Source organism: Actinophytocola sp., from assembly GCF_036002505.1.
Taxonomy (GTDB): Bacteria; Actinomycetota; Actinomycetes; order Mycobacteriales; family Pseudonocardiaceae; genus DASYTH01.
In genome coordinates this window covers 1-42714 of sequence record NZ_DASYTH010000302.1, presented here as the reverse complement: position 1 = coordinate 42714, position 42714 = coordinate 1, and the positions used below count along the sequence as shown (strand labels likewise).

General features: G+C 70.4%; 32 protein-coding genes. 20 read left to right on the top strand and 12 right to left on the bottom strand.

Annotation, left to right across the window (positions count from 1 at the left end; all coding sequences use genetic code 11):
• Positions 1–32: 32 nt before the first annotated feature.
• Positions 33–3368, bottom strand: a complete 3336-nt coding sequence (locus VGR06_RS26630; protein ID WP_327561873.1) for a phosphodiester glycosidase family protein — start codon at positions 3366–3368, stop codon at positions 33–35.
• Between the two features lie 72 nt (positions 3369–3440).
• Complete coding sequence (locus VGR06_RS26625) at positions 3441–4643, bottom strand: MFS transporter (RefSeq protein ID WP_327561869.1); 1203 nt, start codon at positions 4641–4643, stop codon at positions 3441–3443.
• A 95-nt stretch (positions 4644–4738) separates the two neighbouring features.
• Here VGR06_RS26625 and VGR06_RS26620 point away from each other — a divergent pair, with 95 nt between their 5' ends.
• Together VGR06_RS26620 and VGR06_RS26615 are read left to right on the top strand one after the other, a co-directional pair.
• Positions 4739–5245, top strand: a complete 507-nt coding sequence (locus VGR06_RS26620; protein WP_327561868.1) for an Lrp/AsnC family transcriptional regulator — start codon at positions 4739–4741, stop codon at positions 5243–5245.
• Between the two features lie 61 nt (positions 5246–5306).
• A complete protein-coding gene (locus VGR06_RS26615) occupies positions 5307–6497 on the top strand; it encodes an MFS transporter (RefSeq protein WP_327561867.1) in 1191 nt (396 codons plus the stop codon).
• A 13-nt stretch (positions 6498–6510) separates the two neighbouring features.
• Here VGR06_RS26615 and recQ read toward each other — a convergent pair whose 3' ends face one another.
• Positions 6511–8325 (bottom strand): DNA helicase RecQ, encoded by a 1815-nt coding sequence (recQ, locus tag VGR06_RS26610; RefSeq protein ID WP_327561866.1) that lies wholly within the window; start codon positions 8323–8325, stop codon positions 6511–6513.
• Between the two features lie 200 nt (positions 8326–8525).
• On the opposite strand from recQ, the gene VGR06_RS26605 reads away from it, so the two are divergent.
• The gene (locus tag VGR06_RS26605; RefSeq protein WP_327561865.1) at positions 8526–8909 is read left to right on the top strand and encodes an Lsr2 family protein; all 384 of its coding nucleotides are present in this window, start codon (positions 8526–8528) and stop codon (positions 8907–8909) included.
• Between the two features lie 133 nt (positions 8910–9042).
• Here VGR06_RS26605 and VGR06_RS26600 read toward each other — a convergent pair whose 3' ends face one another.
• Positions 9043–9537 (bottom strand): tetratricopeptide repeat protein, encoded by a 495-nt coding sequence (locus VGR06_RS26600; RefSeq protein WP_327561864.1) that lies wholly within the window; start codon positions 9535–9537, stop codon positions 9043–9045.
• Positions 9538–9967: 430 nt separating this feature from the next.
• Between VGR06_RS26600 and VGR06_RS26595 the strand changes: the two genes are divergently transcribed.
• Positions 9968–10468, top strand: a complete 501-nt coding sequence (locus tag VGR06_RS26595; protein ID WP_327561874.1) for a hypothetical protein — start codon at positions 9968–9970, stop codon at positions 10466–10468.
• Positions 10357–12006 carry a glycoside hydrolase family 3 C-terminal domain-containing protein gene (locus VGR06_RS26590; protein WP_327561872.1) on the top strand — a complete coding sequence of 550 codons (1650 nt, stop codon included), beginning with the start codon at positions 10357–10359 and terminating at the stop codon, positions 12004–12006. Before VGR06_RS26595 ends, VGR06_RS26590 begins: the two co-directional genes overlap by 112 nt.
• A 15-nt stretch (positions 12007–12021) precedes the next feature.
• Here VGR06_RS26590 and VGR06_RS26585 read toward each other — a convergent pair whose 3' ends face one another.
• Positions 12022–12612 (bottom strand): sigma-70 family RNA polymerase sigma factor, encoded by a 591-nt coding sequence (locus VGR06_RS26585; protein ID WP_327561863.1) that lies wholly within the window; start codon positions 12610–12612, stop codon positions 12022–12024.
• Between the two features lie 132 nt (positions 12613–12744).
• Between VGR06_RS26585 and VGR06_RS26580 the strand changes: the two genes are divergently transcribed.
• The 4 genes from VGR06_RS26580 to VGR06_RS26565 all read left to right on the top strand — a co-directional run bounded on the left by VGR06_RS26580 (position 12745) and on the right by VGR06_RS26565 (position 18107).
• On the top strand, positions 12745–15516 hold the full coding sequence (locus VGR06_RS26580; protein ID WP_327561862.1) for an AfsR/SARP family transcriptional regulator: 2772 nt from the start codon (positions 12745–12747) through the stop codon (positions 15514–15516).
• 8 nt (positions 15517–15524) lie between these two features.
• Positions 15525–15824: a hypothetical protein gene (locus tag VGR06_RS26575; protein ID WP_327561861.1), complete on the top strand. Its 300-nt coding sequence runs from the start codon at positions 15525–15527 to the stop codon at positions 15822–15824.
• A gap of 8 nt (positions 15825–15832) precedes the next feature.
• The gene (locus VGR06_RS26570) at positions 15833–17641 is read left to right on the top strand and encodes a RiPP maturation radical SAM C-methyltransferase (RefSeq protein WP_327561860.1); all 1809 of its coding nucleotides are present in this window, start codon (positions 15833–15835) and stop codon (positions 17639–17641) included.
• Between the two features lie 64 nt (positions 17642–17705).
• The gene (locus tag VGR06_RS26565; RefSeq protein WP_327561859.1) at positions 17706–18107 is read left to right on the top strand and encodes a DUF6294 family protein; all 402 of its coding nucleotides are present in this window, start codon (positions 17706–17708) and stop codon (positions 18105–18107) included.
• 9 nt (positions 18108–18116) lie between these two features.
• Here the strand turns inward: VGR06_RS26565 and VGR06_RS26560 are convergent, their stop codons facing one another.
• On the bottom strand, positions 18117–18860 hold the full coding sequence (locus VGR06_RS26560) for an enoyl-CoA hydratase/isomerase family protein (protein ID WP_327561858.1): 744 nt from the start codon (positions 18858–18860) through the stop codon (positions 18117–18119).
• A 75-nt stretch (positions 18861–18935) separates the two neighbouring features.
• Entirely contained in the window at positions 18936–19238 is a 303-nt protein-coding gene (locus VGR06_RS26555) for an antibiotic biosynthesis monooxygenase (RefSeq protein WP_327561857.1), read from the bottom strand.
• Between the two features lie 102 nt (positions 19239–19340).
• Here VGR06_RS26555 and VGR06_RS26550 point away from each other — a divergent pair, with 102 nt between their 5' ends.
• Entirely contained in the window at positions 19341–20294 is a 954-nt protein-coding gene (locus VGR06_RS26550; RefSeq protein ID WP_327561856.1) for a GlxA family transcriptional regulator, read from the top strand.
• Here VGR06_RS26550 and VGR06_RS44045 read toward each other — a convergent pair.
• The gene (locus tag VGR06_RS44045) at positions 20268–20444 is read right to left on the bottom strand and encodes a hypothetical protein (RefSeq protein WP_414637334.1); all 177 of its coding nucleotides are present in this window, start codon (positions 20442–20444) and stop codon (positions 20268–20270) included. The genes VGR06_RS26550 and VGR06_RS44045 overlap by 27 nt on opposite strands.
• Positions 20445–20562: 118 nt before the next feature.
• A complete protein-coding gene (locus VGR06_RS26540) occupies positions 20563–21561 on the bottom strand; it encodes a LacI family DNA-binding transcriptional regulator (protein WP_327561871.1) in 999 nt (332 codons plus the stop codon).
• Positions 21562–21683: 122 nt separating this feature from the next.
• Between VGR06_RS26540 and VGR06_RS26535 the strand changes: the two genes are divergently transcribed.
• The 4 genes from VGR06_RS26535 to VGR06_RS26520 are packed head-to-tail and all read left to right on the top strand — an operon-like array spanning position 21684 to position 26591.
• A complete protein-coding gene (locus VGR06_RS26535; RefSeq protein WP_327561855.1) occupies positions 21684–22604 on the top strand; it encodes a sugar ABC transporter permease in 921 nt (306 codons plus the stop codon).
• Positions 22604–23458, top strand: a complete 855-nt coding sequence (locus tag VGR06_RS26530) for a carbohydrate ABC transporter permease (protein WP_327561854.1) — start codon at positions 22604–22606, stop codon at positions 23456–23458. Before VGR06_RS26535 ends, VGR06_RS26530 begins: the two co-directional genes overlap by 1 nt.
• A gap of 56 nt (positions 23459–23514) precedes the next feature.
• Positions 23515–24831 (top strand): ABC transporter substrate-binding protein, encoded by a 1317-nt coding sequence (locus VGR06_RS26525; protein WP_414637333.1) that lies wholly within the window; start codon positions 23515–23517, stop codon positions 24829–24831.
• Positions 24831–26591: a beta-galactosidase family protein gene (locus VGR06_RS26520; protein ID WP_327561852.1), complete on the top strand. Its 1761-nt coding sequence runs from the start codon at positions 24831–24833 to the stop codon at positions 26589–26591. The genes VGR06_RS26525 and VGR06_RS26520 overlap by 1 nt, the downstream gene beginning before the upstream one ends.
• Here VGR06_RS26520 and VGR06_RS26515 read toward each other — a convergent pair whose 3' ends face one another.
• Positions 26592–26891 (bottom strand): DUF1905 domain-containing protein, encoded by a 300-nt coding sequence (locus VGR06_RS26515; protein WP_327561851.1) that lies wholly within the window; start codon positions 26889–26891, stop codon positions 26592–26594. It abuts the gene before it with no gap.
• Between the two features lie 103 nt (positions 26892–26994).
• Here VGR06_RS26515 and VGR06_RS26510 point away from each other — a divergent pair, with 103 nt between their 5' ends.
• The 6 genes from VGR06_RS26510 to VGR06_RS26485 all read left to right on the top strand — a co-directional run bounded on the left by VGR06_RS26510 (position 26995) and on the right by VGR06_RS26485 (position 36957).
• Positions 26995–27918, top strand: a complete 924-nt coding sequence (locus VGR06_RS26510) for an aldo/keto reductase (protein WP_327561870.1) — start codon at positions 26995–26997, stop codon at positions 27916–27918.
• Between the two features lie 50 nt (positions 27919–27968).
• Complete coding sequence (locus tag VGR06_RS26505) at positions 27969–29012, top strand: LacI family DNA-binding transcriptional regulator (RefSeq protein WP_327561850.1); 1044 nt, start codon at positions 27969–27971, stop codon at positions 29010–29012.
• 231 nt (positions 29013–29243) lie between these two features.
• Positions 29244–31004, top strand: a complete 1761-nt coding sequence (locus VGR06_RS26500; protein WP_327561849.1) for a carbohydrate-binding module family 20 domain-containing protein — start codon at positions 29244–29246, stop codon at positions 31002–31004.
• Positions 31004–33265, top strand: coding sequence for an isoamylase (locus tag VGR06_RS26495; protein ID WP_327561848.1), 2262 nt, complete (start codon positions 31004–31006; stop codon positions 33263–33265). Before VGR06_RS26500 ends, VGR06_RS26495 begins: the two co-directional genes overlap by 1 nt.
• A 123-nt stretch (positions 33266–33388) precedes the next feature.
• On the top strand, positions 33389–35935 hold the full coding sequence (locus tag VGR06_RS26490) for a rhamnogalacturonan lyase (RefSeq protein WP_327561847.1): 2547 nt from the start codon (positions 33389–33391) through the stop codon (positions 35933–35935).
• A gap of 11 nt (positions 35936–35946) precedes the next feature.
• On the top strand, positions 35947–36957 hold the full coding sequence (locus VGR06_RS26485) for an SGNH/GDSL hydrolase family protein (protein ID WP_327561846.1): 1011 nt from the start codon (positions 35947–35949) through the stop codon (positions 36955–36957).
• A gap of 205 nt (positions 36958–37162) precedes the next feature.
• Here VGR06_RS26485 and VGR06_RS26480 read toward each other — a convergent pair whose 3' ends face one another.
• The gene (locus tag VGR06_RS26480; protein WP_327561845.1) at positions 37163–40048 is read right to left on the bottom strand and encodes a polysaccharide lyase family 8 super-sandwich domain-containing protein; all 2886 of its coding nucleotides are present in this window, start codon (positions 40046–40048) and stop codon (positions 37163–37165) included.
• The coding region (locus VGR06_RS26475; protein WP_327561844.1) for a beta-galactosidase at positions 40049–42714 on the bottom strand (2666 nt) is incomplete at its 5' end. It lies immediately after the preceding gene.

Sequence of the window (42714 nt, the reverse complement as noted above, 5' to 3'; positions counted from 1 at the left end):
GCTGGCCGTGAGGAAGGCCCCCTTCATCGCACTCAAGCCGCCGGGCGCACGGCGGCCGTCAGCTCGACAGTGGCCAGCCGGGTCTCGCTGTTCACCGTGACGGCGAGGGTGATCGTCGCCGGGCGGAAGGCGGTGAGCCGGCCGGTGTCCGGGTCGAACCAGGCGGCGTGCCAGGGGCGCAGGCCGTGCTGGTCTCCGATGTGGACGGTGGGGGAGGCCGACCAGCCGGCGGTGACCGGGTAGGTGATCGGGACCGTGCGGGTGCCCTGGGTGAGGGCGGCCGCGATGGTTGCCGACTGGCCGGCGCCAAGGGTGGGTGGGGCGGTGATGGTGAGCGTGTCGACGTGCGGCCGGACCTCCGTGGCGATCCACTGTGGACCTCCGACGCCCCAGAGCGACCAGCCGGTGAAGCCGCCGTCAGCGGGCAGGGTGGACGGGTTCTTGCCCGAGTTGCCGTTCACGAAGTACGGCACTCCGTCCACATGCGACGCGTGGAACGTGCCGACGTGCGCGCCGAGGAACGCGGCATGCTTGCCGGTCCGGGTCTGGAAGTCGGCGAGCCAGGCCTCGATCGTGGCGGCCTCCTTGCGGTCGGAGAGCTCGCTGGCCCTGGCCGGGGTGGGGTCGCGCGGCGGGACGTGCTGTACCAGGACCACCGAGTCGACCGTCCGGTCGGCGGCGGCGCGGTCGAGCTGCTGGCGCAGCGTCCGCAGCTGGGTCCAGTCGCTGCCGCGCACGGAGATCGCCGAGGTGTCGAACGTGACGAACCGGGTGCCGCGGTGGTCGAAGACCTGCTCGGATTCGCCGAACACGGCCCGGAAGTTGTCCACGCTGTTGTTGAACCGCTCGTGGTTGCCCGGCACGTAGTGGTACGGCAGCGTGCCGCCCAGCTCCTCGTCCAGGATCCGTTTGGCCAGCGCGAAGTCGGCCGGCGTGGCCTCGTCCACCAGGTCGCCGTTGATGACCAGGAAGTCCGGGTGCGCGGCCTTGATCTCGCGCAGCGTCCGGCGCGCGCTGCGGACGATGTCGCTGTCCGGGTCACGGGCGACGAACTGCGCGTCGGACATCACCGCGAACCGCCACCGGGCGCCGGCCACGCTGCCGTCGCGCACGATCAGCGGATCGGCGAGCACCGGATCCGGTGGTATGTCAACGGAGGGCGGTACCAGCGCGGTGAGCTGGTCGATGGCCACGTCGCCCTGGTAGGCGGCGGCCGCGTTGGTTTCGGCCGCGTAGAACCGGCGCAGGGTCAGCGGGTACACGGTGCCGGGCGGGACCGGGAACTCGAGCTGGCGCCAGCCGGTGTAGGTGAGGAAGCCGGCGCGGAACGCGGGCAGCAGCGTGCCGTTGCCGTCCCACACCTGCAGGCTGGCCCACTCGCCGTGGCCGGTGGAGCTCACCCAGAGCCGCAACGCCTTGGGCTGCCCGGGAATGCGCATCCCGGCCGGGGCGAGCGCACCGCCGGTGCGGGTCTGCGTGGTCTGGGTGAAGTCGTAGGTCAGCCGCAGCCCGCCGCCGCTGTGCCCCTCGGCGGGCGCGACCGCGCCGGTGGCCCGCTCCCCGAAGTACTGCCAGGCGGCCGGATCGTCGAAGTCCGCCAGCGGCACCTCGGTCAGCCCCACGGTCACCGGCAGCACGGTGCGCGCGCCGGCCGCCTCCACGGTGACCAGCGCCGAGCCGGACGGCTGCTTGGCCGTCACGGTGAACTGCCCGTCGGCCCCGGGCGCGATGTCCAGCAGCGCGTGGTCGTAGCTGAGCCGGAGGTCGTCGGGCTCGACCGGGGCGCCGAAGCCGTCACGGTCGTAACCCACGACGCCGAACGTGCTCGACTCGCCGGGATTCGCCAGCGCGACCTGCTTGCGGGTGGACTCCAGGCGCGCCAACGGGTTCAGCACGGTGAGGTCGACCTGCCCGCGGACGTTGCCGTGGAACGCGGTGACCGTGGTCTTGCCCGGCCGGCTCGCGTGGAAGACGCCGGCGCCGTCCACGGCTCCGGCGGACGCCGGGTTGGCCCGCCAGCGCGGGGTGCCGGCGGCCGGGCCGTAGGTCTCGTCGTAGCCGGCGGCGGTGAGCTTTCGGGTCAGCCCGGGGAAGACCCGCTCCGGGTGTGCACCGGCCACTGTGGACGATCCGGAGGCGCGGACCGGGTCGAGCGCGGGCTCCACCCAGAACCCGGCCAGCCGCCCGCTGCCCTGCGGCGCGAACAGCCCGAGTCCGTTGGGCACCGGGCGTTCCGCGCCGTCGGACGGGCGGTTCTCCAGCTGCGGGGCGGGTGCGCCGGGCTTGCGGGCGACGATCGTGGTGGAGCCGCCGCCGTCCAGGTTCACCGCGTGGTAGGCGCCGAGCTCGACCATCATGGTGGCCAGTTCGTCCAGGCCGAGGCCGTCGGCGAACGCCGGCTGCCGGCCGTCCGCGGTGAGCAGGAACATCTTCCGGCCGTCCCGGGAGAACCCGACCGCGGTGCGCGGCGCGGCCGGAACGTTGTTGCCCTGGCTGGCTTTCTGCGGCACGCCGTCCACAACGAGCAGCTGCCGGCCATTGATCGCGGCCTGGATCCGCTGGCCCTGCTCGGAGCGCGCCTGGTAGTCCACGCTCACCGGATCACCGGGGGCGAGCGCGGCGAGCGTGGCCGCACCCCGTTCGCGGCCGACGAGGATCATTGCGCCGGCCGGGATGTCGCCGCTGCCGGCCTCGGTGCGTACCGCGGTCACCCGGTTGCCGGTCACCTCGACCTCGGTCACCCCGGTCGCGCCCTGGGTGGCCCGGCACCGGCAGTAGCTGCCCCAGAGCGGGGTGAACGCCTCGATCCCGTCCACCGCGAGGGCCGGTTTGTTGACGCCGGTCAGGGTCGTGTCCCCGACGGGCAGGGAGATGTGGCCTTCGAAGAACACCTCGCCGATCGAGCCGATGCCGTCCGGGGTGAAGATTGCCGCCGAGCGGTGCCAGGTCGGGTCCGCGTCCGGCGACTGGATCAGCTCGCCGGAGCGCACCCCGACGCCGAGGGCCGCGCTGGAGTTGTTGATGTCGAAGAAGTCCCCGTTCACCGCGGCCACCGCGCCGGCCCGGGTCGCCTGGGTGGACAGCGCCTCGCCCTGGGCCACCCGGCCCGGGAACAGGTAGTCGACCGTGGTGCCCCTGGTGAGGTCCACGCTCAGGCTGTCCGCCTGCAGCCACCCCGCGGTGCCGGTGAACCCGTCCGGTCCGTACCGGTCGAACGAGCGCAGCCTCACGCCCGGCGCGACCGGCCGTTCCCGTTGGGAGGTCTCGATCCTGGGCTCGGTGGCGGTCGGTGCCGGCGCCGCGTGGGCGGCCGGTGGCAGGGCGACGATCGAGCCGGCGACGGCGATCACGGCGAGCAGGCGCGGCATGGCGGTCACATCTCGGAGTAAACCGCGATCGTGAGATCCTTACCAGACCTGAAGATGACCGGAAAGAAAATCTCAGATGGCGCGCGGGCGGCGGACCAGCAGGCCGACCGGAAGCAGCGCCAGCAGCCCGGCGAGCACCGCGAGCAGGGGGTAGCCGCCGATGCCGAACAGCGGGCCGGCGGACAGGCTGGCCAGGGCCGCCGAGCTCCAGACGATCGCGTCGACCGTGCCCTGCAGCTGGATCCGGGTCTCCTCGGGCAGGTCCCGGCTCAGCACGCTGCTGCCGCCGACGAACGCCAGGTTCCAGCCGTAGCCCAACAGGAAGAGCGCCACGGCCAGGCTCGACGTCGACGATGTCACCGCGGCCAGCACCGCGGCGGTCACCAGCACCGCGCTGCCGGCGCCGATCGCGACCCGCCCGCCGAACCGGTCGGCGATCCGGCCGGACACCGGGGCGAACGCGAACATCCCGAGCATGTGCGCGCTGAGGATCCAACCCACGACGCCGAGCCCGTGCCCGTGGTGGTGCAGCTGCACCGGCGTCATCAGCATGACCGCGACCATGGTCACGTGCGCGGCCGCCATGGCGGTGACGGCCAGCCGGACCGCGGGCCGGCGGAACACGGCGTCGATCCGGGCCGCCGCACGGACCCGCCGGTGCGCAGGTCCCAGTCCGCGAGGCAGGAGCGCCGTGGCGAGCGCGGCGCAGGCGGTCGCCAGCGCGGACACCGCGATCGGTCCGGCAAGTGCCGGGATGCCCCGGCCAGCCGCGGCGCCGGCCGCCGGTGAGATCAGCGCGGGTCCGACGATCGCGCCGACGGTGCCGCTCCAGACGATCGCGGCGAGCGCGGTTCCCTTGCGGGAGGCGGGAAACAGCTCGGCCGCGAGGTACCGGGAGAGCTGCGCGCCGCCGTTGCCGAGGCCCAGCAGGAGCTGCCCGGCGACGACCGGCGCCAGGGTCTGGCTCAGCGCGCCGTCGAACGCGATCACCGCGCCCCCGGTCGCCAGGCCGTACATGATCAGCAGCGCGAACCGGCGGCCGTGCCGGGCCATCAGCCCGCCGGCGGCCAGCGCGCCGAGGGCGGTGCCGAGCACGCCGGCCGCGTTGGGCAGCCCGCTCGCGCCGTCCCCGCCGAGCCCGGCGGCGATCAGCGAGGCGGCGGTGCTCGCCCCGGTCATGGCGATGCTCATCAGGGCCACCGCGGCGAACAGTGCGATCATCGAGCGGCGGCGGTGGGTGGTCTCGGTCGGGCGTTCGGCCAGCAGGGTTGTCATGGCTCAAAACGGTAGACAGGTCGAAGCGCTGTTCGAAGGGGTAAGGAACGGCATACGATACCGTTGACCGTCGACTCGGAAGGAATTGAGGCGCCGTGACCTTTCGAACGGAAAGAGCCCTGGATGACCTCGACTGGCGCATCCTGGACGAGTTGCAGACCGACGGCCGGCTGTCCTACAAGGAGCTCGGCCGGCGGGTGAACCTCTCGCCGCCCGCGGTCGCCGAGCGGGTGCGCCGGCTCGAGGAGAGCGGCGTGATCACCGGCTACCGCGCGCAGGTCGACCCGCAGCGCGCCGGCTACCCGATCTCCGCCTACGTCGAGATGCGCTGCTCGCTGGCCAAGTGCCTGCTGAAGACCAGCACCGCCGACGACTACCCGGAGGTTTCGGAGATCCACAAGCTCAGCGGCGACCACTGCTCGATGCTCAAGATCCGGGCCACCTCGCTCGAGCACCTCGAGGGGTTGCTGGAGCGGCTCGGCAAGCACGGTGAGCTGCGCTCGACCGTCGTACTGTCCACACAGTACGATGGCCGGCCCGTCGAACCACCGCAGGAGGAGTTCCTGCGGGCCACCCAACACAGCGGCTGGAGGCCGGCGTGAGTGAGCTTGCGAGCGAACCATTGAGCAGGGCAGCCATCACCGAGCTTGCGAGGTGAATGGCGTGACTTCTGGATTACCCAGCCGCTGGCCGGTGCTCGCGGCGTACGCGCTGGTGGCGGCGGCCACCCAGTTGCTGTGGCTGAACTACGCCGGGGTGAGCACCGCCGCGGCCGAGCACTACGGCGTCTCGGAGACCGCGATCGGCTGGCTGGCGCAGGTGTTCCCGCTGCTGTACGTGGTGCTGGCGGTGCCGGCCGGGCTCGTGCTCGACCGCTGGTTCCGGGCCGGGCTCGCCGCCGGCGCGGCGCTGACCGCGGCCGGCGCGGTGCTGCGGCTCGCCGGTGACGACTTCGCCTGGGCGCTGGCCGGCCAGACCCTGATCGCCGTCGCGCAGCCCCTGGTGCTCAACGCGATCATCGGGGTGACCGGCCGGTACCTGGCCGAACCGGACCGCCCGGCGGGCATCGCGGTGGGCACCGCGAGCACGTTCGCCGGCATGGTGGTCGCGTTCGTGCTGGCCGCCGTCTTCCCCGCCGCCGGCGATCTCACCGTCGTGACCGGCGTCGGCGCGGCGTTCGCCGTCGTGGCCGCCGCCGTGCTGATCATCGTGCTGCGCGGCCCCATGCTGTACCCGCACGCCGCGCCCCCGGCCGGGTTCGGCGCGCTGCGGCTGGCCTGGGGCGACGGGTTCGTGCGCCGGCTGTGCCTGCTGGTCTTCCTGCCGTTCGGCACGTTCATCGCGCTGACCACGTTCGCCCAGCCGCTGCTCGAGCCGGCCGGGGTGAGCGGCTCCACCGCCTCCGTGCTGCTGCTGGTCAACGTCGTCGCCGGGGTCGCCGGCTGCGCGATCGTCCCGGTGTTCGCGGTCCGCCGCCGCCGCGAGCTGACCATGCTCGTGGTCGGGGTGACGGTGGCCGCCGCCGGCTGCGTGGTGCTCGCGGCCGCACCCGGCGCGGTCAGCGGCCTCGCCGTCCTGCTCCTCATCGGCTTCCTTCTGCTCCCAACGCTTCCGATCGTCCTCGAGCTCACCGAACGCCGCACCGGCGAAGTCCAGGGCACCGCCGCCGGCCTCATCTGGCTCTCCGGCAACCTCGGCGGCCTCATCATCGCCACCGTCGTGGGCCTGCTCGTGGACCACCCGGTGGCGGGGTTCCTCGTCATGGGCGCGGTCGCGCTGATCGCGGCGCCGCTCGTCCGCCTCCTCCGGCCTTACCTCAGCGCGTCGGGAAGCAACGTGACATTGCAGCGCTAGAAGGAAAGCAATGTCACATTGCTTCCTTGGACTCGCTGAGGGTGTCCAGGATCTGCTGGCCGTATTTGGCGAGTTTGTGTTCGCCGACGCCGTTGATGGCGCCGAGCTCGGTGAGGGTGGTGGGGGTGGCGGCGGCGATCTGGCGCAGGGTCGCGTCGTGGAAGATCACGTAGGCGGGGACGGCTTGCTCCTTGGCGGTGGTGGCGCGCCAGGTGCGGAGCTTGTCGAAGATCGGGGCGGCGGAGGCGGGGAGGTCGACCGGCGCGCGGCCGGGTTTGGCCGAAGGGCGGGCCACGCGTTCGGGTTCGCGGCGCATCATGACCTGGCGGTCGCCACGGAGGACGCCGGCGCTGGCGTCGGTGAGGACGAGGGTGCCGTAGTCGCCCTCGACGGAGAGCAGGCCCTGGGCGAGGAGTTGGCGGACCACGCCGCGCCACTGGCTTTCGTTGAGCTCGGTGCCGACGCCGAACACGGTGAGCTTGTCGTGGCCGAACTGGGTGATTTTGGGCGTGGTGCGGCCGAGGAGGATGTCGGTGATCTGGCCGGTGCCGAACTTCTGGTGACGCTCGCGGTCGAGGCGGAACACCGTGGAGAGCACCTTCTGCGCGGCGATGGTGCCGTCCCAGGACTCCGGCGGGGACAGGCAGGTGTCGCAGTTGCCGCACGACGCGGCCTGCTCGCCGAAGTAGGCGAGCAGCTGGACCCGGCGGCACTCGACGGTTTCGCAGAGCGCGAGCATGGCGTCGAGGTGCGCGGTCTGCCGGCGGCGGTGGGCGAGGTCGCCGTCGGATGTCTCGATCATCTTGCGCTGCTGCACCACATCCTGCAGGCCGTAGGCGAGCCAGGCGGTGGAGGGCAGGCCGTCCCGCCCGGCCCGGCCGGTCTCCTGGTAGTAGCCCTCGACGGACTTGGGGAGATCGAGGTGCAGCACGAACCGGACGTCCGGCTTGTCGATACCCATGCCGAACGCGATCGTGGCCACCATGATCAGGCCGTCCTCGCGCAGGAACCGGGCCTGGTTCGCCGCGCGGGTGCGATTGTCCAGCCCCGCGTGGTAGGGCAGCGCTGGGATTCCGTTGGCCACAAGGAATTCCGCGGTCTTCTCCACCGAGGCGCGGGACAGGCAGTACACGATGCCGGCGTCGCCGGCGTGCTCGGTGCGCAGCAGCGCGAGCAGCTGCTTGTGCGGTTCCTTCTTGGGCACAATTCGATACTGGATGTTGGCGCGGTCGAAGCTCGCCACGTGATGAAGCGCGTCGTCGAGGTTGAGCCGGGAGGCGATCTCGGCGTGGGTGGCCTTGGTCGCCGTCGCGGTCAACGCGATTCTTGGCACCTTCGGCCAGCGCTCGTGCAGCGCGGACAGAGCCAGATAGTCCGGCCGGAAGTCGTGGCCCCACTGCGCCACGCAATGCGCTTCGTCGATGGCGAAGAGTGAGATGTCGCACCGGTCGAGAAACCGCATTGTCGACTCGACCCGCAGGCGTTCCGGGGCGAGGTAGAGCAGCTCGAGCTCACCGGCGAGGGCCAGCGCCTCGACCGTCCGGCGCTGACCGGGATCCTGCGCGGAGTTGAGGAAATCGGCCCGTACGCCGAGGGCCCGCAGCGCGTCCACCTGGTCCTGCATCAGCGCGATCAACGGGGAGACCACCACGCCGATGCCGGGCCGGACGAGCGCGGGGATCTGATAACAGAGGGACTTTCCGCCCCCGGTCGGCATGAGCACGAGCGCGTCGCCACCGCCCACGACGTGGTCGATGATCGCCTGCTGACCGGGGCGAAACGAGTCGTACCCGAAGACCCGGCGCAGCACCGGTAAAGCGTCGCTCACATCCGCGCGGCTTCCAGGACTAGGCACGGCGGCGATTCTATGGGGGTGCCCGCCGGCCCGATCGGGCGACTCACCTATGTGGATCGAGCAAGTTGACGCGCGTACGGAATAGTATCGAGTAGGCTGTCGGCGAACGCGGTGATCCATCGCGGCAATCCACAGTGCGCGACCATCATTGACCCAGTAGAAAGTTGACCCAGATGGCCCAGAAAGTACTCGTCCAGTTCGTCGACGACTTGGACGGCGTTCCCGGCGAGGATGTTTCGACCGTGAACTTCGCGCTGGACGGCGTGACCTACGAGATCGACCTGCGGTCGGAGAACGCGGAACGGCTGCGCGACAGCCTGGCCGACTACGTCGAGTCGGCCCGGCGGGTCGGTGGCCGGGTGAAGCGGGGTGCCGCACCCACCGCTGCCCCGGCGCGACCGGCCGACACCCGCAGCAAGGAGCAGACCCGCGCGATCCGTGAATGGGCGAAGAAGAACGGCTACGAGCTCGCCGACCGCGGCCGCATCCCGGCCAACGTGATCGACGCGTTCGAGGAGGCCCACGCCAAGAAGACGGCCAAGCGCGGCAAGAAGTAGCGACCACCGCGCTTCGGCACGATCCGCCGGTAAGCGGCGGCGCGATTCGAAACGCACCCGATCAGGTGAGGCGGACCCACGCCGCCTCCCGTTCGGTGCGCTCGCCGCGCCGCCGCTTACTTTGTTGGCCGGTTCACGATTCCGGTTCAACAAGAAGGCGGGCGTAGTTGGCCATGGAGCGCTGGTAGCGCGGCAGATGCGGCGCCAGCGCGGAGATCGCCAGCGATACCGCCTCGCGCTCCCGGCCGACGTCGGTGAGGGCCAGCGCCAGGGTGGCCTTGACCGCGTCGTCCAGGTGGTCTGAACCAGCGGCCAGCTCGGCGGTGAGCAGGTCGACGCTTTCCTGTGGCCGGCCGAGGTTGCGGATCGAGCTGGCCATCTGGATCACCGCGCGCCGCCGCCGCTCGCCGGTCAGCCCGGCGTCCAGGGCCGTGCGGTAGAGCGGCACGGCGCGGTCCGAGTGCCCGGTCGAGTCGAACGAGCAGCCCCGCTCGAACGCCGCGACGGCACTGCCTTCCGGCAGCTCGCTGGCGAGCTTGTCAATCAGGGCAAGGAAATCCGCCTCATCCAGCTCGTCCAGCCGCGCCCACGCTTCGGCCAGCCGGCTCTCCCACTCCGCGGTGCTCACCCGGCCGACACTACCCAGGCCTGGCGGGTCGGGGGATCACCTGGGTGATGAAGGCGTCCTTTGCCGCGCTCAGCGTGAGGAAGGACGCATTCGTCGCATTGCCCATCGCAACGACAGCACCAATCATCACACCAACACCACCGGTAACCGCCTTCGACGCCGGTAGGACCGTCCCTCCGGAAGAGCCGCACCCCAACCGCGATCATGACACCGACACTGGCCTCGCCAGGCCGCCCGAAGATCAAAATGCGCCGCCCGCCGCCGCCACCCGAGAGGCAGGCGAGCCTCGCGTCTCTCAGTCACCCCGTCAGGCTGAGCCCGCCGATTCGCGCAGTACATCCGATGCATCATCGGAATTGCCTGACCTTCGGGCGCGAAAACCGCGAGAACCCCTTGATTCATCGGATCTATGCTGCTTGCCTGAAGAACCATGAGCCGCACGGTGACCGTGATCGTGGCCGCACTCGTCCTCACCCTCGGCCCGGTGCCCCGGGCGCTGGCCAAGGCCGAACCCCGGTCGCCGGAGGAGCGGGCGGCGGCGCTCGTGGCACAGATGACGCTCGACGAGAAGCTCACCCAGACGCACACCACGGGCCGCGGGGCCGGTGGGATCGCCCGCTTCGTGCCCGGCATCGCGCGGCTGGGCATCCCGGACTTCCTGATCACGAACGGCCCGGCCGGGGTGGGCACCGGCGCGGTGCCGGAGCAGCCGAACGCCACGGCGCTGCCCGCGCCGGTCGCGCTCGCCGCCGGCTTCGACCCGGATCTCGCCCGGGTAGACAACGCGGGCGCAGTCTCATCGAGGCGCCGGACGTCAACCTGGTCCGCGTCTACCCGAGCGGGCGGGCGTTCGAGAACTACGGCGAGGACCCGTACCTCGCTGGGGCCAACATCGTGGGCATCCAGAGCCAGGGCGTGCTGGCCGAGGTGAAGCACTACACCGCCAACGACCAGGAGCGCGACCGCAAGACCATCCGCGAGGTGATCGACGACCGCACCCTGCACGAGCTGCACCTGCCGGCGTTCGAGGACTCGGTGAAGCAGGGCCACGTGGGCGCCGTGATGTGCGCCTACCCGGCGGTCAACGACGCGTTCATGTGCGAGAACCGGCACCTGCTCACCGACGTGCTGCGAAACCAGTGGGGCTTCACGGGTTTCGTGCAGTCCGACGCGAGCGCCACGCGCACCGCGGTCGGCTCGGTCGGGGCCGGCCAGGACCTCGAGCTGCGCGACAACGGTCCGTACGACGAGGAGCTGCGGCAGGCCGTGCTGGACGGCCGGGTGAGCATGGCGGCGCTGGACGCCATGATCGTGCGGCGGCTCGCGGTGGAGATCAGGGCCGGGCTGTTCGACCACCCCCGCACGGTCACGCCGATCGACGCCGCGGCGGGTGGTGCGGTCGCCCGCCGGGTCGCGGAGCAGAGCGCGGTGCTGCTCAAGAACGCGGCCCACCTGCTGCCCCTGGACGCCGCGGCGCTGCGCTCGGTCGCGGTGATCGGCCCGTACTCGGCCGTGGTGCACCCCGGCGGCGGGGGCAGCTCACACGTCAACCCGCTGTACACGGTCTCCCCGGTCGAAGCGCTTCGACAGCGGCTCGGCCCCGCGGTCACCGTCGGCACGCTGGACGGCTCGGACCCGGCCGCGGCGGCGCAACTCGCCGGCTCCGCGGACGTGGCCGTGGTGATCGTCGGCGACCAGCAGCGGGAGGGCGCGGACCGGCCGAACCTGTCCCTGCCCGGCAACCAGGACGAGCTGGTCCGCGCGGTGGTGGCGGCCAACCCGCGCACCGTGGTCGTGCTGAACGCCGGCGCGCCGGTGCTGCTGCCGTGGGCCGACCAGGTGCCCGCGCTGCTGTCGGCCTGGTACCCCGGCGAGGAGGACGGCACCGCGCTCGCCGCGATCCTGCTCGGCGACGTCAACCCGTCCGGCAAGCTGCCCGTCACGTTCCCGCGTGCGGAGGGCCAGACGCCGGTGAGCACGCCCGAGCGCTACCCCGGCGTGAACGGCACCGTCACCTACTCCGAGCGGCTCGAGCTCGGCTACCGCTGGTACGACGCCCAGGGCGAGGAGCCGCTCTTCCCGTTCGGCTTCGGCCTGTCCTACACGGACTTCCGGCTCAGCCACCTGCGGGCGACACCGGTGCTCGGGCGCCGCGGCCAGGTGCACGTCGAGGTCGACGTCACGAACACCGGTTCCCGCTCCGGTGCCGAGGTCGTCCAGCTCCACCTCACCTTCCCGGCCGCCGCCGGCGAGCCGCCGCACCAGTTGACGCGCTTCGACAAGATCGACCTCCGGCCCGGCGAGCGCCGGCGCGTCCACTTCACCCTCGACCAGCGCGCCTCCTCGGTCTGGGACACCGGCGCCCAGCGCTGGACCACGGTCCCCGGCCGCTACCAGCTCGACGCCGGCAGCTCGTCCCGCGACCTCCCGCTCTCCGCACCGGTCACCGCCCTGTTCTCCGAACGGTGAACCGCTTCCGCCGTATCAAGCCGCGCCCTGCTCAATCAGAGAGGCATGGTGATCGGCGAGAAGCGCCGCGATCGCGGGCGTGCGGCGAGCCCGGGCGAGGCAACGGGCCCGGGTCGGGCCGATCGCGCCGACCGGAATTCCCAGCGTGACGCTGATCTCCCGGTACGGCTTCGGCGGGTCGGCGAACAGCATCGCGAGCAGTTGTCGATCCCGCTCGGGAAGCTGAGCAAAGGCCGCGCGGGCCGCGGCGCGGCGTTCCGCGCCGATCAGCGCGGTGTCGAGCTCGGAATCGGTTTCCGCGCCGCCCAGCTCGGTGTCGGTCGGGATTTGCCGGCTGCGGTGCCGCAGGAGCGTGAGGCATTCGTGCCGGGTGGTCGTGCGCAGCCAGCCGGGCAGCGCCTCCGGTTCGCGGATGCCGGCCAGGTTGGCCACCAGCCGCAGCCACACCGAGCCGCCGACGTCGTCGGCGTCCGGCCCCCGAATCCCGTGGCCGTGGCATACCGACACAACCAGTGGCGTGTAGCGTTCGACAATTTTCTGCCAGGCGGATTCCGTGCCCCGCGCGGCACTCTCCAACAATGGTGCGACCGGCGAATCGTGGTGCATGGTGGCTCCCTGGGTCTGCGGTTGGGGCTCACGATTTCGCCACGCCCTGCGCACCGACCTTGCAGCGACCTTGCGGACCAGGCAGCATCAATTGCGCCGTTCGTCACGAGTCGACCGCTGGGAGCCCGCCGAATGGAGTTTCGGCTGCTCGGGGAGGTGCAGCTACAGGTAGCGGGGCGGTTACTCGATGCTGGAACCCCACGTCAGCAGGCGGTTCTGGCCGCGCTCGCGGTGGACGCCGGACGGCCAATTCCGATCGAGACGCTCATCGACCGGGTCTGGGGGGACAATCCACCCGCTGAGGCGCGCAATGTGCTGTACTCCCACCTCAGCCGAATCCGTCAGATGTTGAAACGCGCCGGTACCGGCGGTGTGGCCCGGCGAAACGCGGGCTACGTCCTGGAGATCGACCCCAACTCAATTGATCTACACCGGTTCGTCCACCTGGCAGGGCGTGGAAATGACCCCCATTTGTCCGATGCGGACCGCGCGGCGGCGCTGACCGAGGCGTTGGGTCTCTGGCACGGCGCCCCGCTGGCCGGCATCGCCGGGGACTGGGCCGACCAGGTCCGCACGAGCTGGCACCGCCGGCGGGTGGCGGTGGCTGTGCTCTGGGGAGAGCTGGAACTGCGGCTGGGTCGCCCGGAACCGGTGATCGGCATGATCCCCGATCTCGCCGAGGCGTACCCGCTCGCCGAACCGCTGGAGGCGCTGCTGATCCGCGCCCTGCACGCCGCGGGCCGGGACGCCGAGGCCGTCGACCGCTACGCCGCCGTGCGACAACGGTTCGCCGAGGCACTCGGCACCGATCCGGGTCCCGAGCTTCGCGCCCTGCACACCGCGCTGCTGCGTGGTGAGCTGCCCACCCCGCACCCGGCCACGCTGCCGGCCACACCGGCTCAGCTGCCCCCCGACACCCCGGGCTTCGCCGGGCGCGACGCGGAACTTCGCCGCCTGGACGCCCTGCTCGCCGAACCCTCGGCGGCCACCCGGATCATCGTCCTGTCCGGAACGGCCGGCGTCGGAAAGACCACAGTGGCCGTCCACTGGGCGCACACGGTCCGCGCCGCGTTCGCCGACGGCCAGCTGTACGTGAACCTGCGCGGTTTCGACCCGACCGGATCGCCCGTCACCGCCGCCGAGGCGATGCGCGGTTTCCTCGAGGCGCTGGATGTGCCGCCGAGCCTGATTCCGACGAGCCTGGAGGCCCAGGCCGGCCGCTATCGCAGCCTCCTCGCCAACCGTCGCGTCCTCGTGGTCCTGGACAACGCCCGCGACGCCGAGCAGGTGCGCCCCCTGATCCCCGGCGCACCCGGCTGCCTGGTCGTGGTGACCAGCCGCGACCAGCTCGCCGGCCTGATCGCTGCCGGCGCGCATGTGGTCGACATCGACCTCCTCGACGACGCCGGGTCGTACGCGGTCCTTCGTGCCCGCCTCGGCGCCGGCCGGCTCGTGGCCGAACCGGTCGCGGTCAACGAGATCATCCGCCTGTGCGCGCGCCTGCCGCTCGCCCTGGCCGTGGTGGCCGCTCGCGCGGTCATGCACCCAGGTTTCCGCCTCGCCGCGCTCGCCGGCCAGCTGCGCGACGCCCGCGGCGGCCTGGACGAGTTCGCCGGCGCCGATCCGGCGACCGACGCCCGGGCCGTGTTCTCCTGGTCCTACCTTCGGCTGAACGCGGCGGCCGCCCGGCTATTCCGGTTGCTCGGCCTGCATCCCGGGGCGGACATCGGCACCCCCGCCGCGGCCAGCCTGGCCGGCCTGCCGGTCAGCAAGGTGCGGCCGGTGCTCGCCGAACTGGCCGCGGCGCACCTGATCGCTGAGCCCACCCCCGGCCGCTACACCCTGCACGACCTGCTGCGCGCCTACGCCGCCGAACTGGTCCACGAGCAGGACTCCCCGGCCGACCGCGAATGCGCGGTCCGCCGCATGCTCGGCCACTACGCCCACACCGCCTACCACGCCGACGGTTTCCTCGACCCCCGGCTCGAGGTGCCGCCCACGCTGACCCCGCTCCCGCCCGGGGCCGGGTCGGAACGGATCGTCGACCACGGACAGGCGCTCGCCTGGTTCAAGGCCGAGCACCGGGTGCTGCTGCTGGCCGTCCACCAGGTTCCCGACTTCGACACCGAGGTCTGGGAGCTCGCCTGGTCGATCCGCCGATTCCTTGCGATGCAAGGGCATTGGCACGACGAGAGCGACGCGCTCACGGCGGCGCTGGCCGCCGCCCGCCGCCTCGATGACGAGCGCAAGCAGGCCTTCGCGCACCTGCACCTGGGCGGTACCCGGGTCTGGTTCGGCGAGTACGGCGAAGCCCGTGTTGACATCCAGGCCGCGCTGGACCTGTACGGGTCCGCTGGCGACATGGTCGGTCAGGCCTACGCGCATCATCAGCTCGCCTGGCTGCTCGACCGGCAGGGAGCGGTCACCGAGGCTCTCGTGCACGCCAAGCAAGCCCTGGACTTGTTTCGTGCGGCCGAGCACCGAGCCGGACAAGCGAAGGCGCTCAACGCGGTCGGCTGGTTCCACACGCTGCTCGGTGAGCACGCGGTCGCCATCGAGTACTGCGAGCAAGCCCTCGATTTGCAGAAGTTGCTTGACGATCACCTCGGCGCGGCCATGACCCGGCACAGCATCGGCCACGCCCACAAGGAACTCGGCAACCACGCCGAGGCGATCGCCTGCTATGAGGCGGCCGCGGAGTTGGTGCACCGGACCGGATACCTCATGACCGAGGCGTGGATGCTGATCGAGCTCGCAAGCATCCGTCATGGACTGGGTGATGTCGAGTCGGCCCGAGCTGAGTGGCAGCGAGCGTACGACATCCTCGCGCACCTCGCCCATCCCGAAGCCGGTGAGGTACGCGCCAGGCTGGCCCAAGTACACAGTGGACAGTTATCAGATTAGGAGGATTCATGCCGGAAATCACCGAAGCGCAGCTGGCCGATTTCTGCGAGAAGCTCAAGGATTTCAGAGAGTCGCTAACGGGACCGCAGCAAGCCTTGCTCGATGCCATCGTCGGGATCGCCTGGAATGCCTCCGTGAAGGAGGAATATTTCCAAGAAGAGTTCGAAGGCTGCTTTACACCAGACCAAGCAGAGCTGCTCCTGGCCTATAGCCCTGGTGGGCCAGCGGCCGATGGGTGGGCGGCAATGCTTCCCAGAATAATTACGCCCGGCCCGACGGGGATCAAGGGGCCTCATGCGATCGGGTAGGTCTTGACATGACCGCTTGGCCAACCGTCATCGTGTCCATGCCATTCCAGCAGGCTGATCGTCCTTCCATCCAACTCGGGCTGCTCAAGGCGATCGGGGAACGGCATGGGTTTTCGGTGCGGACATTGCATGCCAATCTCGATTTCGCGATGCGGATCGGGGTGGATCAGTACCAGCCGCTGGCTGAGCATCGTGGCCGGCAGGTCGGCGACTGGCTGTTCTCGGTCGAGGCGTTCGGTGACGAGGCGCCGGATCCGGGTGGTGGACTGGTTGCGGAACTCGGCGTTGAGGAGATCGGTGGGGCGGAGCGTTTGCTGGCCGTGCGCGAGCACGACGTTCCGGCTTACCTCGACGCTCTGGTCGAGGAGTTCGACGGGGTCCGGCTGGTCGGGTTCAGCTCGACGTTTCAGCAGAACACGGCGTCGTTCGCGCTGGCCCGGCGGTTGAAGGAACGGTATCCCGGCATCCTGACCGTGTTCGGCGGGGCCAACTTCGACGGGGAGATGGGTCTGGAGTTGGTGCGTTCGGTCGAGTGTGTCGACTTCGCTGTCATCGGTGAGGGGGACACGGTGTTTCCCGCGCTGCTGGGCGCACTGGCCGCCGGGGATGACCCCATCGGGATCCCGGGGGTCGCCCGGCGGGTCGGCGACGGCGTGGTCGCGACCCCGCCGGCCGCGCCGCAGGACCGGCTTGACGACCTGCCGGCGCCGGACTACGGCGAGTATTTCGAGCGGGCGGCGCGGTTGGGCCTGCCGACCGGGCACATCGCGATTCCGTTCGAGTCCGCGCGGGGTTGCTGGTGGGGCGCCAAACACCACTGCACGTTCTGCGGGCTGAACGGAACCACGATGCGGTTCCGCGCCAAGTCGCCGGACCGGGTGCTCGGTGAGCTGGACCAGCAGGCGCGGCGGTACCACACGTTCCGGTTCGAGGCCGTCGACAACATTCTCGACCTGGCGTACTTGAAGACGCTGCTTCCGGCGATCACCGAGGGCGGCCGCGACTACCAGATCTTCTACGAGGTCAAGGCGAACCTGACCCGTGGGCAGCTCAAGAACTTCGCGACGGCGGGTGTCACGCGGCTGCAGCCGGGGCTGGAGTCGCTGAGCTCGCGGGTGCTCTCGCTGATGGACAAGGGCGTTCGGGCGGCCCAGAACGTCAACCTGTTGCGCTGGGCGCGGTATTACGGGATCAGCGTGGGGTGGAACATCCTCTGGGGATTCCCGGGCGAGACCGCGGAGGACTACGCCGCCCAGACCGCCGCCATCCCCGCGCTGTACCACCTGCAGCCGCCGGCCAGCGCCGGACGGGTGTGGCTGGAGCGGTTCAGCCCGTTGTTCACCCAACCCTCCCGGTTCCCGATGCGCTGGCGGAGGCCCGAATCGAGCTACCGGCAGGTCTATCCGGCCACGATGGACATCGAGCGGATCGCCTACTTCTTCGAATACGAGCTGGAAGGCGCCTTGGACCCGGGGACGTACGAGCCGCTGCGGGCGGCCGTGGCGCAGTGGTCGACGGCCTGGGAGGCGGATTCAGCGCCGATCCTGGTGTTCCGGTCCGCGCCCGGCTTCCTGCAGATCTATGACGGCCGGCCGGAGCGGCAGGGGACCTACACGTTCCACGACACATTGGCCGCGATCTATCTGGCCTGCGTGGACCGGCCGAGAACGGCCGCTGCTGTCCACCGTGAGCTCGGTCTCGACGTGCCGGTCTCGGCTGTCGCGAATGCCTTTCAACGGTTCGGCGAACGTGGGCTCATGTTCCTCGACAATGACCTCGCCATTGCTCTGGCGCTGCCGGCAACTGCCGGTCGTTAGTGGTATCACCGGTCCGTCCCGCGCATCTTGTTAATGTCGGAATCCTCAGCGAAGGGCGGCAGAAATGGACCCGTCGATCATTGTGGAAACGTCGAACGCCACCGCGGAGCAGCTCACCGGTTGGACCCCGTGGGAGTTCACCTGGGGCTTGATCCGGAAGGGTGACTGCACGATGTTCGAGGGTGCCAAGTGGACATTGTTCCCCAACGGCACCGCGACCTTCGACGCCACGGTCACCAGCGGCGGCGATGACGACGCCTGGGTGATCTGGCACGTCGACCTGCTGGACGTGAATGGGGCCATCCTGGGCTCACTGGCCACCGAGCACCCGGTCGGCGGCGACTGGCGCAAGTTCGTGCAGAACATGCCGAGCAGCGCCGAACGTTACCGGTTCCGCGCCTGGGCGACATTCGACACCGCGCTGTGGAATGACATCGTCACCCTGAAAATGCATTCAAGCTGCTGAGCAACGTGCCTATTTCCCACGGCTGGAGAGCATGTCCAGGAAGTTGCGCAGGATCGCCGCGGTGGTGGGAGAGCTCCAGAGCTCGAGGACGCGTGGATCGTCGAGGGGACGGGTGCGGGTGATGCGGTCGTGGGTGGGGCGGTGGAGCTGCTCCTTGCTGAGCGCGTAGACCGGGGCGGGTGCGGCGGCGAGGTGCTCGGCGCGGCGGACGGCGGTGGGGAGCAGGTCGTCGGGGCTGACGACGTCGTGGACGAGGCCGGCGGCGCGAGCCGCCCCGGGGTCGAGGGTGTGGGCGGTGAGGACCAGGTCCGACACCGCCGGCCCGGTGGCGTGGCGCATGATCTCCAAGGGCACGGTGGGGAACGGGACCCCGGCGGCCAGCTCGGTGAGGCCGATGGTGCCGGCCGACATCAGCCGGAGGTCGCAGGCGGCGGCCAGCACGCAGCCGCCGGCCAGGGCGTGCCCGTTGACCGCGGCCACGACCGGGCGGGGATGGTCGAACAGGGCCAGCACGGCGGTGCTCAGCGCGGGCAGGAACTCGGCGACATACGGTGCGCCGCCCTCGACGATGCGTTTGAGGTCCACACCGGCGGAGAAGCACCGCCCGGCGCCGGTGAGCACCACCGCCGGGGCGCCGGCGACCGCGCTCAGCGCGCCCGGCAGCGCGCTGAGCAACTCGAGGTCCAGCGCGTTGACCGCGCCGTGGTTCAGCCGCAGCACGGCGACACCGCCGTGGTCGGTCACGTCGATCATCCGTGCAGTGTGCCCCAGGCGGCCAACCGAATGGACCACGCACCATCCCCTTGCTGATCCGCCTCTCCGTCAGTTTCAGACCTTCGCGGCGAGGATGTCGGCGGGCAGGATCTCCGGTGCGGTGGCGAGCAGGCGGTCGGCGTTGGCCAGCAGTGCCGCGGCGATGGGGCCGTTGATGTGGGCCTGCCGGTCGGTCTCGGAGGCGAAGGCGTCGACGATCCAGAACGTGGTGTCGTCGGTGCGCAACGCGAACCACACGGGTGTGCCCGCCTCGTCGTTGGCCAGGTCCACGGCACCGGCGAGGAAGGTGGCGACCTCGCCGGCGGTCTCGGGCTTGGCGACGATCTTGGCGACGAAGGCCAGGGTCAGCGTCGACATGGTGGCTCCTCGGGGATCGGTGAGAATGTCGGCCCCGAACGTAGGGGTTGCCGGCACTTGGGGGGTAGTGGCGGATACGACAGTTTCCCTATTGTCTGCGTCATGCGTATCGGGCTCCTCGTGCAGGACGGCTGCTTCACCTCGGCGGTGGCGTCGATCGTCGACATCGTCCGGACCGCCGAGCTGGTCCGCCCGCAGGTCGATCCGTCGCTGCCGGCCCTCGAGCTCGCCGTCGCCGGGCCGCGCCGGCGGGTCGTCACCGGAGCCGGAATGACCATCACCGCCGAACGGACCCTGCGCGAGCTCGACGATCTCGACGTGGTCATCGTGCCCGCGCTCGGCACCATGACCGCGCCGGACACCGAGGCCGCCATCGCCGGACGCGAAGGCCAGGCCGTCGTGCGCGCACTGGGCACGATCGACCCGGACCGGTGCCGCATCGCCGCCGCCTGCACCGGGGTGTTCCCGCTCGCCGAGACCGGGCTCGTGGACGGGCGCCGGGTCACCACCACCTGGTTCCTGCTCACCGCGTTCCGGACCAGGTATCCCGCCGTCGCCGTCGACCTGGACAGCATGGTCGTCGCCGACGGCCCGTTCCTCACCGCGGGCGCGGCCTTCGCCCACATCGACCTCGCCCTGTCCATCCTCCGCGGCATCAGCCCCGAGCTGGCCCAACACGTCGCCCGCCTGCTGCTCATCGACCAGCGCCCGTCCCAGGCCACCTTCGTCGTCTACGACCACCTCGATCACGACGACCCCATCGTGCGCGACTTCGAACGCTACCTGCGCCAACACCTGGCGGCGCCGCTCGACGTCGCCAGCGCCGCCCGGGCCATCGGCACCAGCCGCCGCACCCTCGAACGCCGCACCCGCCACGTACTGGGCCTCAGCCCCCTGGACATCGTCCAGCGGCTGCGCCTCGAACGCACCGACCACCTCCGCCGCACCACCGACCTGTCCACAGAGGAGATCGCCCACCGGGTCGGCTACGCCAATGCCGAAACCCTCCGCGCCCTCCGCCGGCGGCAATCACGTCAACCACGACCTCACCGCTGATCCGGCAACCCTTACCCAACAAGCTGGAATTCGAGAAGGCAGCGTTGGTCGGTCAGCGTGGTCGCGGCCGGTTGGGTGAGCGGCCCCGGCGCACCGGGCCAGGATGCGGTGGGCGTGGTCGTCGTCCCAGTCGTGGAGGATGTCGACCAACGAATAGGCGTCCGGAACCGCAGGGTCATCTGCCGGTCGAACGACGCACGGAGGTGGGTGGCCCAGCAGTAGATCGAGCGCGACCGGGAAACGTTGAGCCCGGCCGGATCTGCCTGGATCAGCTCGGGGTTCGTGGGGGTGGTGCGGCGGTGCTGGAGCGAGTGACGAGCGTGGTGGGGACGTTGATCGAGGTTGGTTCGTGGGCGCCGGAGGTGATCTCGGTGAGGAGGGTGTCGACGGCGCGGCGGCCTACTTCGGCGAAGGATTGGCGGATGGTGGTGAGTGGGGGCCAGAAGTGGGCGGATTCGTCGGTGTCGTCGAAGCCGACGACGCTGATGTCGTGGGGGACGCGGCGGCCGTGTTCGTGGAGGGCGCGGAGGAGGCCGAGGGCCATTTGGTCGTTGGCGGCGAAGATGGCGGTGACCGAAGGGTTGCGCGCGAGGGTGGTGCCGAGGGTGTGGCCGGATTCGGCGGACCAGTCGCCGCTGAGTGGTTCGGGGACCTGGCGACCGTGCCGGGCCAGGGTGGCGCGCCAGGATTTCTCGCGGTGCTCGGCGGCGTAGGAGTGGCGTGGGCCGGCGAGGTGGTGGACGGTGCGGTGGCCGAGGTCGAGTAGGTGCGTGGTGGCGAGCTCGGCGCCCTGGGCCTGGTCGGTGTCGACCATGGGGTAGTCGGAGCGGGGGTTGGAGTCGATCACTACGACGGGGAGGCCATGCGGGAGCTGGATTTCGCTGTGGTCGAGCTCGTGTTCGTCGATGAGCACCACGACGCCGTCGACGAGTTGCTCGTTGAGCCGGCTGAACGCGCCGGTGACCTCGCCCTGGGTGGTGTGGCCCACCGGCATCAGGGTGATGGAGTAGCCGCGGGGGACCGCGGCCGAGGCGATCGCGTTGAGGGTGCGGCTGTTGCCGACCGTGGCCAGCGTGGACATGATCACGCCGAGGCTGTGGAACTGCCCGTTGCGCAGGGCGCGGGCGGCGCTGTTGGGCCGGTAGCCGACCCGGTGCATGGCGTCCAGCACCCGTTGCCTGGTCGCGTCGTCGACGTTGACGCGGCCGTTGACCACGCGGGAAACCGTTTGCCCGGAGACGCCCGCCTCCCGCGCCACGTCGGCCATGGACGGGCGGCGGTCGGCCGGTAGCGCGTCCTGAACCACCAACACTCCTCAACACTGGACATGTTTACGTCAACAAGCTACCGTCCCCGTCAATGTTGACGTAAACATGCAGCGGAGCGACGATGACGTCCACGGCCGTCCCGGCCCGCCGGAGCCTTCCCGGACGGGTGCCGCGCCGGCCCTGGGAACGCCGCGGCTGGATCTTCGTCACACCCTTCCTGCTGGTGTTCGCGCTGACCTTCCTCGCGCCCATCGGCTACACCGCCTGGCTGAGCCTGTTCCGCGAGCAGGTGTTCTTCGGCGGCACCACGTTCGTCGGGCTGGACAACTACGCCCAGGCCCTCGGCGACCCCAAGTTCTGGGAGGCATTCGGCCGGGTGCTGCGCTTCCTCGCCGTCCAGGTGCCGGTCATGCTGCTGCTTGCGCTGCTCGCCGCGCTGGCCATCGACAGCGCCCGGCTGCACGCCGCCGGCTTCTTCCGCCTCGTGATCTTCCTGCCGTACGCGGTGCCCGCCGTCGTCGCGACGCTGATGTGGGGCTTCATCTACAGCGACACGTTCGGCCTCGCCGCCAACCTCAACCACCTGCTCGGCCGCGACGTCATCCATCCGCTGTCCGCCGGCTGGACGCTCACCTCCATCGGCAACATCGTCACCTGGGAGTACGTCGGCTACAACATGCTGATCTTCTACTCGGCCCTGCGGGTGGTCCCGGCCGAGCTGTACGAGGCGGCGGCCATCGACGGCGCCGGCGCGTACCGGATCATCGCCAGCGTCAAGCTGCCGGCCCTGCGCGGCGCGCTGGTGATCGCCACCATCTTCTCGGTCATCGGCAGCTTCCAGCTGTTCAACGAGCCGAACATCCTGCGGCCGCTGAACCTCAACGTGATCAACACCTTCTACACGCCGAACATGTACGCCCTGAACCTGTCCTTCGGCGGCCAGCAGTACAACTACTCGGCCACCATCGCCATCGTCATGGGACTGCTCACCGCGGTCATCGCCTACGCCGTGCAGCTGCGCGGCGCGCGGAAGGGCATGTGATGGCGGGCCGCAACCAGCCGAGGTCGCCGGTGCTCACCGCCGCGATGACCATCTACCTGCTCTACACGCTGGTTCCGTTGGCCTGGTTGGTGATCAGCGCGACCAAGAGCCAGCCCGCGCTGCTGTCCACGCCCGGCCTGTGGTTCGGCGGCCCGTTCGCGCTGTTCGACAACATCGCCGAGACGCTCACGTACAACAACGGAATCTTCCTGCGCTGGGTGGGAAACACCGTGCTGTACGTGGTGGCCGGCGCCGGGGGAGCGACCGTGCTCGCCACCGCGGCCGGGTACGGGTTGGCCAAGTACGCCTTCGCCGGCCGCCGCGCGGTGTTCGCCGTGATCCTCGGCGCGATCGCGATCCCCGGCACGGCGCTCGCCGTCCCGACCTTCCTGCTGTTCAGCGACCTCGGTCTGACCAACACGCCGTGGGCGATCATCATCCCGTCGCTGATCCACCCGTTCGGCCTCTACCTGATCTGGGTCTACGCCACCGACGCGGTGCCGGACGAACTGCTCGAGGCGGCGCGGATCGACGGCGCCGGCGAGGTCCGGATCTTCCTCACGGTGGGGCTTCGGCTGCTCGCGCCGGGCATCGCCACGGTGGCGCTGTTCGCCATGGTGGCCACCTGGAACAACTACTTCCTCCCGCTGATCATGCTCAGCAAACCGGACTGGTACCCGCTGACCGTGGGTCTGTCCCAATGGAACGCCCAGGCGCTCGGAGCCAATGCCCAGCCGATCTACCACCTCGTGATCACCGGGTCGTTGCTCATGATCGTCCCGCTGATCGCGGCCTTCCTCCTGCTGCAACGTTTCTGGCAGTCGGGCCTGGCCGCGGGCAGCGTCAAGCAGTAGCGGATCGCGACCGTCGCGAAAGGACAGAAATGAAAACCCTGGTACGCCATGGGAAGGTGGCCGTCACACTCACCGCGGCATTCGGGCTCGCCCTGGCCGGCTGCTCGTCCTCGTCCGGTTCCTCGGGCAGCGCCGGTGCCGGTTCGGCGGACTCCGTCGACGCGGCACTGCAGCAGGGCGGCACGATCACGTACTGGACCTGGACCCCGCAGGCGGAGCAGCAGGTCGCCGCGTTCGAGAAGGCCTACCCGAAGGTCAAGGTGAACCTGGTCAACGCCGGCACCGGCAACACCCACTACACCAAGCTGCAGAACGCGATCAAGGCCGGTTCCGGGGCCCCGGACGTCGCCCAGGTCGAGTACTTCGCGCTGCCGCAGTTCGCCCTGCCCGGCTCGCTGGTCGACCTGAACCAGTACGGCCTCTCCTCGATGGAGAAGGACTACACACCGTCCACGTGGAACGCCGTGCACGTGGCGAACGGCCTGTTCGGGCTGCCGCAGGACTCCGGTCCGATGGCCCTGTTCTACAACAAGGCGGTGTTCGACCAGTACGGGATCACCGTGCCCAAGACCTGGGACGAGTACCTTGCCGCGGCGCGGAAGCTGCACAACGCCGACCCCTCGAAGTACATCACCAGCGACAACGGCGACCCGGGCTTCGCCACGAGCATGATCTGGCAGGCTGGCGGCCGGCCGTTCAGCACCGACGGCAAGACGGTCACGATCAACCTGCAGGACCAGGGAACCAAGAAGTGGACCGGCGTGTGGAACCAGCTGCTCAAGGAGAAGCTGCTGTCGCAGATCCCAGGGTGGAGCGACGACTGGTACCGGGCGCTGGGTAACGGCACCATCGCGAGCCTGGTCACCGGCGCGTGGATGCCGGGTGTGCTCGAGCAGTCGGTCAAGGACGCCGCGGGCAAGTGGGCCGTCGCGCCGATGCCGACCTACGACGGGCAGCCGGTCACCGCGGAGAACGGCGGCAGCACGCAGTCGGTGCTCAAGCAGAGCGCCAATCCGGCCCTGGCCGCGGGCTTCGTGCGCTGGCTCAACCACGACGAGAGCAGCATCAAGATCTTCCTGGACAGCGGCGGGTTCCCGGCGACGACGGCCGACCTGCAGGCAGCCTCGTTCAAGGATTCGGCTCCGGCCTACTTCAGCGGGCAGAAGATCAACGAGGTGCTCACCGCCGCCGCCGGGACCGTCGCGAAGGGCTGGAGCTACCTGCCCTACGAGCTCTACGCCAACAGCGTTTTCGCCGACACCGTCGGCAAGTCCTACCTGAACGGCACCGACATCGACGCCGGGCTGCGGGACTGGCAGAAGGCGCTGATGGACTACGGGAACCAGCAGGGCTTCACGGTCAAGGCCGGCTGATGCCCGAGTTCTCCATAGGCGAGCACGACTTCCTGCTCGACGGCCGGCCGTTCCGGGTCCTGTCCGGCGCGCTGCACTACTTCCGGGTCCACCCCGACCAGTGGGCGGACCGGATCGAGAAGGCGCGGCTGATGGGGTTGAACACGATCGAGACCTACGTGGCGTGGAACGCGCACGCCCCGGAGCCCGGCGCGTTCGACCTCACCGGTGGTCTGGACCTGGACCGGTTTCTGCGGCTGGTCGCCGACGCCGGGATGTACGCGATCGTCCGGCCCGGCCCGTACATCTGCGCCGAGTGGGACAACGGCGGCCTGCCGGCGTGGCTGTTCCGCGACCCGGAGGTCGGCGTCCGGCGCAACGAGCCGCGGTACCTGGCCGCGGTCCGGGACTATCTGGACCGGGTGCTCGGCATCGTGGCCCGGCACCAGATCTCCGGCGGTGGACCGGTGATCCTGGTGCAGGTGGAGAACGAGTACGGCGCCTATGGTGACGACGAGAAGTACCTGGCGGCCCTGGTGGAGTTCACCCGGGCCGCCGGGATCACCGTGCCACTGACCACAGTGGACCAACCGGTCGGTCGGATGCTCGCCGACGGCGGTGTCGACGGCGTGCACCGGACCGCGTCGTTCGGCTCCGGCAGCGCGGAGAAGCTGGCGGTGCTGCGCGCGCATCAGCCGACCGGGCCGCTGATGTGCATGGAGTTCTGGAACGGCTGGTTCGACCACTGGGGCGAGCATCATCACCGCACGCCGGCCGAGCGGGCTGCCGCCGAGCTCGACACGTTGCTCGCCGCCGGCGCGTCGGTGAACCTCTACATGTTCCACGGCGGCACCAACTTCGGATTCTCCAACGGCGCCAACGACAAGGGTGTGTACCAACCGCTGGTCACCTCCTACGACTACGACGCGCCGCTGGACGAGGCCGGCCATCCCACCGCCAAGTACCACGCGTTCCGCGAGGTGATCTCCCACTACCACCCGGTGCCGGACGCGGTTCCCCCACCGGCCGAACCGGCGCCGGAGCTGACCGTGCCGCTCGGCGACCCGGCCTTCCTGCTCGATTCCCCGCGGTGGTGGGGAAATTGGCAGCACTACGACCGGCTGCCCACTTTGGACGAGCTGGATCCGTTGCCGCGCCTGGCGTTGCTCCGCACCCGGCTGTACCGGCCGGGCGGTCCGGGCGTGCTGGTGTTCGGCGAGGTCCGCGACCGCGCGGCGGTGTTCCTGGACCATCACCCGGTCGGTGTGCTGCTCCGCGAGCACCACGATCGGGCCATCGGGCTGCCGCGGCCGCGGGGTGAGCTGACCGTGCTGCTGGAGGACCAGGGCCGGGTCAACTACGGCCCGCGCATCGGCGAGCCCAAGGGCGTCATCGGCGGTGTTTTCTTCGACGGCGCCGAGCTCACCGGCTGGGACGTGCTGCCGCTGCGGCTGGACGCCCCGCCGTCGCCCTGGCCGGCCACCCCCACCGGGCCGCTCACCGAACCGGTCGCCGGTCCAGTGCTCCTGCGCGCCGGGTTCGACCTGGACGAACCCGCCGACCTCCACCTCGACACCACCGGCTGGGGCAAGGGGATGGCCTGGCTCAACGGCTTCCCGCTCGGCCGCTACTGGCGCCGCGGCCCGCAGCGCACCCTCTACGTGCCCGGTCCGGTCGTCCGCGCCGGCCGCAACGAGCTGGTGATCTTCGAGCTCGACGTGCTCACCGAGCCGGTCGCCCGGTTCGTCGCCCACCCCGAGCTCGGCCCCACCGATCCGTGATCACAGGTCGATGAGCTCGACGGTCACGCTCGCGACGTCCCCGGCGTCGAGGGTCTCGGCCGTGCGCACGGCGCGCTTGATCGGCAGCACGTAACCCCGCTCGCTGTCCGGGAAGATCGAGGTTCTCCACGTGCTGCCGCCGATCGTGACCCGCACCCGCACCGAGCCGAAACCCCGGCGGGGTCCCTCGGCCAGCTCACGGATCTCCTCGGACGCCTCGGCGGGCAGGCTGACGAAGGTCCAGCTCTCGGCGCGCCGGGCGTCCCAGATCCACAGCTCGGCGTCGAATGTGACGATCACGGGGCCAGCATCACACAGCGTATGCCCTGAAGGTGGCCTTCAGGACGTTGAGCGTCTTGAAGGCCACCTTCAGGGCATTATGCGGCCGTAGCGTGTCGGTGTGATCACGCGTCTGGGTGTCGGGTTGGCCGCGCTGGGCCGGCCGGCGTACATCAACGTCGGGCGGGACGGTGAGTTACCGGCCACCCGGTCGGTCGAGGCGATGCGCGCGGCCTGCTGGGCGGTGCTGGACGAGGCGTACGCGGCCGGGGTCCGCCGGGTCGACGCCGCGCGCTCCTACGGGCTGGCCGAGGACTTCCTCGCCGCCTGGCTGGCCGCACGCGGGCACGCCGACGTGATCGTGTCGAGCAAGTGGGGTTACGCCTACCTCGGTGACTGGCGGCTGGACGCGCCGGTGCACGAGGTCAAGGAGCACACCGCGGCGCGGTTCCGCATCCAACTCGCCGAGACGCTGGATCTGCTCGGCGACCGGCTGGCGCTCTACCAGGTGCATTCCCTCACCCTGGACAGTCCACTCTGGACGGAAGCGGACCTGCTGGCGGCGCTGGGGGAGCTGCGCGACGGCGGGGTGCGGGTGGGGTTCTCCACGACCGGGCCGGCCCAGGGCGAGACCATCGCCCGAGCCTTGGACGTCGAGATCGGCGGGCGGCGGTTGTTCAGCGCGGTGCAGTCGACCTGGAACCCGCTGGAGCCCTCGGCGGCGCCGCGGCTGGCCGAGGCGCACGCCGCCGGCTGGTCCACCACGGTCAAGGAGGCGCTGGCCAACGGCCGGCTCGCGGTCGACCCGCCGGCGGCGATCATCGCACTCGCCCGGCGGCACGGGGTCGGCCCGGACGCGATCGCGCTCGCCGCCGCATTGGCCCAGCCCTGGGCGGACACCGTGCTGCTCGGCCCGGCCGGCGTGCACCAGTTGCGGAGCAACCTCGCCTGCCTCGAGGTCCGGCTCGACGACCCGGCCGGGCTCGAGGCCCTGGCGGGGCCGCCCGGCGAGTACTGGGCGCGGCGGTCCGCCCTGCCCTGGACCTGAGCCTGCAAGAGGTCCTGAATCCCGCTGCAACGGGTTGCTAGATTGTGCGGGTGGACCGTACTTCGGCGACCCGGCTGGCTGACATCGCGGCGCAGGCCGGGGTGAGCGAGGCGACCGTCAGCCGGGTGCTGAACGGCAAGGCCGGGGTGTCGGCGCCGACCCGGGAGGCCGTGCTGGCCGCGCTGGACCTGCTCGGCTACGAGCGCCCGCCGCGGTTGCGGGCGCGCAGCGCCGGGCTGATCGGGCTGATCACGCCGGAGCTGTCCAACCCGGTGTTCCCGGCGTTCGCGCAGGTGATCGAGCGGGTGTTGACCCGGGTCGGGTACACGCCGGTGCTGTGCACGCAGAGTCCGGGCGGGTCGACCGAGGACGAGCTCACCGACGCGCTGGTGGACCGCGGGGTCACCGGCATCATCTTCGTCTCCGGGCTGCACGCCGATTCCACCGCCGACATGGACCGGTACGTGAAGCTCGCCGGCCGCGGCGTGCCGTTCGTGATGGTGAACGGCCACACCGAGAAGGTCTCCGCGCCGTTCGTGTCCACCGACGACCGGGCGGCGATGCGGCTGGCCGTCACGCACCTGGTCGAGCTCGGCCACGAGCGGATCGGCCTGGCCGTCGGGCCGCGCCGGTTCGTCCCGGTGCTGCGCAAGATCGAGGGCTTCGTCCAGTCGATGCGCACCCTGCTGCCGATGTCCGCCGAGGAGGCCGAGCACCTCGTGCAGCACTCGCTGTTCACCGTGGAGGGTGGGCAGGCCGCGGCGCACGCGCTGATCGACAAGGGCTGCACCGCGGTGATCTGCGCCAGCGACCTGATGGCGCTGGGCGCGGTGCGGGCGGCCCGGCAGCGCGGCCTCGAGGTGCCCCGGGACGTCTCGGTGGTCGGCTTCGACGACTCGCCGCTGATCGTGTTCACCGATCCGCCGCTGACAACGCTGCGCCAGCCGGTCGAGGCGATGGGGCAGGCCGCGGTGAACGCGTTGCTGGAGGAGGTCGGCGGCACCCCGGCGCCGCATGCCGAGTTCGTGTTCCTGCCGGAGCTGGTGGTGCGCGGCTCGACCGGGGCGGCCACTGATCCGCCTCTCCGAAATTAACTCCTGTCGTCACGTTCCAGCTGGCGGCGCGGTTGTCAGGTTGATTGTGGCTGGGTGCCGTCACGTTCCCCTGAGGTGCGGTTGGTCGGCGCGAGGCTTGTCCACGATGGTCCATCGCGCCGTGAAGCCTTTACTGACGGGTAACACGCTGATAGCATTTCTGCAAGTTACTGCATGGCCTTGCGAGCTTAACCCCCTGCACCCCAGCCTCTCGCGTGAGGAGGCTTTGCCATGCGCCGAGCCCTGCATTCGGCGGTTGTCGCCGCCGGCCTCGCCCTGAGTATGTCCCTGCCGGTCTCCGCGCCCGCCGAGACCGCCGGCATCGCGTCCGGCGCCGGCCCGGGCGCCAAGGACGTGATCGTCCACCTCTTCGAGTGGCCGTGGGCGTCGGTCGCCACCGAGTGTGTGAACATGTTGGGGCCCAAGGGTTTCGGCGGCGTCCAGGTGTCCCCGCCGCAGGAGCACGTGGTGCTGCCCGGCAACGGTTTCCCGTGGTGGGAGGACTACCAGCCGGTTTCCTACCAGCTTCGCTCCCGCCGCGGTGACCGGACCGCGTTCGCGAACATGGTGAGCACCTGCCACGGCGCCGGGGTCAAGGTGTTCGTCGACGCCGTGGTCAACCACATGGCCGGCGGCGCCTCCACCGGTCCGGGCAGTGGCGGCTCGAGCTACACCCAGTACGGCTACCCGTCGGTGGCCTACGGCTTCGACGACTTCCACCACTGCGGCCGCAACGGCAACGACGACATCCGCAGCTGGACCGACCGCTTCGAGGTGCAGAACTGCGAGCTGGTCGACCTCGCCGACCTGAAGACCGAGTCGGCGTATGTCCGCGGCAAGCTCGCCGGCTACCTGCAGGACCTGGTTTCCCTTGGGGTGGACGGGTTCCGGGTGGACGCCGCCAAGCACGTCCCGGTCGCCGACCTGCAGGCGATCTACCCGAGCGGGCTGTACGTCTACCAGGAGACGATCGAGGGCGGGCCGGGCGAGATCAGCCCGACCGAGTACACCGGCATCGGCGACGTCACCGAGTTCCGCTACGGCGACGTGGTCGGCAACGCGTTCCGGGACGGCAACCTGGGCAACCTCAACAACCTGGCGAACTCGATGCTGGTCGGCTCGGCCGACGCGGTCGCGTTCGTCGACAACCACGACACCCAGCGCAACGGCCGCGCCCGGCTGACCTACAAGGATGGCAACAACTACGCGCTCGCCGAGGCGTTCATGCTGGCCTGGCCGTACGGGGTGCCGCAGGTGATGTCCAGCTTCGCGTTCAGCTCCGGTGACCAGGGCCCACCGTCCACAAGCGACGGAACGACCACGGCGGTCGCCTGCGGCAGCGGCTGGGTGTGCGAGCACCGCTGGCGCACCACGGCGAACCTGGTCGGCCTGCGCAACGCCGCCGCCGGCGCGGGCGTGACCAACTGGTGGAGCAACGGTTCCACGCAGATCGCGTTCGGCCGCAGCGGCAAGGGGTACGTGGCGTTCAACCGCGACGGCGGCACGCTCTCCCGCACGTTCCAGACCGACCTGCCCGCCGGCACCTACTGCGACATGGCGAACGCCGACGTCAGCGGCACCACCTGCACCGGCGCCTCGTACACCGTCGACGCGGCCGGCCGGTTCACCGCTTCCGTGCCACCGGGCGGAATGCTCGCCCTGCACGTGAACGCGCGGACGTCGGGGAGCGGCGGCTGCACCACGGTCGCGGTGAGCTTCGCGGTCAACGCGCAGACCATCTGGGGCGAGAACATCTTCGTCGAGGGCAACCGGCCGGAGCTGGGCAACTGGGACACCAACAACGGCCTGGCGCTCTCCGCGGCCACCTACCCGATCTGGCGCGGCACGGTGAACCTTCCGGCCAACCTCACGTTCGAGTACAAGTACATCAAGAAGAACGGCAGCCAGGTGATCTGGGAGACCGGCGCCAACCGGGTGCGCTCCACCGGCACCGGCTGCTCGGTCACCTTCGACGACGTCTGGCGGAACTGATGCGCGCTGCCCTCGCCACCCTGCTCCTGCTCACCACCCTGATCGTCGCACCCCAACCCGTGCCTGCCGCGGTCGACGCGCAGTCGCTGGGCGGCCGGTTCTCCGGCTCGAACGTGGTCTTCCGGGTGTACTCGGCGGCCGCCACCCGGATCACGGTCTCGGTCTACGCCGCGCCCACCGGTGAGCAGGAGCGGGCCAGCTTCACGCTGACCCGGGACGCGGCCAGCGTCTGGTCCACCACGGTGAGCGCGGCCACCCTGCAGGGCGCCGGCGTCACCGGCACGATCTACTACGGCTACCGTGCCTGGGGCCCGAACTGGCCGTTCGACCCGGCCTGGACCAAGGGCTCGGCGGCCGGCTTCGTGTCCGATGTGGATTCGAGCGGGAACCGGTTCAACCCCAACAAACTGCTGATCGATCCGTACGCCCGGGAGATCAGCCACGATCCGCTGACGCCGGCCCTGCCGGACGGCAGCCGGTACGGAACCGGACCGACCTTCCGTACCGTGGACACCGGAACCACCGCACCGAAGTCGATCGTGCTCGCGGCCGACGGCACGAGCACCGGCGGCAAACCGGCCCGGGCGCTCAAGGACGACGTCGTCTACGAGGTCAACCTGCGTGGCCTGACCCGCAACGACGCCGGCATCGCCGCCGCCGACCGGGGTACCTACCGGGGCGCCGCCCAGAAGGCGGCATCGTTGCGGGCCCTGGGTGTGACCGCGGTGGAGTTCCTTCCTGTGCAGGAGACGCAGAACGACACCAACGACGTCGACCCGACCGGGACCGCCGGCGACAACTACTGGGGCTACATGACGGTGAACTACTTCGCCCCGGACCGCCGCTACGCCGCCGACCGGTCACCGGGCGGCCCGACCCGCGAGCTCAAGTCGATGGTGAAGTCCTTCCACGACAACGGAATCAAGGTGTTCATCGACGTCGTGTACAACCACACGGCGGAAGGCGGGCCGTGGAACGACGCCGACAAGAACACCTACAGCGTCTACTCCTGGCGCGGCCTGGACAACCCGACCTACTACTCGCTGACCTCCGACCGGCAGTCGCCGTGGGACAACACCGGCGTCGGCGGCAACTACAACACCTTCAACCCCACCGCACAGAACCTGATCGTCGACTCGGTGGCCTACTGGAAGGACACGCTCGGCGTCGACGGGTTCCGCTTCGACCTGGCCAGCGTCCTCGGCAACACCTGCGAGCACGGGTGCTTCTCCTACAGCAGAACGAATCCGGCGACCGCGCTGAACCGGCTGGCGGCCGAGATGCCGGCCCGCCCGACGGGTGGTGGGTCCGGAGTGGACTGGATCGCCGAGCCGTGGGCGATCGGCTCGGGCACCTACCAGGTGGGCAACTTCCCCGCCGGCTGGGCGGAATGGAACGGCATCTACCGCGACACCCTGCGCCGCGACCAGAACAAGCTGGGCGTCGCCGCGATCACGCCGGGCGAGCTGGCCACCCGGTTCGCCGGCTCGTCCGACCTCTACGGCGACGATGGCCGCCGGCCGTTCAACTCGATCAACTTCATGGTCGCGCACGACGGGTTCACGTTGAAGGATCTCTACTCTTGCAACGGGAAGAACAACAACCAGCCGTGGCCGTTCGGCCCGTCGGACGGCGGCAGCGACGACAACGACTCCTGGGACCAGGGCGGCGTCGCGGCCGACCAGCGCAAGGCTGCGCGCAACGGCCTGGCTCTCCTGATGCTCTCCGGCGGCGTCCCGATGATCACCGGCGGGGACGAGTTCCTGCGCGGCCTCAACTGCAACAACAATCCGTACAACCTGGACTCCTCGGCGAACTGGCTCAACTACGCCTGGAACGCCGATCAGGCCACGTTCAACACGTTCGCCCAGCGCCTGATCGCCTTCCGCGCCGCGCACCCGGCGTTGCGCCCCGCCAACTTCTACACCGCCGCCCAGCTGCAGTGGTTCACCCCGGCCGGGGTCGCGCCCGACTCCGCGTACTGGACCAATCCGAACAACCACGCCCTGGCCTGGCGCCTCGATGGCACCGCGTTCGGCGACCCCGCCGCCGCGGTGTACGTGGCTTACAACGGATGGTCGGGCGACGTCACGTTCACCCTGCCCGCGCCGCCGGCCGGCCGGCAGTGGTTCCGGGTCACCGACACCTCCACCTGGGCCGAGGGTCCCGACCAGGTCCGCCCACCCGGCGCCGAAGATCCCCTCGGCGGCATCCCATATCTGCTCCACGGCCGCGCGCTGCTGCTCCTGGTCGCTCGGTAACGCGAAATCCACGGGCCTCGTCACTTGGCACCGGCTGGCGAAAACGCTAGTATATTTGGGATTTAAACGTTTCACTTCGCCGAACCGGTGGGGTTGATCGGCATGCGCCGTCATCGTGGACGTTTGCTCGTTTCGGTTCTGCTCGCCGTGGTCATGTCCGGTGGCGCTGGACCGGTCTCCGCCGAACCGGAAAGCCGGGGCCGCGGGCCGGATGCCGTTCAGCTCGAACGGCTGGACCGCGGGCTGGTCGCGGTACCGACCGGCGAGGGGGTGTTCCTGAGCTGGCGCCTGCTCGGACCCGAGGTCTCCGGGCGGACGGCCACCGGGATGGCGGGGCCGGACTTCGAGGTGTTCCGCAACGGGGCGCGGATCGCGACGGTCACCGACAGCACCAACTATCTCGACCGGGAAGGCTCGGCCGCGGCCGAGTACCGGGTCGCCGCGATCGTGGGCGGCAAGGAGGTTGACCGCAGCGCGCCGGTGACGCCGTGGTCGGGGCCGTTCCGCAACCTTCCGCTGCACAGGCCGGCCGACGGTGTGACGCCGGCAGGTGAGGCGTTTACCTACTCCGCCAACGACATGAGCGTCGGCGATGTCGACGGGGACGGCCAGTACGAGTACATCGTCAAGTGGGATCCGTCCAACTCCAAGGATGTCTCGCAGGTCGGTTACACCGGCACGGTGTTCATCGATGCCTACGAGTTGGACGGCACGCTGCTCTACCGCATCGACCTCGGGGTGAACATCCGTGCGGGCGCGCACTACACGCAGTTCCTGGTCTACGACTTCGACGGCGACGGGCGTTCGGAGATGATGTTCAAGACCGCGCCGGGCACGAAGATCATCCGGTACCGGCCGGACGGAACCGTTGCCTCCGAACGGTTCATCACGATGCCGAAGGAGGACGTGCGGGCCGGGTTCAGCCATTCCGACGACTACCGGATGAGCGCCGCGGATTACTACGAGCACCTCGTGACCCTGTTCCGTGGTTGGCAGGCGCATCCCGAGGTGGTGGCCGGGCATTGGCCGTCGACGCTGGAGCAGGCCTTCGGCATCGCGCCGCGGTATACCTATCCACTGTCTGATGTGGACGCTCGGGCGCTGGTGGACTACTTCGTCGACGTCTACGCGCCGAGCCGCAGCACCCGCAACCAGCTCCGGAACTTCGCCGGCTTCATCGTCGACGGGCCCGAGTACCTGACCGTGTTCGAAGGTGCCACCGGCAACCCACTCCAGACGATCCGGTACAAGCCGGGCCGCCAGGACGACGGCCTGCTCTGGGGCGACTACGCGCTTCCGCGGATCGAGCCGGGCAACCGGGTCGACCGGTTCCTGTCCACCGTGGCGTATCTGGATGGCAAGCACCCGTCGGCGATCTTCGCTCGTGGCTACTACACGCGCACCACGCTGGTCGCCTACCGCTGGGACGGAAAACGGCTGAACGAAGAGTGGTTCGTCGACAGCGGGCACGTGCCGATGACCAACCCGTTCAACGACAACCCGCACGGCCGCAGCGGCACCAGCCCGGAGTTCGCGACGATCACCACGCAGGGCGCCCACTCGGTGAGTGTGGCCGATGTGGACGGTGACGGGCGGCAGGAGATCATCTACGGTGCGGCGACGATCGACGACGACGGCAGCGTGCTGTACAGCTCGTTCGGCATCGCGCCGCCGCAGAGCGCGATTCCCGGCCAGAACGTGCGGCTTGGCCACGGCGACGCGATGCACGTCACCGACATCGACCCGAACCGGCCGGGCCTGGAGATCTACATGGTGCACGAGGGCGCGACGGTCGCGCCGTTCGGTCACGCCCTGCGCACTGCGGCCACCGGCGAGGTGATCTTCGGCGACTACACCGGCGTGGACACCGGACGCGGCATGGTCGGCGACGTGCGCTCCGACGTGCCGGGTCTTGAGGTCTGGCCGGCCCAGCCGCCGAACTCGGGTGAGCTCGGTATCGGGATGTTCTCCGCCGGCGGGGAGCTACTCTCCACCACCACGCCCGGCACCAACCAGAGCATCCGGTGGGCCGCGGACATGACCACGCAGATCGTCGCCGGTGCGACCGCCCCGACCCTGCAGCCGGTGCGGGTCGAGGACTGGCGGCGAGGTGTGCTGTTCGTGGCCGACGGCGCGCTGGCCAACAACGGCACCAAGGGCAACCCGAGCCTGGTCGCGGACATCCTCGGCGACTGGCGGGAGGAGCTGCTGGTCCGGGCCGCGGACAGCTCGGCGGTGCGGATCTACCTCAGCACCGAGCTGACCGACCGCAAGCTGTACACCCCGATGCACGACAAGCAGTACCGGGCCGAGGTGGCCCGCCAGCAGACGGTGTACAACCAGCCCTCGTACACCAGCTTCTACCTCGCCTCGGACATCGACTGGTCGCGCGTTCCGGTGCCGGACTTCTGGGCGCCCGGCAGCATCGGCGCGCTGCGCGACCGACTTGAGGCCTTTGTGGACAGTCGGGATGTGGCCGGCTCGGTCGTGCCGCGGCTGCGTGCCGATCTTGCTCAGGCCGGCCGGCGGCTCGAGGTGGGCGGGGCGGATGAGGCGCTGGAACGCTTCGTCCAGCACGTCGAGCACCTCGGCCGGCATGACACGGTCTCCGCGGCCGCGCGGGACGCACTCACCTACCAGGCACGAACCGTGCTCGCGATGCTCGACTGAAGGAGGAGCGGATGCGAAAGCCTTTGCTCACCGCTGTTGTGGCGGCGTTGCTGGCCGGTGGCGTCATGGCCGGGGCATCCCCGGTCGTGGCCGCTACCGGGGACGGGTTCCCGACCGACTCGAACATCAAGTACTTCGGGCGCTGGGACACCAGGAGCTCGAGCGCGTTCGTGTCCGAATGGGCCGGTGCGTACGTCCTGCTGGGATTCACCGGCACCACGGTGAAGTTGCGGCAGCGCGGCACCATCGACCTGTTCGCCAGCATCGACGGCGGCCCGGACGTGTCCTTCGTGAACGTGAGCGGCACGGTGAACCTGACGCCTCGGCCGCTGCCCGCCGGCACGCACCGGCTGCGGGTGTCCTACCGCCCGGTCGCCGGCTCCTACCACGGCGACGCGGTGTTCCAAGGCGTGATCCTCGATCCGGGCGCCCGCACGGTGGCGCCGCCGGTGCCGTCCCGGATCCTCGAGTTCGTCGGCGACTCGATCACCGTCGGCCAGCTGTCGTCCAAACAGGCGCTCACCGCCTACGGCTGGCTGGTCGGCGAGCGGCTCGGCGCCGGGCACACGCAGATCGCCGTCGGCGGCGCCTGCCTGTTCCCGTCGGCCGACGGCTGCCTCGGCATGCGCGACCGCTTCCTCAAAACCGGCCTCGACGCGAGCACCCCCGACTGGAACTTCTCCCGCTACCAGGCCAGCGTGGTGGTGATCAACCTGGGCACCAACGACGTCGGCCACCACGTCACCGGCGCCCAGTTCCAGAGCGCCTACATCACCCTGCTGCAACGGGTTCGCGCGAAGTACCCGAATGCCACCATCTACGCCCTGGAGACGTTCCGGAAGCGGTTCGTCCCCGAAACGCAGGCTGCGGTCAACGCGGTGACCGCGGCTGGGGACTCCCGGGTGCGCTTCATCAACACCGAGGGCTGGATCGTCGAGGCCACCGACACCGTGGACAACGTGCACCCGAACGACCAGGGCCACCGCAAGATCGCCGACCGGCTCGCCCCCATCATCGGCTGACGTTCGGTGTGTTGGCCTCTGCCGTCGCCATGTTGGCCCGTGGCATCGCTGTGTTGGCGCGTGGCGTCGCCGTGTTGGTCGAGTGTGGTCGCCGCCGCTGTGACCGGTGTCGTCAACTGCCAACACACCCACGCCAGAAGCCAACAAAACAACGTGGCGCGCCAACACAGCGACGTGAGACGCCAACACGGTTACGGCTGCCTTGTCAGCTGATCACCTGCAGGAAGGGCGGGTTGGCGGCGTTCTTGCGGCTGTGCAGGGCGACGAACAGGCCCGCGGTCTCCTGAAGGAGTGCGAGGCCGGCCACCCGGTCGCCGGTGTACTGGGTGCGGACGTGCGGGGTGACGTCCAGCGGGATCCAGTCGGAGGTGTCGCCGAGCGGGGCCGCGGACTGGATGGCGCCGAGGGCGGGCTGGTTGTTCCAGGTCAGGCCGGTCTCGGTCCAGGTGTCGTCGAACACCGCGCGGGCGTGGACCACTGCCTGCGTGCCGCTGCCGTCGGAGACTTCGCCGTATACCCACAGGATCGCCCGGCGGGGTGCTGCCGGCAGACCGGCGAGAGCGAACTTGAGGAAGCTGCGGCGGTGGAAGCCGGTGCCGGCGTTCTTGACCACGAGGAGCGGGTCGGCGCCGAAGTTGGTGCCGGCGGAGGCGCCGTCCTGGACGTAGGTGTCGCCGGTGGGCGCGAGGGTGGTGTGCTGGCCGGGGGTGGCGGCGGTGCCGGTGCCGAAGGTGATGGTGCGGCTGCCTCCCCGGGTGCCGCCGACTTCGGCGAGCAGTGTGATCGGGTTGAGGGCGAGGACGCTGATCTGGGGGTCGCCGGTCGCGGTGGTGTAGCCGGTGCTGTGTTCAATTGATTGGCTCGATGGCGCAGCGCCAGTGATGGTCACGGTGATGGTGGCGGCGGCGCGGGTGGGGTCGGCCACGGCCACCCGCAGGGTGCCGCCGGACTCGCGGACCAGCACCGAGCAGGGTGCGGAAACCGTGATGGGGCCGGCGGTTCCGGCCGCGTAGAAGTTGGCGGCGGTGATGCCGGTGGCGGAGTCGGTGATCGCCTGCACGGTGGCGCTGTTGGCGAGGATCGAGACCTGCGGGGTGGCGGCGCGGGTCGCGGTGGCGCTCGCGGTCGCGCCGGGGAGCAGGAGGTAGGCGTACGCGGCGGCGGTCGGGTCGGCGCCGTGGTCGAACCACATCGTCAGGTAGGGGCGGGTGATGGCGGTGGTGGCGCCGCCGGTGTTGATGGTGCGCCAGGTGCCGGTGCGCTGCTCGCGTACCGCCTTGATGGTTGCCCGGCCGGGGAAGACGTAGCCGCCGAAGCCGGCCAGGTGCGCCCAGCCGGCGTTGGTCAGCGTGGCGGACCAGCCCATCGTGGCCGGTTGCGTGACGCCGTCGACGGTGAACGCCTGGGCGCCCGAGCCGAGGTTGCGGTTGTCTACTGTGGACTCGATGGTGGTTGCGTCGGTGGCGGCGATGGCCGCGCCGAGGCAGACCACCGAGTCGGACAGGCAGAACCACGCTTTGCGGGCGCGGAGCGTCGACTGGAGGCCGCGGGTGTCCTGGCCCAGCGCGGCGAACTCGCCGTCGGTCGCGCCGCCGACCCAGGTCGCCGCGGGTCGGGCGGCACCCCAGGGGCCGCCGGCGGCGTCGGCCAAGGCCTTGCGGGACACCGTGGTCCCGGGCAGCCGGTACGGGTCCACGGTGGGCCAGAACGAATCCGAGTACTGGCCGTTGCCGTAGGTGTCGCCCCACCAGTAGGTCATGCCGGAGTTGGTGTGCCAGCCGCGCAGGTTCTCGCCGTTGCCGGTCTCGTAGAACGCGGTGCGGGCCGAGCACATGCTGACGGCGAACGCCCACCCCGGGCGGCGGTGCACGGCCCGGTCCATGCTGCCGAACACCTTGTGCGCCACCGGTTCCGGGGTCGCCGGCACGGACGCGTCGGCCAGCACCGCGGCTCCGCGGGCCAGAGCCGGCACCGACAGCGAGGTGTCGGACGGGAACGGTTTCCAGTAGTCGCGCTGCAGCCAGCCCTTGACCAGGCCGCGCCACCGGGCCCGCTCCGCCGCCGAGGCGCCCTCGGCGAACTGGAGGATCGACACGATGATGTTGTGGCCGTGCACGTGGTCGTCCTGCGGTCGGGCGATCGCCCGCCCGCGCTGCCCGTCCATCATCAGCCCGTTGAACAGGAACGGGGCGAACGCCCGCTCCACCGCGTCGAAGGCGAGTTGGCGGTTCGGGTCGGTGACCGCCCAGGTCGACCCGGCGAGCAACCCGAACAGGTTGGCCAGCCCCGCGAGCAGCGCCTCACCGTAGGAGCCGGTGTAGGGAATCCAGGTGTGCTGGATGAACGAACCGTCTACATAGAACCCGTCGCCGGAGCGCACGTACGGGAACACGGGCGACAAAGCATTGCGCGCGGTGACGAGCTTCGCGGAGCTCTTGCCCAGCACCCCGCGGACCGCCAGCACCCGGCAGATGTCCACCCGGTTCGCGCCGGTGCTGGTGCCGGAGTAGCTGGCCACCTTCGAGTCCGGCACGTGGTGGTCGACCGCGGCCAGGGAGCCGGCGATGCTGGCCGCGGTGAGCCGGTCGTAGACCAGCGCGACGACGTTGAGCAGGGCCTGCGGGGTGCCGATCTCCCAGTCCCACCAGTTGTCGTACGGTGCGCCGCTCGCCGTGTACGCGGTGGTCACCAGGTGGTCCAGTCCAGTGCCGACGGCCGAGGCCAGCCCGGTGTCGCCGGTCGAGCCGGTGGCCGGCATCGCGTACGCCCCGGCCATCGTGCGGAGCCGGGTGAAGCTCGCGGTGATGTTCGTCGACGCGGTGCCGATCGGCAGGTCCGGCCACAGCCCGGCCGGACCCGGCGCCATGCTCGTGCGGAACCCGCGGGCGGCCGACCCCACCTGGGCCAGCCGGGACGCATAGGGCTCGACGGCCGGGTCATAGCCGGTGCCGACCAGGAAACCCACCCAGCGCGCCCGCAGCGCGTCGTACTCGTCCGCCGCCCAGGCCGGCCGGATGCCCGCACCCACGATCAAGGTCGCTGCGCCGCCACCGGCCGCCGCCCGCAGCACCGCCCGCCTGGACAAGCCCATTCAGAATCCCTCCGTGCGGTAGTTTCCCAGCGCCTCAAGGGAAACCTGGCCGAGGCCGCCGGTGCTGGCGTCGGACGACCATACCGCGAGGGCGAGCGTGTTGTCGCCGTGGTGGTTCAGGATCCCCTGCGGCAGCGTGAAAACGCGCTGCGGGCCGACGTCGTTGGCGTACTGGCCGAGGTTCCAGCCGTTGACGAAGATCAGCACCCGGTAGTGGCGGGTCGGGTCGTCGGTGAACCGCAGGCCGACCGGCACGTCCTGATCCCGCGGCAGGTCCAGCCGGACCCTGGTGCGGTACCAGGCGACGCCCGGTGCGGTCTCCTGGTGCGGGAGCGTCAGCGGCACCCAACCGCGGTCGTCGAACCTCGGCAGGCTGTAGCCGGTCCGCTCGCCGTGCAGGCCGCCGTTGTTCTGCGGGCCGCGCACCGGGTCGGTACCGAGCGTGCCCTGGATCCGCCACACCGGCACGTCCGACGATCCGGCCAGGGTCGCACCCCGCAACCCGCGCGGCGCCTTGTGGTTGTCGTTGCTGCCGCCGTTCTCGTTGTGGCCCATGTTGCGCACCAGCACCGACACCACGTTGTCCCCGGCCGGATCGACCAGGCCGTCCGGGAAGGTGAACGTGCCGCCGGAGTTCTGGTTGCCGCTGGCCGTTCCGGTGTGGACGGTGCCGAGCGGGGCGCCGTTGAGCCAGACCGACCAGAGGCCGGCCCGGCCGGTGCCCGCGGTGAGCGAGATCCCGGTCGCGGTGCCGGTGAAGTGCCCGCGGTACCACACGTCGCCGTAGTGGAAGCCGTAGTCGTCGGTGTACAGCACCGGCAGCGTCGCGGGTTTGGTCGGGTTGTTGGTCGCGGTGTGGTCCGCGGCCGTCCAGGCGCTGTCGTCGAAGGCCGGGTCGGCCTCCGGCACGTCCCGGGTGTAGCGCCAGTCGGTCAGCGCGGGGAACGTGACCGGCTCGGGTCCGGGCACGGTCCCGTTGCGTACCAACCGGTTGTTCCAGAAGACGTTGCGCACCTGGGGCCGGGCGAACACCTCGAGGTCGCTCGGCCGGTCGGTGTCCCCGCGCAGCTTCAGCGTCGCACCGTGCTGCTCGGCGGACCGGACCAGGTACGGCCCGCGGACCAGCACCGGTCCCTGGGCGGTGTCCAACCGCCAGAACGTGGACGCCGTGTCGCCGTCGGCCAGCAGCAGCTCGAGCGGTGGCCGGCCGCCGCCCGACACCCGGACCCGGGATAGTCCACTGTGGACGTAAGAGAGCCGGAGGTCGCCGCGGGCCGCGTCCCAGGTCGCCGTCACGTCGCCGGCGAGTACCTGCACGCGCGGCTCGGACGAGTAGCGCAGCACGGTCTCACCGGCCTCACCGGCCCGGCCGTGCAGCAGCGCCACGTCGCGGTCGCCGAGACCGACGTGCGTCATGATCTCCGAGGTGGAGTAGACCAGCCGCTGGCGCTCCAGGTCGTACCCGGCCGGGAGGATCTTGAAGTCCCGCCCGTTGACCGCGACCGTCGGTTGGTAGCTCCCGTCCGGGACGTCGACGGTGAACGCCGTCGAGTCGTTCGACGAGGCCGTGGGGTTGGCGTGCCGGACGAAATAGAACCGGGCACGGGTGTCCGGGTTCTCCTTGACCCAGACCCGGACAGCCGGGTCGGTGCCGGCCTGCTGGCCGAGATCGTCGGTCTTCAGCAGATCGCGCACCGAGCCGACGAGGTACGCCTGCTGCTTGAGCACCGGGATCTTCTCGGTCAGCTCGCGCTGCTCGTTGAACGCCGCGCCGTAGTCGTAGGAGGTGTAGACCACGTTCGGATCGGCCTGCCAGCCCCAACTCGTGCCGCCGTAGGTCATGTAGATGTTGTGCACGGTGAACTGGTTCTCGATGTTGTTGCCGTAGAACATCCGCTCGAACACCGGGCCGGTCATCGCGGCGCACCGGCCGTACCCGGGGCCGCCCCACGGGTCGAACGCGCCGCCCTGGAACTCGCCCCAGATGAACGGCCGGTCGCCCACCCCGGGCCGGAGGAACCGGTAGTCGGTCACCGCGGGGAACGAGGTGCGGTTGCAGTCGAACGCGGCGGGGTAGGTGTCGGTGCCGTACAGGTCCGGCGCGCCCGGCCCGGACGCCCACCGGAGATTGCGGCCCTTGTCGTTGTGGAACAGCGGAACCGTGATCCCGTCGGCCCGGGCGGCGGCCTTGAGCTCCTCCATGTACACCGCGTCGTCCCGGTCGTACTCGTTCTCGATCTGGTACAGCACAACCGATCCGCGGCCGTCGGTGAGCTGGTGCCGGGCGATGATCGCGTTGACGTGGTCGTACCACTCCTCCCAGGCCGCCTGGTAGTCGTCGGCCTGGGTGCGGGCGCGGCCGGCCTGCGTGGACAGCCACCCCGGGTAGCCGCCGGAGTCCAGCTCGGCGTTGACGTACGGGCCGGGCCGGGCCAGCACGTACAGCCCGACCTCCTCGGCGATGTCGAGCAGCCGGTCGATGTCCCGCACCCCGGTGAAGTCGTACACGCCGGGCGCGGGGGAGTGGTAGGCCCAGCTGAAGTACAGCGACACCGCGTTGAACCCGACCGCCTTGAACTTCTCCAGCTGGTCGCGCCACAGGTCCGGGTCGGGCAGCCGGAAGTAGTGGAACTCCGCCGACCACAGCCACACCCGCTGGCCGTCGA

Excerpts from the sequence above, each read along its gene's own strand:
- VGR06_RS26585 (WP_327561863.1), bottom strand. The coding sequence starts at position 12,612 with ATGCACCACGATTCGCCGGTCGCACCATTGTTGGAGAGTGCCGCGCGG.
- VGR06_RS26605 (WP_327561865.1), top strand. The coding sequence starts at position 8,526 with ATGGCCCAGAAAGTACTCGTCCAGTTCGTCGACGACTTGGACGGCGTT.
- VGR06_RS26625 (WP_327561869.1), bottom strand. The coding sequence starts at position 4,643 with ATGACAACCCTGCTGGCCGAACGCCCGACCGAGACCACCCACCGCCGC.
- VGR06_RS26480 (WP_327561845.1), bottom strand. The coding sequence starts at position 40,048 with ATGGGCTTGTCCAGGCGGGCGGTGCTGCGGGCGGCGGCCGGTGGCGGC.
- VGR06_RS26520 (WP_327561852.1), top strand. The coding sequence starts at position 24,831 with ATGCCCGAGTTCTCCATAGGCGAGCACGACTTCCTGCTCGACGGCCGG.
- VGR06_RS26595 (WP_327561874.1), top strand. The coding sequence starts at position 9,968 with ATGAGCCGCACGGTGACCGTGATCGTGGCCGCACTCGTCCTCACCCTC.
- VGR06_RS26570 (WP_327561860.1), top strand. The coding sequence starts at position 15,833 with ATGACCGCTTGGCCAACCGTCATCGTGTCCATGCCATTCCAGCAGGCT.
- VGR06_RS26485 (WP_327561846.1), top strand. The coding sequence starts at position 35,947 with ATGCGAAAGCCTTTGCTCACCGCTGTTGTGGCGGCGTTGCTGGCCGGT.
- VGR06_RS26495 (WP_327561848.1), top strand. The coding sequence starts at position 31,004 with ATGCGCGCTGCCCTCGCCACCCTGCTCCTGCTCACCACCCTGATCGTC.
- VGR06_RS26540 (WP_327561871.1), bottom strand. The coding sequence starts at position 21,561 with ATGGCCGACGTGGCGCGGGAGGCGGGCGTCTCCGGGCAAACGGTTTCC.
- VGR06_RS26560 (WP_327561858.1), bottom strand. The coding sequence starts at position 18,860 with ATGATCGACGTGACCGACCACGGCGGTGTCGCCGTGCTGCGGCTGAAC.
- VGR06_RS26530 (WP_327561854.1), top strand. The coding sequence starts at position 22,604 with ATGGCGGGCCGCAACCAGCCGAGGTCGCCGGTGCTCACCGCCGCGATG.
- VGR06_RS26575 (WP_327561861.1), top strand. The coding sequence starts at position 15,525 with ATGCCGGAAATCACCGAAGCGCAGCTGGCCGATTTCTGCGAGAAGCTC.
- VGR06_RS26565 (WP_327561859.1), top strand. The coding sequence starts at position 17,706 with ATGGACCCGTCGATCATTGTGGAAACGTCGAACGCCACCGCGGAGCAG.
- VGR06_RS26500 (WP_327561849.1), top strand. The coding sequence starts at position 29,244 with ATGCGCCGAGCCCTGCATTCGGCGGTTGTCGCCGCCGGCCTCGCCCTG.
- VGR06_RS26580 (WP_327561862.1), top strand. The coding sequence starts at position 12,745 with ATGGAGTTTCGGCTGCTCGGGGAGGTGCAGCTACAGGTAGCGGGGCGG.
- VGR06_RS26630 (WP_327561873.1), bottom strand. The coding sequence starts at position 3,368 with ATGCCGCGCCTGCTCGCCGTGATCGCCGTCGCCGGCTCGATCGTCGCC.
- VGR06_RS26555 (WP_327561857.1), bottom strand. The coding sequence starts at position 19,238 with ATGTCGACGCTGACCCTGGCCTTCGTCGCCAAGATCGTCGCCAAGCCC.
- VGR06_RS26535 (WP_327561855.1), top strand. The coding sequence starts at position 21,684 with ATGACGTCCACGGCCGTCCCGGCCCGCCGGAGCCTTCCCGGACGGGTG.
- VGR06_RS26550 (WP_327561856.1), top strand. The coding sequence starts at position 19,341 with ATGCGTATCGGGCTCCTCGTGCAGGACGGCTGCTTCACCTCGGCGGTG.